General features: G+C 60.0%; 57 protein-coding genes, 4 tRNA genes, 1 pseudogene and 1 riboswitch (1 of these 63 only partly in view). Of the genes and pseudogenes, 19 read left to right on the plus strand and 43 right to left on the minus strand.

Annotation, left to right across the window (positions count from 1 at the left end):
* Positions 1–95: 95 nt before the first annotated feature.
* Positions 96–494 (plus strand): annotated as a pseudogene (locus tag ACQKP4_RS09645) (carboxy terminal-processing peptidase); the annotation flags it as partial.
* Between the two features lie 147 nt (positions 495–641).
* On the plus strand, positions 642–2,432 hold the full coding sequence (locus ACQKP4_RS09650; protein ID WP_427632549.1) for a bifunctional diguanylate cyclase/phosphodiesterase: 1,791 nt from the start codon (positions 642–644) through the stop codon (positions 2,430–2,432).
* Positions 2,433–2,641: 209 nt separating this feature from the next.
* Here the strand turns inward: ACQKP4_RS09650 and ACQKP4_RS09655 are convergent, their stop codons facing one another.
* Positions 2,642–2,881, minus strand: coding sequence for a short-chain dehydrogenase (locus tag ACQKP4_RS09655; protein ID WP_427632664.1), 240 nt, complete (start codon positions 2,879–2,881; stop codon positions 2,642–2,644).
* Between ACQKP4_RS09655 and ACQKP4_RS09660 the strand changes: the two genes are divergently transcribed.
* Positions 2,828–3,322, plus strand: coding sequence for an adenylate kinase (locus ACQKP4_RS09660; protein ID WP_427632666.1), 495 nt, complete (start codon positions 2,828–2,830; stop codon positions 3,320–3,322). The two genes, ACQKP4_RS09655 and ACQKP4_RS09660, sit on opposite strands and share 54 nt — an antisense overlap.
* A 141-nt stretch (positions 3,323–3,463) precedes the next feature.
* Here ACQKP4_RS09660 and ACQKP4_RS09665 read toward each other — a convergent pair whose 3' ends face one another.
* On the minus strand, positions 3,464–4,228 hold the full coding sequence (locus tag ACQKP4_RS09665; protein ID WP_427632550.1) for an SDR family oxidoreductase: 765 nt from the start codon (positions 4,226–4,228) through the stop codon (positions 3,464–3,466).
* Between the two features lie 97 nt (positions 4,229–4,325).
* Between ACQKP4_RS09665 and ACQKP4_RS09670 the strand changes: the two genes are divergently transcribed.
* Positions 4,326–5,267: a LysR family transcriptional regulator gene (locus ACQKP4_RS09670; RefSeq protein WP_427632552.1), complete on the plus strand. Its 942-nt coding sequence runs from the start codon at positions 4,326–4,328 to the stop codon at positions 5,265–5,267.
* 87 nt (positions 5,268–5,354) lie between these two features.
* Here ACQKP4_RS09670 and ACQKP4_RS09675 read toward each other — a convergent pair whose 3' ends face one another.
* The 12 genes from ACQKP4_RS09675 to ACQKP4_RS09730 form a co-directional block, all read right to left on the minus strand.
* Positions 5,355–5,756, minus strand: a complete 402-nt coding sequence (locus ACQKP4_RS09675; protein WP_427632554.1) for a GFA family protein — start codon at positions 5,754–5,756, stop codon at positions 5,355–5,357.
* On the minus strand, positions 5,757–6,005 hold the full coding sequence (locus ACQKP4_RS09680; RefSeq protein WP_427632555.1) for a hypothetical protein: 249 nt from the start codon (positions 6,003–6,005) through the stop codon (positions 5,757–5,759).
* Positions 6,002–6,802, minus strand: coding sequence for an enhanced serine sensitivity protein SseB (gene sseB / locus ACQKP4_RS09685; RefSeq protein ID WP_427632557.1), 801 nt, complete (start codon positions 6,800–6,802; stop codon positions 6,002–6,004). Before sseB ends, ACQKP4_RS09680 begins: the two co-directional genes overlap by 4 nt.
* 11 nt (positions 6,803–6,813) lie before the next feature.
* Positions 6,814–7,470 (minus strand): DUF3885 domain-containing protein, encoded by a 657-nt coding sequence (locus tag ACQKP4_RS09690; protein WP_427632559.1) that lies wholly within the window; start codon positions 7,468–7,470, stop codon positions 6,814–6,816.
* Between the two features lie 383 nt (positions 7,471–7,853).
* The gene (locus ACQKP4_RS09695; protein WP_427632561.1) at positions 7,854–8,291 is read right to left on the minus strand and encodes a GNAT family N-acetyltransferase; all 438 of its coding nucleotides are present in this window, start codon (positions 8,289–8,291) and stop codon (positions 7,854–7,856) included.
* Between the two features lie 366 nt (positions 8,292–8,657).
* Positions 8,658–9,263, minus strand: a complete 606-nt coding sequence (locus tag ACQKP4_RS09700) for a hypothetical protein (protein WP_427632563.1) — start codon at positions 9,261–9,263, stop codon at positions 8,658–8,660.
* A 336-nt stretch (positions 9,264–9,599) separates the two neighbouring features.
* Positions 9,600–10,643, minus strand: a complete 1,044-nt coding sequence (locus tag ACQKP4_RS09705; RefSeq protein ID WP_427632565.1) for an alpha/beta hydrolase family protein — start codon at positions 10,641–10,643, stop codon at positions 9,600–9,602.
* 175 nt (positions 10,644–10,818) lie between these two features.
* Positions 10,819–11,214 (minus strand): sel1 repeat family protein, encoded by a 396-nt coding sequence (locus ACQKP4_RS09710; RefSeq protein WP_427632567.1) that lies wholly within the window; start codon positions 11,212–11,214, stop codon positions 10,819–10,821.
* A complete protein-coding gene (locus ACQKP4_RS09715; protein WP_003223109.1) occupies positions 11,215–11,586 on the minus strand; it encodes a hypothetical protein in 372 nt (123 codons plus the stop codon).
* Positions 11,583–11,924, minus strand: a complete 342-nt coding sequence (locus tag ACQKP4_RS09720; protein WP_427632569.1) for a helix-turn-helix domain-containing protein — start codon at positions 11,922–11,924, stop codon at positions 11,583–11,585. The genes ACQKP4_RS09715 and ACQKP4_RS09720 overlap by 4 nt, the downstream gene beginning before the upstream one ends.
* Before the next feature lie 114 nt (positions 11,925–12,038).
* Positions 12,039–12,494 (minus strand): YkvA family protein, encoded by a 456-nt coding sequence (locus tag ACQKP4_RS09725; RefSeq protein WP_427632571.1) that lies wholly within the window; start codon positions 12,492–12,494, stop codon positions 12,039–12,041.
* A 293-nt stretch (positions 12,495–12,787) separates the two neighbouring features.
* Complete coding sequence (locus ACQKP4_RS09730; protein WP_427632573.1) at positions 12,788–13,501, minus strand: FKBP-type peptidyl-prolyl cis-trans isomerase; 714 nt, start codon at positions 13,499–13,501, stop codon at positions 12,788–12,790.
* 268 nt (positions 13,502–13,769) lie between these two features.
* On the opposite strand from ACQKP4_RS09730, the gene ACQKP4_RS09735 reads away from it, so the two are divergent.
* Entirely contained in the window at positions 13,770–15,578 is a 1,809-nt protein-coding gene (locus ACQKP4_RS09735) for a di-heme-cytochrome C peroxidase (protein ID WP_427632575.1), read from the plus strand.
* Positions 15,575–16,708: a catalase family protein gene (locus ACQKP4_RS09740; protein WP_427632576.1), complete on the plus strand. Its 1,134-nt coding sequence runs from the start codon at positions 15,575–15,577 to the stop codon at positions 16,706–16,708. The genes ACQKP4_RS09735 and ACQKP4_RS09740 overlap by 4 nt, the downstream gene beginning before the upstream one ends.
* Before the next feature lie 117 nt (positions 16,709–16,825).
* Here the strand turns inward: ACQKP4_RS09740 and ACQKP4_RS09745 are convergent.
* From ACQKP4_RS09745 to ACQKP4_RS09760, 4 genes are all read right to left on the minus strand, one after another.
* Positions 16,826–16,902: transfer RNA gene (locus ACQKP4_RS09745), tRNA-Asp, on the minus strand.
* A gap of 18 nt (positions 16,903–16,920) precedes the next feature.
* Positions 16,921–16,996, minus strand: a tRNA-Val gene (locus ACQKP4_RS09750).
* A 200-nt stretch (positions 16,997–17,196) separates the two neighbouring features.
* Positions 17,197–17,273 (minus strand) — tRNA-Asp (locus tag ACQKP4_RS09755).
* Between the two features lie 18 nt (positions 17,274–17,291).
* Positions 17,292–17,367, minus strand: a tRNA-Val gene (locus tag ACQKP4_RS09760).
* A 160-nt stretch (positions 17,368–17,527) separates the two neighbouring features.
* Here ACQKP4_RS09760 and rdgC point away from each other — a divergent pair.
* From rdgC to sugE, 3 genes are all read left to right on the plus strand, one after another.
* A complete protein-coding gene (rdgC, locus tag ACQKP4_RS09765) occupies positions 17,528–18,448 on the plus strand; it encodes a recombination-associated protein RdgC (RefSeq protein WP_427632578.1) in 921 nt (306 codons plus the stop codon).
* 166 nt (positions 18,449–18,614) lie between these two features.
* Complete coding sequence (locus ACQKP4_RS09770) at positions 18,615–19,580, plus strand: bile acid:sodium symporter family protein (RefSeq protein WP_427632580.1); 966 nt, start codon at positions 18,615–18,617, stop codon at positions 19,578–19,580.
* A 119-nt stretch (positions 19,581–19,699) separates the two neighbouring features.
* The gene (gene sugE / locus ACQKP4_RS09775; protein WP_427632582.1) at positions 19,700–20,014 is read left to right on the plus strand and encodes a quaternary ammonium compound efflux SMR transporter SugE; all 315 of its coding nucleotides are present in this window, start codon (positions 19,700–19,702) and stop codon (positions 20,012–20,014) included.
* A 129-nt stretch (positions 20,015–20,143) separates the two neighbouring features.
* Here the strand turns inward: sugE and ACQKP4_RS09780 are convergent, their stop codons facing one another.
* The 3 genes from ACQKP4_RS09780 to ACQKP4_RS09790 all read right to left on the minus strand — a co-directional run bounded on the left by ACQKP4_RS09780 (position 20,144) and on the right by ACQKP4_RS09790 (position 24,573).
* Positions 20,144–22,018 carry an MFS transporter gene (locus ACQKP4_RS09780; RefSeq protein ID WP_427632584.1) on the minus strand — a complete coding sequence of 625 codons (1,875 nt, stop codon included), beginning with the start codon at positions 22,016–22,018 and terminating at the stop codon, positions 20,144–20,146.
* 96 nt (positions 22,019–22,114) lie between these two features.
* On the minus strand, positions 22,115–23,266 hold the full coding sequence (locus tag ACQKP4_RS09785) for a TDT family transporter (protein WP_427632586.1): 1,152 nt from the start codon (positions 23,264–23,266) through the stop codon (positions 22,115–22,117).
* A gap of 122 nt (positions 23,267–23,388) precedes the next feature.
* Positions 23,389–24,573 (minus strand): MFS transporter, encoded by a 1,185-nt coding sequence (locus ACQKP4_RS09790; RefSeq protein ID WP_427632588.1) that lies wholly within the window; start codon positions 24,571–24,573, stop codon positions 23,389–23,391.
* Between the two features lie 91 nt (positions 24,574–24,664).
* Here ACQKP4_RS09790 and ACQKP4_RS09795 point away from each other — a divergent pair, with 91 nt between their 5' ends.
* Both ACQKP4_RS09795 and ACQKP4_RS09800 read left to right on the plus strand, forming a co-directional pair.
* A complete protein-coding gene (locus ACQKP4_RS09795) occupies positions 24,665–25,204 on the plus strand; it encodes a TetR/AcrR family transcriptional regulator (RefSeq protein WP_427632590.1) in 540 nt (179 codons plus the stop codon).
* Between the two features lie 261 nt (positions 25,205–25,465).
* On the plus strand, positions 25,466–28,936 hold the full coding sequence (locus ACQKP4_RS09800; protein ID WP_427632592.1) for a hybrid sensor histidine kinase/response regulator: 3,471 nt from the start codon (positions 25,466–25,468) through the stop codon (positions 28,934–28,936).
* Between the two features lie 122 nt (positions 28,937–29,058).
* Here the strand turns inward: ACQKP4_RS09800 and rmuC are convergent, their stop codons facing one another.
* Positions 29,059–30,423, minus strand: a complete 1,365-nt coding sequence (gene rmuC / locus ACQKP4_RS09805; protein ID WP_427632668.1) for a DNA recombination protein RmuC — start codon at positions 30,421–30,423, stop codon at positions 29,059–29,061.
* A gap of 175 nt (positions 30,424–30,598) precedes the next feature.
* Positions 30,599–30,922, minus strand: coding sequence for a sel1 repeat family protein (locus ACQKP4_RS09810; protein ID WP_427632594.1), 324 nt, complete (start codon positions 30,920–30,922; stop codon positions 30,599–30,601).
* A 941-nt stretch (positions 30,923–31,863) separates the two neighbouring features.
* Here ACQKP4_RS09810 and ACQKP4_RS09815 point away from each other — a divergent pair.
* The 3 genes from ACQKP4_RS09815 to ACQKP4_RS09825 all read left to right on the plus strand — a co-directional run bounded on the left by ACQKP4_RS09815 (position 31,864) and on the right by ACQKP4_RS09825 (position 34,265).
* Positions 31,864–32,088 (plus strand): hypothetical protein, encoded by a 225-nt coding sequence (locus ACQKP4_RS09815; protein ID WP_007945191.1) that lies wholly within the window; start codon positions 31,864–31,866, stop codon positions 32,086–32,088.
* Positions 32,089–32,364: 276 nt separating this feature from the next.
* Positions 32,365–32,847, plus strand: coding sequence for a hypothetical protein (locus ACQKP4_RS09820; RefSeq protein ID WP_427632596.1), 483 nt, complete (start codon positions 32,365–32,367; stop codon positions 32,845–32,847).
* 146 nt (positions 32,848–32,993) lie between these two features.
* A complete protein-coding gene (locus ACQKP4_RS09825) occupies positions 32,994–34,265 on the plus strand; it encodes an OmpP1/FadL family transporter (protein WP_427632598.1) in 1,272 nt (423 codons plus the stop codon).
* A 90-nt stretch (positions 34,266–34,355) separates the two neighbouring features.
* Here ACQKP4_RS09825 and ACQKP4_RS09830 read toward each other — a convergent pair whose 3' ends face one another.
* The 14 genes from ACQKP4_RS09830 to cobO form a co-directional block, all read right to left on the minus strand.
* A complete protein-coding gene (locus ACQKP4_RS09830; RefSeq protein WP_427632600.1) occupies positions 34,356–34,907 on the minus strand; it encodes a glutathione peroxidase in 552 nt (183 codons plus the stop codon).
* 55 nt (positions 34,908–34,962) lie between these two features.
* The gene (locus ACQKP4_RS09835; RefSeq protein WP_427632601.1) at positions 34,963–35,085 is read right to left on the minus strand and encodes a hypothetical protein; all 123 of its coding nucleotides are present in this window, start codon (positions 35,083–35,085) and stop codon (positions 34,963–34,965) included.
* The gene (locus ACQKP4_RS09840) at positions 35,082–36,290 is read right to left on the minus strand and encodes an MFS transporter (RefSeq protein ID WP_427632603.1); all 1,209 of its coding nucleotides are present in this window, start codon (positions 36,288–36,290) and stop codon (positions 35,082–35,084) included. The genes ACQKP4_RS09835 and ACQKP4_RS09840 overlap by 4 nt, the downstream gene beginning before the upstream one ends.
* A 52-nt stretch (positions 36,291–36,342) precedes the next feature.
* Positions 36,343–36,747 carry a MarR family winged helix-turn-helix transcriptional regulator gene (locus ACQKP4_RS09845; protein WP_427632605.1) on the minus strand — a complete coding sequence of 135 codons (405 nt, stop codon included), beginning with the start codon at positions 36,745–36,747 and terminating at the stop codon, positions 36,343–36,345.
* 183 nt (positions 36,748–36,930) lie between these two features.
* A complete protein-coding gene (locus ACQKP4_RS09850) occupies positions 36,931–37,665 on the minus strand; it encodes an adenosylcobinamide-GDP ribazoletransferase (RefSeq protein ID WP_427632607.1) in 735 nt (244 codons plus the stop codon).
* Between the two features lie 2 nt (positions 37,666–37,667).
* Positions 37,668–38,243, minus strand: coding sequence for an alpha-ribazole phosphatase family protein (cobC, locus tag ACQKP4_RS09855; protein WP_427632609.1), 576 nt, complete (start codon positions 38,241–38,243; stop codon positions 37,668–37,670).
* Positions 38,240–39,295, minus strand: coding sequence for a nicotinate-nucleotide--dimethylbenzimidazole phosphoribosyltransferase (cobT, locus tag ACQKP4_RS09860; protein WP_427632611.1), 1,056 nt, complete (start codon positions 39,293–39,295; stop codon positions 38,240–38,242). Before cobT ends, cobC begins: the two co-directional genes overlap by 4 nt.
* Positions 39,292–39,813, minus strand: a complete 522-nt coding sequence (cobU, locus tag ACQKP4_RS09865) for a bifunctional adenosylcobinamide kinase/adenosylcobinamide-phosphate guanylyltransferase (RefSeq protein WP_427632613.1) — start codon at positions 39,811–39,813, stop codon at positions 39,292–39,294. Before cobU ends, cobT begins: the two co-directional genes overlap by 4 nt.
* A 132-nt stretch (positions 39,814–39,945) precedes the next feature.
* A complete protein-coding gene (locus ACQKP4_RS09870; protein ID WP_427632615.1) occupies positions 39,946–41,397 on the minus strand; it encodes a cobyric acid synthase in 1,452 nt (483 codons plus the stop codon).
* Positions 41,394–42,386, minus strand: a complete 993-nt coding sequence (gene cobD, locus ACQKP4_RS09875) for a threonine-phosphate decarboxylase CobD (RefSeq protein WP_427632617.1) — start codon at positions 42,384–42,386, stop codon at positions 41,394–41,396. The genes ACQKP4_RS09870 and cobD overlap by 4 nt, the downstream gene beginning before the upstream one ends.
* The gene (cbiB, locus tag ACQKP4_RS09880) at positions 42,379–43,287 is read right to left on the minus strand and encodes an adenosylcobinamide-phosphate synthase CbiB (RefSeq protein WP_427632619.1); all 909 of its coding nucleotides are present in this window, start codon (positions 43,285–43,287) and stop codon (positions 42,379–42,381) included. The genes cobD and cbiB overlap by 8 nt, the downstream gene beginning before the upstream one ends.
* Positions 43,284–43,934 (minus strand): 5,6-dimethylbenzimidazole synthase, encoded by a 651-nt coding sequence (gene bluB / locus ACQKP4_RS09885; protein ID WP_427632621.1) that lies wholly within the window; start codon positions 43,932–43,934, stop codon positions 43,284–43,286. The genes cbiB and bluB overlap by 4 nt, the downstream gene beginning before the upstream one ends.
* Positions 43,931–45,364 (minus strand): cobyrinate a,c-diamide synthase, encoded by a 1,434-nt coding sequence (locus tag ACQKP4_RS09890; protein ID WP_427632623.1) that lies wholly within the window; start codon positions 45,362–45,364, stop codon positions 43,931–43,933. The genes bluB and ACQKP4_RS09890 overlap by 4 nt, the downstream gene beginning before the upstream one ends.
* Positions 45,361–45,972: a cob(I)yrinic acid a,c-diamide adenosyltransferase gene (gene cobO, locus ACQKP4_RS09895; RefSeq protein WP_427632625.1), complete on the minus strand. Its 612-nt coding sequence runs from the start codon at positions 45,970–45,972 to the stop codon at positions 45,361–45,363. Before cobO ends, ACQKP4_RS09890 begins: the two co-directional genes overlap by 4 nt.
* Before the next feature lie 81 nt (positions 45,973–46,053).
* Positions 46,054–46,283: riboswitch (cobalamin riboswitch) on the minus strand.
* A gap of 154 nt (positions 46,284–46,437) precedes the next feature.
* On the opposite strand from cobO, the gene ACQKP4_RS09900 reads away from it, so the two are divergent.
* Both ACQKP4_RS09900 and ACQKP4_RS09905 read left to right on the plus strand, forming a co-directional pair.
* A complete protein-coding gene (locus tag ACQKP4_RS09900; protein WP_427632628.1) occupies positions 46,438–47,022 on the plus strand; it encodes a hypothetical protein in 585 nt (194 codons plus the stop codon).
* Positions 47,023–47,089: 67 nt separating this feature from the next.
* Entirely contained in the window at positions 47,090–48,403 is a 1,314-nt protein-coding gene (locus tag ACQKP4_RS09905) for a PQQ-dependent sugar dehydrogenase (protein ID WP_427632630.1), read from the plus strand.
* Positions 48,404–48,535: 132 nt separating this feature from the next.
* Here the strand turns inward: ACQKP4_RS09905 and ACQKP4_RS09910 are convergent, their stop codons facing one another.
* The 6 genes from ACQKP4_RS09910 to ACQKP4_RS09935 form a co-directional block, all read right to left on the minus strand.
* Complete coding sequence (locus ACQKP4_RS09910) at positions 48,536–49,189, minus strand: O-methyltransferase (RefSeq protein WP_427632632.1); 654 nt, start codon at positions 49,187–49,189, stop codon at positions 48,536–48,538.
* Positions 49,190–49,197: 8 nt separating this feature from the next.
* The gene (locus ACQKP4_RS09915) at positions 49,198–49,734 is read right to left on the minus strand and encodes a C40 family peptidase (RefSeq protein ID WP_427632634.1); all 537 of its coding nucleotides are present in this window, start codon (positions 49,732–49,734) and stop codon (positions 49,198–49,200) included.
* A 165-nt stretch (positions 49,735–49,899) separates the two neighbouring features.
* Positions 49,900–50,526 (minus strand): C40 family peptidase, encoded by a 627-nt coding sequence (locus ACQKP4_RS09920; protein WP_427632636.1) that lies wholly within the window; start codon positions 50,524–50,526, stop codon positions 49,900–49,902.
* A gap of 224 nt (positions 50,527–50,750) precedes the next feature.
* A complete protein-coding gene (gene hda / locus ACQKP4_RS09925) occupies positions 50,751–51,455 on the minus strand; it encodes a DnaA regulatory inactivator Hda (RefSeq protein WP_150581685.1) in 705 nt (234 codons plus the stop codon).
* 230 nt (positions 51,456–51,685) lie between these two features.
* Positions 51,686–52,756 (minus strand): AI-2E family transporter, encoded by a 1,071-nt coding sequence (locus ACQKP4_RS09930; protein ID WP_427632637.1) that lies wholly within the window; start codon positions 52,754–52,756, stop codon positions 51,686–51,688.
* Positions 52,757–52,794: 38 nt separating this feature from the next.
* Complete coding sequence (locus ACQKP4_RS09935) at positions 52,795–53,865, minus strand: DUF2066 domain-containing protein (protein WP_427632639.1); 1,071 nt, start codon at positions 53,863–53,865, stop codon at positions 52,795–52,797.
* Between the two features lie 382 nt (positions 53,866–54,247).
* On the opposite strand from ACQKP4_RS09935, the gene purM reads away from it, so the two are divergent.
* The 3 genes in view from purM to ACQKP4_RS09950 are tightly spaced (at most 8 nt apart) and all read left to right on the plus strand, a layout consistent with a single transcriptional unit that may run on beyond the window.
* Positions 54,248–55,306 carry a phosphoribosylformylglycinamidine cyclo-ligase gene (gene purM, locus ACQKP4_RS09940; RefSeq protein WP_133836547.1) on the plus strand — a complete coding sequence of 353 codons (1,059 nt, stop codon included), beginning with the start codon at positions 54,248–54,250 and terminating at the stop codon, positions 55,304–55,306.
* Entirely contained in the window at positions 55,306–55,956 is a 651-nt protein-coding gene (gene purN, locus ACQKP4_RS09945) for a phosphoribosylglycinamide formyltransferase (RefSeq protein ID WP_427632641.1), read from the plus strand. The genes purM and purN overlap by 1 nt, the downstream gene beginning before the upstream one ends.
* Before the next feature lie 8 nt (positions 55,957–55,964).
* Positions 55,965–56,154, plus strand: partial view of a DUF3108 domain-containing protein gene (locus ACQKP4_RS09950; protein WP_427632643.1) — the start only. Its footprint extends 524 nt past the window's final position; 190 of the gene's 714 nt are visible here — the first part of the coding sequence; the start codon lies at positions 55,965–55,967; the stop codon falls past the right edge of the window.

Raw genomic sequence — 56,154 nt, forward strand, 5'->3', positions numbered from 1 at the left:
CATCGGCCAGGCCTTTGAGACAGTCCAGCGCCTGCTGGCGCAAGGTGCCGCGATTGATCAGGCCAAAACTGGCCGGCAGGTGCCCGAGAAAGAGGATCAAGCCGGCCATCAAGCCTGCGGTTGATCCGTTCAAGCCATACATCGCGCAGCTCAAGTCCGAGCACGATATGCGTACGGCCAAGGACGCAGAGTTCGTGTTCATCCGCGACAAACTGGCCCTGGCGCAGAAACTGATGGAAGAAAAAACCGTCAGCCTCAATGAAGCCGACCGTCGAGCGCAGCACACCGACATCGAAGCCAAACAGCTGGTGATGGAAAACATCCGTCGCAAAGCCAAAGGTGAAGAGCCGCTCAAAGAGCTGAAGAAAGAAGACGAAGACGCTATTGCGGCCGAGCCGGACAAGACCAAACCGGAAGACGACGCCTACCTGAGCGAGACCGGGCGGATTCTGCTGGATTACTTGAAGCTCAACAGCGCGGTGGCCAAGCACTAAAGGGTTACCGGCAAGATGATGGCTATTTAATGCTGGCGCTCCCCGGAGCGTCATCAAACAGTCATCAATCTGTCGTGAAATAAGGGGCTGGAAGCACTCTGTAACAAGAGTCTGCTCCCAGTCCTTTTTTTATCGCCAGAGATCGCCATGACCACGACCGAACAGCTGAGTGCCTTGAGTTCAATACTGGCTCAAAGCGGTTTGCACAGTCTGTTCCAGCCAATCATTTCCCTCTCTGAACGAAGAATCATCGGCTACGAAGCCCTCAGCCGTGGCCCTTCCAACAGTCCGCTGCACTCCCCCATCGCGCTGTTCGCCGTCGCTCGTCAGGCCGGTCGTTTGAGTGAACTGGAAATCGCTTGCCGTGAAAGCGCTTGCCGGCGTTTCAACGAACAACAACTGCCCGGCAAACTGTTCCTCAACGTCTCGCCCGAATCCCTGCTCGAAGCCGCCCACCAACCGGGCCGCACCTTGCAATTGCTGCAAGACTTCGGCATCCCGCCGAATCAAGTGGTGATTGAACTCACAGAGCAAACCCCGACCGACGACTTCCAGTTGCTGCAAACCGCATTGCATCACTATCGGGCGATGGGCTTTTCGATTGCGCTGGACGACTTGGGCGCGGGTTATTCGAGCCTGCGCTTGTGGTCCGAGTTGCGTCCGGATTACGTGAAGATCGACCGGCACTTCATCGACGGCATTCATCAGGACGCACTCAAACGCGAGTTCGTCGGCTCGATCCTGCAAATCGCCAAGGCCTCACGGGCGCAAGTGATCGCCGAAGGCATCGAGTTGCCGGAAGAACTCGCGGTGCTGACCGAAATGGGCGTCGACCTGGTGCAGGGTTACTTGCTGTGCCGACCGCAAGAACATCCACCTCGCGATGCACGCGCGCTGATGCCCAAACATGACAGCACTGCCGTGACGCTGAACGACGAAGGCAGCGACCTCAGCGCCCTGCTCAACGACCAACCGGCCGTACCCCGCGACACGCCGACCGCCACGGTGCTGGAAGCCTTCCGCCGTCAGGCCAACCTGAACTCGCTGGCGGTGCTCGACGCGCAAGGCCAACCGTGCGGCATCGTCCACCGGCATTCGCTGTCAGACGCGTTGCTCAAGCCTTTCGCCACCGACCTGTTCGCCCGCAAACCTATCAGCCGCCTGATGAATGACGACTTTCTCGCCGTGGAAATGAGCCAATCGCTGCAACAGGTCAGCCGCCTGATCACCAGCCGCGCGCGGCAACGCATCGAGGAGGATTTCATCATCACCCTCAATGGCGGCTACCTGGGATTGGGCCGTGTCATCGATGTGCTCAAACTGATTACCGAACTGAAAATCCAGCAAGCCCGCTACGCCAACCCGCTCACCCTGCTACCGGGCAACGTACCGATCCAGCAATGCCTGACCCGGCTGCTGCAACAGGAACGGGAATCGGTGATCTGCTACGTCGACATCGACAGTTTCAAACCCTTCAACGACATCTACGGCTACGGCCGTGGGGACGAAGTCCTACTGTGTTTGGCGCAATGCCTGAATGATCGCGTCGACCCTTCCCGCGACTTCGTCGGCCACATCGGCGGCGACGACTTCCTGCTGGTGCTCGGCCCCGACGACTGGCGCAAACGGTTGAACCAGTTGCTCGACGACTTCCAAAGCCAGTGCCGGCGCTTCTACCGCAGCGAACACCTCGAAGCCGGCTGCTTCATCGCCCCCAATCGCCAGGGCATGCGTCAGGAATTTCCGTTGTTGTCACTCTCCATCGGTGTGGTGCATTTGCATCCGCAGGCCTGTGGACAACTCGATGCCAGCCAATTGGCAGAGATGGCATCCCAAGCCAAACACCACGCGAAGAACGTGCCGGGGTACAGCGTGCATGTGATTGATAGCCTCGCGGTGCCCGAAGCGGAAGACGCGCTAGTCGCCGGGCATCGCTGATCGCGCGCGCCCCAGTCCCCCCAGCCCTCTGTGGCTAGAGGGCTTGCCCCCGTCAGACTGCAAAGCAGTCGCCAACCGACTCGGCGACGCACCTGAAAATTCGGGTTGCGGGTTTTGGGGCCGCTTCGCAGCCCAACGGGGGCAAGCCCCCTCGCCACAAGGCACAAGTCGCCAGTCACCAGTCACCAGTCACCAGTCACCACTAAACGCTATTGCGAAGGCATCGCCCGCAACCGCCGCCCCAACACATCCAACACGTCACACCCATCCCGCAACGGAATGGCGCACAGCAACGCAAAGTCGCTGAGGATGAAGGATTCACAGTCAATCGAACCGCGCATAGACATGTTTTCCAGCACTTGGGTTACGGCGCGGATTCGGTAGTTGGCGGCGTCATACAAAACGTCGCAACTCTGCTCGGTGTACGACAGGTCGATGTCGATGACTATTTCTGGATGCCCACTAACCCTCCTTTTACGACCAAGCGACCTCCCAGTGACCGCGTGTCATTGATCCAGCAAAAGCTCGGTGACGACGATTGGGTGCTGACCGGTTCGTGTATGGGCTGGGGAGAAGCGCTGATTACCCATGTCGATCTGACTGTGTTCGTTGTAACACCAACCCCCGTTCGCCTTGAACGGCTGGCCGCACGTGAAAAGGAACGCTTTGGAGATCGGATAGCACCGGGTGGTGACATGCATGAGATACATGTGGCCTTTCGGGAATGGGCTTCGCAGTATGACGATCCGAAATTTTCAGGACGCAACCGAGCGTGGCACGAGGCGTGGCTATCAGAGCAGAGCGCTCCGGTCTTACGGATTGACGGGGTGAACAGTGCTGAAAAGTTGGCTGCGGATGTCATTCATGCTTTTTCGCAAGTAACGCAATAGCTCGAAACCGGAACGGCTGAGGCACGAATCTCAACGCGCTTTAGTAATGGCCGCAATGGGTCTGAAGCAATCCTAAACCGCAGCGAGTCCAGCGCAGTCATGGCGTTGTACCTGAAATGGACTCAGTGCGAGGCAGGTCACTCAGACCAGCCGAGCGCCGCCGTCGATGTTTAGTGTGGCGCCGTTCATAAAGGTGTTGGTCATCAGAAAAACGGTAGCGGCGCCTGCTTCAGCGGCGGTACCGATGCGATGCAACGGTAACACTTGCTCCCATGCGTTCACGTACGCATCGCGCCCCTCGCCCAGGGCTTTGCTAAAAATGGGGGTGTCGATCGGGCCTGGGGACAGGGTGTTCACACGGATGGGCGCCAGCTCCAGGGCCAGGCCACGTGCCAGCGCTTCCATTGCCGCCGATGCAGCAGCGATCACGGCGGTGCCATGGGCGTTGGGCCGGTCGGCCAGACAGCCAGAGATAAAGACGATGGAGCCGTTCTTGGACAACCGATTCCCCAACGCGCGGATGGCGTGCAACGAAGCCCATATACGCTCTTCGAACGCCCGACGCAGGTAGTCGATTTCAGCGTCCAGCACCTTGCCCGCCACAAATGTGCCGGCGAGTAGAACCAGATGATCCACGTGAGGGATGTCGGCCAAGGCGGCGTGGACGGCATCGCCGTTGGTGACATCAGCGGCGCGCCAGCCGGCGAACCCGTATTCTGTCGCCGCTTGCTCGGCGCGCTCGGCATTGGAACCGATCACGATCACCGATGCCCCGGCGGCGTTGGCTTGAATCGCGGCGGCTAAACCGATGCCGGATGTGCCGCCGAAAATCACCACCGTACGTCCTTCCAGATGAGCGGGTAGCGATTGGGTAAATGCGGTTTGGAGGGTGGCGGAATGGCTCATGGTCGATCTCCTTGACTGCCTGAATGGCGGCGTTGGGTAAAGACTAAAGATTCGCGCCAACGTTGATAATCAGGCCACAAGTCGCTTTACTAGTGCCATGAAGGAACAAATAGGGTTAGACCGCCTTACCGGTCTTATTGCCTTTGCCCGCGCTGCCTCTTTAGGCAGCTACACCGCTGCCGCCCGCGATTTATCTGTGTCGCCGTCCGCTATCAGCAAAAGCGTGCAACGCCTGGAGCAACATTTCGAGCTGCGTTTATTCAACCGCACCACCCGTTCGTTGACCCTGACACCTGAAGGCCGGGATCTTTACGAACGGGCGCTACGAATTCTGCGAGAGGTAGAGGACATCGAGCAGGCCGCAGTGGCCTCGCGCGCGGAGCCCTCCGGCACTTTGAAAGTGACCGCGCCGCCGCCTATCGGGCTGAACATATTGGCGCCGGCGATTCCCAGGTTTCGCGAGCGCTACCCCAAGCTCGCCATCGACCTGCGCTTGGGCGATCAGTTTGTGGACATCGTTACGCAAGGCATCGATGTGGCTGTGCGCGTGGGCAACCTGGCCGATTCGCGGCTTATCTCCCGCACGCTGGGGCCGCATCGAATCTGCGCTTTCGCCTCTCCAGCCTATTTAGCCAAACGCGGCACGCCCCTGGAACTCAGCGACCTGGTCGACCATGACTGCGTGAATTTTCGCTACCAAAGTTCGGGCCAAGCGCTGCGTTGGCCATTCAACGTGGGTAACCAAATGGTGGAGATAGCGCCCGACGCATCCATCGTCATCGACGCCAGCGATGCAGTTGCCGCAGTGCTTGCAGCTGGCGGTGGCATTGGCATTTCACCCACCTACGTCGCCGCGCCCTATGTTGCACGGGGAGAACTGAAGCCGCTATTTCCACAGTTCGCAGTCGACCGTTCCTCCATCACAGCCTTGTGGCCAGAGAGCCGCCGAGGCAGCCCGAATGTGAAGGCGTTTGTAGGTTTCCTGAACGAGCTATTTTCCAGCCCTACCGCGTGGGACGAGATCGTAGCGAAGGCGTAGCGCTGGGTTTCTTTCTAAACCAAAGCTGGACGTCCGCTTTTGGCAGGTTGCTGCGTGTCGCACAGGACAGCTACTCACACAAAGCGGTCATCGAGATTGTGGCCACTGATCCTGGATTTCATACCAAGGGGCCTTGGACGTAACTTCGACATGCTGCTGCTTGTCGGATGTAAAAGGAGTGTCTAGCGTACCCAGCGCGATAGATATCCAGTCCGCATGATCCCCTTGGCTTCTCGACCAGAACAACGTCGAGCCACAATGCCCGCAGAACTGACGAAGCACTGATTCGGAAGAGCGGTAGGAAGTGATGCGCTCTGAGCCTTGGATGAGGTGCAAATCAGCGCGGGGCACGCTGCCATAACTGGCAAATGCTGCGCCATGGCTTTTTCGACATTGGCTGCAATGGCAATGTGAAGGCGCTTTGGGGCGTGATTCGATTTCGTATCTGATAGCACCGCAGAGGCAGCTACCTCGGAAAGTATCGGTCATTTATTTAGCGGCTTGATAAGTGAGTCGGGCGAATTTAAGCGTTAACAGATGCAGTGCCGGGTGACCGCTCTTGGCCGATTGTTGCCTGTCGCAAAGGGCTGCAACCGGCCAGTAATGGCCGTTGGCGGAAAGCTCACATGACTGAATGACAAAACGTTCAGGTTTGCCATCTCTCATGACGCCGTCAAACAGGCCAAGCACGATTTCGCAGGCCTGCTCGGCGGTTAGCACGACGTTGATCTTTGTCACGCTTTGCCAAAGGCGAACAATGAACGCAGCCAGCCTGCCGACTTCCGTTCATAGAAGGGTGCGGTTTGCTTGAGGAAGTAATCGCTAAGACCTGATTCCCCTTCGTGAACGCGATAGAGGTCAACGGGTTCGCCATCCGGAGCGGTATCCCCGGCAACGTTACCGGCTTCGCGCATGACCAGTTCAATATCTCCGTCCGCTTCAATACCAATGATCAGATGAGGCTTTTGATCAGACGATGCGTCATGCATCAACGCCAGAAATGCACGCTTTACGTTGCGATGTTTGGCGAGTAATTGTGTGAGCGAGGTGACCATCTTCGACGGATATTGCGACGGCTGTCCGAGCAGCACTTTGGTGTCTTTTTCGACCGTGCGCTGCACCGGCTTTTGGCCGATCTCGTCGGAGAGCAGATGGCGCACTTCCTCCGGGAAAAACTCTTTCCCGTAAGGAGACTTTGGATTGAGGAAAAGAGGGGTGCCCAGTGTGATTTCAAACAGCGATCTGGCCGGGATCTCTACGTAGGACTCTTCGCTATCTATGGATCTTTGTAGTGTTTGCAACGAAGAAAAAAACGGGATGACAGCGGAGCCGTCAGGCTTTTGCCAATGCGCGATGCTGATGTTGCTACCAGCCTCGAGGTTGACTTGACCTTCCCCAGTGCCGGCAGTGCCAAGGACGTAGATAGTGGAATTCAACAGAGTCTTGAAAAAGTCAGGTCGATGGGCCGGTTCATCCGCCGCCAGCCTGAGTGATTTTTCGAGGGTGTTTTCTTGCTTGGTATCCATGATGTCCATCGGCAGTTCCATCAAAACAGACAAAAAGTGAGCGGCAAAGAGCGCGCAGGCCCCGCAAATGTGGTGTCCATCGTGTTTCGGTCGTAATCCAGCAGGTATGCATGATGCTGACGATACAGCTGTGAAAGCAGATCTTTGTTGGGGCCGACCACATCCATACCTCTGTCGTCGTAGGGAAAAACCATGACGTGCTTCTTCAAATTGAAGAGGTATACAGCGCAGTTGGGGTTAGGCCGAATTGCGGCAAAGTCCCTGGCCAAAGCACACCAAAGAAATTCTTGAAGCAGAGCCGCAGGCGCTTCAAATGCGATGTTGATCCAATACTCCGGCTCCCTTTCGCAAAACCATTCCTCCGGATCTATCTCCTCACTCCAGACTGAGCATTGCGTGGGTATGTTAATGCCGAGAGATCGAAGAGCGTGAATCAGGGGCCGATGAGCAAATCGGTTGCTGCCAGAATGAATACGCAGACAAGCAACAAGCGTCGCGTCATCAAGGAAGATATCTCTGCAGATCTTTGTTGATTTTCGTAGTGCTGTTAGAAATTGCTCAATCACTCCACCAGTTTCGGAGAGCTCAAAACGCAGACCTCCTGGACAGGAATAGAACAGTGGCCGGGCAAATGCTTTACCCCCAAAGATCCTCTCAATTTCAAGTTGTAGATTCACTTGGTCCCTTCATGGTCAATAGCCCGACTCCGTAGCTTGGGCGGTGCAGACGGATATTACTGTGTACGTAAGATTCGTGCTAAGCCGCGAGCATCGCTTCTGGCCGATTACTGTCTGTCGCGAAGGGCAGCAGTCGACCGAGGCTGTGTGAAAACGTTTTAGAGCAAGTTTGACAGTCAGAATCGGAACGAAAGTCGCGTTCCTACGCAAATTTCAGGTCTGCTGACTAACCAAACGCTGGCAGATCTTACGTAGCAATGCAGACTTCAAAACGGTGCATGCGTTTTCACACAGACTGGACCCATAGCGGACTCTGACCAGCATTTGGTTAAGGGGGGCTTTAGCCCGTCCCATTGAGCGAAGTGAACGATTTGAACCAGTTGTTATGCATGTTTTACTAGCCGTTTCTTTAAATGATACAGGTTAGTCCCGATTGGGCGATCCTCAAGAACACCGTAAATCTCATATCCATGCCGCTCATAGAACTTTTTAGCATCAACGGTTTTTAAGAATGCGACTACTGCCCCATTGTTGGCACCAATCGCTTCTGCTTTTTCCAAAAGCATAGATCCTACTTTTTTACCGCGATGAGATTCCTTAACCCAAAAGGTGTCAATTTCTAAGCCATCCCAGTAACAATTACAGCTTATTGCACCGATGTAGTCGCCTACTTCATCGTGTGCAACCACCATAAATATTTTATCTTCCGATTCTGGTGGTAGATTTGGATATTGAATTCGAAGATATTCTAAAAACCTATTATTCAGAACTCCTTTATCCTTTTCTGTTGGAGAACCCAACACATCAATCTTGATTTCCACTTTATTGCTCCTTAAATTCAACTTCTAGATGCCGAACGACTTTTGGCATAACATCCCATGTTCATGCGTAATCCCTTGAGCAATCAAAAAAACGACGTTGTAAACGCGACATCAAGAAGGGGGAAAGCGACATATTACTTTGCACTTTACTGACGTGTTAGCTGCGTGTCCATGGTCTGCTTTTGGCCGAAAGCGGCCGGTCGTGAGTGGCAACTTCCGGCCAAAAGCAGACCATGGACACGCTGCTAATGCGTACATCGTCAGCGAGCTATCGGCATTGGCCTCATACCTTGCTGTTCTTGGTGCCAAAAGAATAACTTCCGCTTAATCTATTGTTTACGAAAAAAAGATTTGACTCTGACGAGTTTAATTATAGATAAAAGTATAGCTCATAATGTAGCTACCTATTTTATTCGTATGGGCACTCACCCATACTAACTTCATCCCCTGTTTTATATTCTTATCCAAATCCATTTTGTTCGTGCAAAGCTCAATCCAGCGGTTTGTGCTTGGATCTTCGATCCATAGACCTGCCTCGCAACGACCAAATCTCCCTCTGGAAGGCCCGGGGTATCTTAGTTCATATGAAGACTTATAACTAATAATCTCGCCAGGCAAAAGATAGGCGGCAGCGGCATAACTATTGACAGATAAAATAAATCCCAAACAAAACCAACCAGCAAAAGAGTTTAGAATTTGTATTGCTGTCTTGCCCCCAGACCGCTTGTAGAGTGTTCGAATTGCAGCGATAAGCCCAGTAATGGAGCTGAACAGCAGGTATGTACTCCATTCGGGAATTTCAGGCATTAAAACTGTTCGCGCTGAAACGCTAGAAGCCCAGCCAATATAATAAAGCCATGCGCCAAAAAACAAACACACTACCACTGTTAAAACTATTCTTTTTGATTTTTTCTCAGATGGACTGAGTTTCATTTGTTTTATGCTCTGCTTTTTATAGCTCGAATTAATCATTAAAACGTCTCGGGGGACTGGTCCTGATGTAGGCCGACGAACGTCATGTTTCAATTGCCACTGCTATCCTATTTAACCCGGGCAGAACGGAACAATTGCCAAGGAATGGAAGATGGCGACCTTCCACTGATGTCGCAACTAGCCTCGCCGCACTCGCCCAGACGACTGCTGGTGAGAAGAATACGCATATTCTACTGCGGGTGTTGTTTGAAAGTCTGTTTTTGGCCGATTGCTGCCTATCGTCAATAGCGCATCGGCCCAAAGCGTTCATCCCCAGACAACCAAGCTAACGCTTAACGCTAGTGAAATATCATCCCAGCGTTAATAACATCCCCGTTAGCCGCGAGGTAACTGCGCCAGAAACTCTGCGATCAACAACGCAACCTGCTCCTGAATCACCTCCCGCGGCCTCCCTCCCTCTCCATCCCCACAAATAATCCCATCACCCGGCACCGCTTCTTCAAGCATCGCCACCGCCCCAGGTTTACACACCGCCATAAAGCTGAAGTGGCTGGCGTCTTGAATCTCGACATAGCGCTTCGACGCTGTGGGCAAGCGTTTGGCCAAGTCGGCGGACTCCAGCTCAGCAGGAAGTTCTTCAGATGGCACGCCCGCTGCAATCACTAGCGTCGGCACCGGCAACTGTGCAAGGCTTTCATCGGTCATCCCGCGTGACAGGCCCAGGTCCAATGAAACAATGGCGGTGATGCGTTTATCGCGCAGATCGGCGGCCAGCCGTGCCTTCGATTCCGGGGTGCTTGCGGGGTTCATCGTTTGGTAGGCGGTGCAACTGGCCAACTTTGGATGGACGATGCAGTCCTTGGCGAAGCGGTCGGGGTCGAAACGCGCACCGGCGATTTCCAGGACGGTCCAGCCGCCGAGTGAATGGCCCACGGCTGCAATTCGCTGCTTGGCGACGACGCCGAATTTTTCCGGCTGAGCCGTGACTGCGTCGATGGCTCGGCTCAGGTCGGCGGGTCGTTGCCATAGTTGTGCCGCGGCTTGGGGGCTGCGGTCACGGCTGGTGGTGCCGGGGTGGTTGACCGCCGCGACGATGTAACCCTTGTGGGCCAGCGCGCTGGCCAGCCATGTCTGGTTGATCCAACTACCGCCGTTACCGTGGGAAAGCACCACCAATGGATGTTCGCCGGCAGCCGGTGGCGCGTTGGGTACGGCAAGGGCGCCGACAAACACTGGGTTGTCGCCGAACAATTGCGGGGTGATGGCGCTGGTGGCGCTGGGGTACCAGACGACCATTTCCAGTGGGCGTTCGTTTTGCGGGTCTGGCAGTGTGGAGGCGTGAAAGCCGATGGAGTTATCGTTGGCGAGTGCGCTGGTGGTCAGGCAGATTAGAAACAGGGCGCAGAGCGTTTTTTTCAATTTTTTATCTTCCTTGATTAGATCGATTTATTACTTGAGATCCGTTGTCAGGCGTCCCCGCTTGAGCGTACCCATGCTCAGGGCGGAAATGCCTCCATAGACGATATGCGTTCCAATTGCAGCGGTGGCGTTTAGCCGGACACGAGCTGTATTCCCACGCGGAGCTTGGGGACGATCAGTTCCCCACCAACTCTTTCAGTTTGATTTCAGCCAACGGATGCCCGGCCTGCGCCGCTATCCGCCAAAATCGTGCCGCTTCCACCGGGTCCGGCGCTTTGCTCGGCGTCCCCGCCAGGCTGATCACGCCGACTTGATACGCCGCTTTGCCATCGCCCGCCAACGCCGCCAGGCGCAAAAGTCGCACGCCTTCTTCACGAGCCCCCAGGCCGACGCCGCGAAAGGTCAGGATGTGGCCATAGAAGCTTTGCGCGCCGACATCGCCGAGATTCGCCATGCGGGCGAACTGGCCTTCGAGCCAGTGCCAGCCGCGCGGCTGGCGCACGAACCACGACCAGTGAAACAAGCGGCGCGCCAGCCAGTAACCGGCCCGCGCCTTGAGTTTTAAAAACACTCAGGCCTCCGCCGATTCCGGGTACTCGTATTCGAACACGCGCACCACCTCCGAAGCGTGCCACGAGGCAGCGGCGACACCGTCGGACGGCCCGGAGAATCGTCCCAGGCGTTCGACGCATTCGAAGAAACCGGTGCGTGGCAGGCGGCTCGCGCCTTGGCTGATCACCAGCGAGCTGCGCAGCGGCTGCTCGGCCTTGGCGTCCAGCGCGGCCAGATGTTCCAGCGCAGCGGTGAGGGTTTGCATGGCCGGCGTGGGCAACTGCAAACGCTCCAGCAACGCTCGATATGTCAGCAAGTGGCGCTGGCGGCGGGCCTGATCCAGTTCACCGAGCAACCCGTCCCAATGTTGACGACTGATGCGTACGCTCACGATTCATCCCTCCACCCTGGCACCGTCAATTCCCAGGCCAGGCTGCGGCGAATCGCAGCGTCGGGTTGACGCTCGCCACTTTCGATCAAGGCCAGATAAGACGGGCTGATGCCTACCGTGCGGGCCAGCGCCTCGATGGCGATGCCCTTCCCTTCGCGCAAACTGCGTAGTTGATCCAGACCTGGAAGAATCGGGTCTGGTGATGCCGCGTGACGTACCGGCGTGTCGGGTGCCGGTTGCTCGTTAATGCCTGCTGCTTTCAGTAGAGCCTGATACTGAGCCCACGGCAAAACCGCATATTCGGGCTCGCCTTCGCGTGTGATTATCTGAATATCCATGACTTCCCCGTAGGACAACGACACTTAGCGAGTCGGCACTTTTCCCTAGAAGTGTAATCCTAACAGCGGCCAAGGTCGCGCGGGGGCATGAAATAGGCACGATGCCCAATCGGATCAGCTTTTTTTCGGGCCTTGGAGCTGAAGTTGCTCAGGGGTGTCGGGCAGGCGTTCGACCACCGCGAGCTTCTCCGGCAACTGTCGATTGCGCCAGGCGCGAAAGGCATTGAGTTCGTCATCGAGGGTTTTCATCACCCAGGCCAGCACCGCGATGTCGTCGAGCATGCCGAAGACCGGGATGAAATCCGGGATGGCATCGAGAGGACTGAGGAAATACATCAACCCAGCGACGACGGTCAGGATCGATTTGCGGCTGATGGCACGGTACTCACCTCGCCAGTAGGCCAGGCACAACGCCTGCAACAGGCGCAGGTCGTCCTTGAGTTTGCCCAGCCGGCCACCTTCGCTGGCACCTTTGCTGGCGACGGCGAATAACAGGCTCGGCAGGCGCCCACGCGCGAGCAAGCGACCGGCGAGGGGCAAGAATCGAGCGAAATTCCAGGGTGCTTTCATCATTCCTCCCACTGAAATGTTATCCACACAAATTGTGGATAACCTTGTGAACAGAGCTGCATTTCACCGCTGAAAGCCCCGTTTCATAAGGGCTGAGCTCAGATCGGGCGTTTTTTACTCACATAAAAAAACCCAAGATTTCATTGACTTGGCGCCAAGGTGAGACTACTCACAGCCTCTTCACTGCCTATGACTGCAACCCAGGGCATCCGTTCGCTTTGTTTACCTTCGCGCAACGCCAGATGCAACAACGCCCCGCATAAGCGAGGCGTTGTTTTTAGAGCAGACGCAAATTACTTGGCAGCGTCTTCTTTTGCCGGGTCTTTGATGCCCAGCAGTTCCAGGTCGAACACCAGCACCGAGTTGGCCGGGATCGCAGGGCTTGGGCTCTGGGCGCCGTAAGCCAGTTCGCTAGGGATGTACAGTTTGTACTTCTCGCCAACGTGCATCAGTTGCAGGCCTTCGACCCAACCCGGAATCACACCGCTGACCGGCAGATCAATCGGGCTACCGCGATCAACCGAGCTGTCAAAGGTGGTGCCGTTGGTCAGCTTGCCGGTGTAGTGAACAGTCACCACGTCGGTAGGCTTGGGCTGTGGACCGTCAGCTTTTTTCACTACTTCGTACTGCAGGCCCGAAGCGGTGGTGGTTACACCGGCCTTCTTGGCATTTTCTTCGAGGAATTTCTTGCCGGCGGCTGCCGACTCTTCGCTCATCTTCGCCATGCGCTCTTCAGCGCGTTTCTGCAGTGCTGCGAAGGCTTCGACCAGTTCTTCGTCCTTCAGCTTCTGTTCTTTCTTGCCGACGGCATCTTCGATGCCTTGAGCTACGGCCTTGGAGTCCAGGTCATCCATGCCTTCCTGAGCCAGGCTTTTGCCCATGTTCAGGCCAATCCCGTAGGAAGCTTTTTGCGCCGGGGTTTTCAGCTCTACGCTGGTCTGCGAATCACAACCCGCAAGTACCAGGCTAACCAGGGCCACCGCCGCCGCCAACCGATGCTGTTTCATGCTATTTCCTTGTTCATGCGCCTAAAGGGCAATCGAGTAAAGCCGCGAGCTTATCAGGCGGCCACGACCAATGGCTACCGGCATGAGAGCTGGAATCTTCTGATAAGTTCAGGTGTTTTAACGCATTTCGGGATTGGCATGATGAAGGTTCTGTCATCTTGCCCCACAAGCACTGATCCCGAATCCCACCACAACTGGCGTAATGGCCACTTGCCGCCCTTCAGACGCTGAGGCATAAGAGAGCAACAAATCGACAAGGATGTTCAACTTGCGCCTCTTATTCCGTTTGCTGATTTTATTCGCTGTGGTGCTGGGCCTCGGCCTCGGCGTGGTTCTGTACTATGTCGCCAACCCGAAACTGCCAACCTGGACGCCAGCGCAACAGGTGCACTACCTCGAGCAGTGGAGCGCCGAAGACCGCCAGACTTACTACTTCACCCCCCAAGGCACCCAGGTCAAAGGCTTGCGCTATGACTGGTTCAACGCCCTCGAATTGCCCTTTTCGCAGCAACGATTCGCCGCGCCGGAATACCTCGCGCGTTTCGGCTTTTTGATCGACCCGAGCCAGAAAGCCACGCCGAACAACCCCGGCAACTTGCCCGTGGGTTTCGCCCGTCATCAAAACCCGGGCAGCCAGGAACAGATGCTCGACATCACCTGCGCCGCCTGCCACACCGGTGAATTGCGATTCAACGGTCAGGCTGTGCGCATCGACGGCGGCACGGCGCAGCATGTCTTGCCTTCGAGTGTTCCTACATTGCGCGGGGGCAGTTTCGGACAGGCATTGGTCGCAAGCCTGGCGTCGACGTACTACAACCCCTGGAAATTCGAACGGTTCGCCCGCAACGTGCTCGGTGAGGACTACGATTCCCGCCAGCAGCAACTGCGCAAAGACTTCAAAGTCTCGCTCGATACGTTCTTGAAGGTGGCGTGGAACGACACCCATCGCGGGCTATATCCAACCGAGGAAGGCCCCGGCCGCACCGATGCCTTCGGGCGTATCGCCAACGCCAGTTTCGGTGATGCCATTTCCGCCGATAACTACCGCGTCGCCAATGCGCCGGTGGATTACCCGCAGTTGTGGGACATGTGGACCTTCGACTGGGTGCAGTGGAACGGTTCGGCGCAACAACCCATGGCGCGTAACATCGGCGAAGCCTTGGGCGTGGGCGCCACCCTGAATTTTTTCGACGATAACGGCCAGCCGCTGAAAGGAGAGGACCGCTATCCGTCCAGTGTCCGCCTGCGCGACCTGCACCTGATCGAGCAAACCCTGCAACGGCTCAAACCGCCTGCCTGGCCGGAAGATGTACTGGGTGCTGTCGACAAGCCACTGGCCGCCAAAGGTCGCGAGCTGTTCAGCGAGAATTGCGCGGGTTGCCACGTGCCCAGCTCGGTCCAAAACGGTGAGCGCTGGGTGCAGCAACTGAAAATGCTGCCCGTGGCCTTTATCGGCACAGACCCGAACGCTGCCAACAATATCGCCGACCACCGCTTCGACCTCAGCGCCTTGCAATGGGACCCGAAGGAGCTGGCGAAACTGGATGTGCAATTGCAGCCGCCGCCCACTGAACCGCTGGACCTGAGCAAGCTCTCGTCAGCCAAAGGCCTGGCTTATGTCACGGCGTTCGTCAGTAATCGGGCGTACCGCGAGGCGAAAATTCCCGAGGCCGAGCGGCCGAACATGGATGGCTTCGGCCTGCCGATTGGCGTGCGCGAATTGCGCGCCTATAAGGCCAGGCCACTGGCGGGCGTGTGGGCGACTGCGCCGTTTCTGCACAACGGTTCGGTGCCGAGCATCTATCAGTTGCTTTCGCCGCAGGATGAACGCGCCACCACCTTCTATAAAGGCACCTTCGAGTACGACCCGAAGCACCTCGGCTATCGCACCGAGGCCTTTACCAATGGGTTTGTGTTCGATACGCGCATCACCGGCAATCACAACAGCGGCCACGAGTTTCGCGCCGGCAAACGCGGCAACGGCGTCATCGGTCGCGGGCTGCAACCGGAAGAACGCTGGGCGTTGCTGGAATACCTCAAAGTGTTGGGCGGCCCGTTGGAGGCACAATTGCCATGAGCAGACTCTGGATGTGGTTGGGGGCCTTTCTGGGTAAAACCCTGTTGTGCTTGGTGGGCCTTGGACTGCTGGGCTGGGCTGTGGCCACGGCGTGGTTTGCCTGGCAGCACAGCGGAGCGGTTTCGGCACAGGAGTTGATACCGGACGGCGAAGCGGCCATGACGCAGGACATCATCCAGACCGCCGTGCGCATCGTCGATCAACACCGCGGAAGCACCCGCTATTTGCGCGATGCGCACGCCAAAGCGCATGGCTGCGTGAAGGCCGAAGTTCAAGTGCTGCCGCAGTTGCCCGTGGAGCTGCGCCAAGGTGTGTTCAGCGAGCCGGGGAAAACATGGCAAGCGACGATGCGCCTGTCCAATGGCAATGCGTACCCGCAATTCGACAGCATTCGCGACGCCCGGGGCATGGCGATCAAGTTGCTTGAGGTGCCTGGTCAACAACTGCTCGCCGATCAACAACACCGCGCGGAGCAGGATTTCGTGATGTTCAGTCATCCGAACTTCTTTGTCAGCGATGTCGCCGAGTACCGGCAGAATGTGGCCGCGCAGGCTGATGGCAAGAAACTGACGGCGTTCTTCCCCGGCTGGGATCCACGCAGCTGGCAGGTTCGGCATCTGTTTATCGCGCTGGCGACGCTCTCCCCCGCCCCTGAGAGCCCGACACAGACCACATACTTTTCGGTTTCGCCCTACAAATTCGGTGAAGCCAATGCCAAGTTCCGGGTCATGCCAGACCCGGATAGCTGCCCTGCGTATACGCTGCCAGCGCAAAACCAGAAACTGCCGAACTTTTTGCGTAATGCACTGAATCAGCAGTTGTCGACGGATCGGGTGCCCGCGTGTTTCGTCCTGCAGATCCAGCGCCAGGATCCGGGCAAGTACATGCCGATTGAGGACACGAGCATTGAATGGAAAGAAAGTGATGTGCCGTTCGAAACCGTGGCCCGGATCACCCTGCCCGCGCAGGACTTTGATACGCCCGCGTTGAATCTGCAATGCGACAACCAGTCGTTCAATCCGTGGTTCGGGCTGCAAGCGCACCGGCCGATAGGTGGGATCAATCGGCTACGCAAAGCGGTGTATGAAGCGGTGAGCGACTACCGACATAGCCGTAACGCCGAGCAATAACAGGCAAACAAACCCACAGGAAGAAGCGCACACGCCAAATTCCAGACGAAAAAAAGCCCGCAGCAAGCGGGCTTTTTCCGTGGTGACCTGGCGTTCAGCGTTCCAGGTTACCGAATATGGCGCAGCGGACGGGACTCGAACCCGCGACCCCCGGCGTGACAGGCCGGTATTCTAACCGACTGAACTACCGCTGCGCGTAGCGTTGAAAGTAATGGTGGGTGATGACGGGATCGAACCGCCGACATTCTGCTTGTAAGGCAGACGCTCTCCCAGCTGAGCTAATCACCCTTTACCTTCGTTGCGGGGCGCATTATGCCACAGGTTTTCATAACGTGTTGATTTAATTGAATATTTTCTCAAATAAATCTGAAAACCAGTAAAACGACGCGACCCGCAGGAACAACATGTAAACGTGGGGCAGAAAAAAACCCGCGTTAAGCGGGTTTTTCCGTGGTGACCTGGCGTTCAGCGTTCCAGATTACCGAATATGGCGCAGCGGACGGGACTCGAACCCGCGACCCCCGGCGTGACAGGCCGGTATTCTAACCGACTGAACTACCGCTGCGCGTAACACTAAAGCGAATGGTGGGTGATGACGGGATCGAACCGCCGACATTCTGCTTGTAAGGCAGACGCTCTCCCAGCTGAGCTAATCACCCTTCACTTTCGGTGTGGCGCGCATTCTACGGAGCGCCCCAACCTCTGGCAAGCACTTTTTTAAATAATTTTTGCAGGCCTTCCAAAGGCTTAGAGAAGGGTTGGCCTATGGCGCCGCGAAGAGAATAATGCCCCCCTTTGTATAAAGGAGAGACTCGCCTCATGTGGTTCAAAAACCTGCTTATCTATCGCCTGACCCAAGATCTGCCTTTTGATGCCGAGGCGTTGGAAACTGCACTGGCCACCAAACTGGCGCGTCCTTGTGCAAGCCAGGAGTTGACCACCTACGGTTTCGTCGCGCCATTCGGCAAGGGCGAAGATGCGCCACTGGTGCACGTCAGCGGCGACTTCCTGCTGATTTCCGCCCGTAAGGAAGAACGCATTCTGCCGGGCAGCGTCGTGCGTGACGCGGTCAAGGAAAAGGTCGAAGAGATCGAAGCCACGCAAATGCGCAAGGTCTATAAGAAGGAGCGTGACCAGATCAAGGATGAAATCATCCTGGCGTTCCTGCCGCGCGCGTTTATCCGTCGTTCGTCGACCTTCGCCGCCATCGCACCGAAACAAGGCCTGATCCTGGTCAACTCGGCCAGCCCGAAACGCGCCGAAGACCTGTTGTCGACGTTGCGTGAAGTGATCGGCACCCTGCCGGTACGTCCGCTGACCGTAAAAATGTCGCCGACCGCCACCATGACTGAATGGGTCACCACCCAGAAAGCCGCGGACGACTTCTTTGTGCTGGACGAGTGCGAACTGCGCGACACCCACGAAGACGGCGGTATTGTGCGTTGCAAGCGCCAGGACCTGACCAGCGACGAAATCCAGCTGCACTTGAGCACCGGTAAAGTTGTCACGCAGCTGTCGCTGGCCTGGCAGGACAAGTTGTCGTTCATGCTCGACGACAAAATGACCGTCAAGCGCCTGAAGTTCGAAGACCTGCTGCAGGATCAAGCGGAACAGGACGGCGGCGAAGAAGCCCTCGGCCAGTTGGACGCCAGCTTCACCCTGATGATGCTGACCTTCGGTGACTTCCTGCCGGCGCTGGTTGAAGCGCTGGGCGGCGAAGAGACCCCACAAGGCATCTAAAGCCTTGTGATGACTAATGTGGGAGCGGGCTTGCTCGCGAAGAGGGAGTGTCAGTCGACATCTATATTGGCTGACACGCCGTCTTCGCGAGCAAGTCGAATCGTCGCACCGTCGCTCCCACATGGGCCCGGTGTCATTTTCAAAATCGAGTAATAAGGATCAGACCATGCGCGCTCTCGCCGCCTTAAGCCGCTTCGTCGGCAACACCTTTGCTTACTGGGTGTTGATTTTCGCCGTCGTGGCGTTTCTGCAACCGGCGTGGTTCATCGGCCTCAAGGGAGCGATCGTGCCGCTGCTGGGTCTGGTGATGTTCGGCATGGGCCTGACCCTCAAACTCGAAGACTTCGCCGAAGTCGCCCGCCATCCATGGCGTGTGGCATTGGGCGTGGTCGCGCATTTCGTGATCATGCCCGGTGTGGCGTGGTTGCTCTGCCAGGCGTTTCACCTGCCGCCGGAAATCGCCGTCGGGGTGATTCTGGTCGGCTGCTGCCCAAGCGGCACCTCGTCGAACGTGATGACCTGGCTCGCTCGCGGCGATCTGGCGCTGTCGGTGGCCATCGCTGCCGTCACCACCCTCCTCGCCCCGCTGCTGACCCCGGCGCTGATCTGGCTGCTGGCGTCGGCGTGGTTGCCGGTGTCGTTCATGGAGTTGTTCTGGTCGATCCTGCAAGTGGTGCTGCTGCCGATCATCCTTGGCGTGGTTGCCCAGCGCGTGCTCGGCAGCCGGGTGCGTCATGCGGTTGAAGTGTTGCCGCTGATTTCGGTGGTCAGCGTCGTGATTATCGTTGCGGCGGTGGTCGCGGCCAGTCAGGCGAAGATTGCCGAATCCGGCCTGCTGATCATGGCCGTGGTCATGCTGCACAACAGCTTCGGTTATCTGCTGGGTTACTTCACCGGGCGCCTGTTCAAGCTGCCACTGGCGCAACGCAAATCCCTGGCGCTGGAAGTCGGCATGCAGAACTCAGGCTTGGGCGCCGCCCTGGCCAGCGCGCACTTCTCGCCACTGGCGGCGGTGCCGAGCGCGTTGTTCAGTGTGTGGCACAACATTTCCGGGGCGCTGCTCTCGACGTATTTCCGTCGGATGAGCGAGAAAGAAGACCGTGAAATAGCTGCTCGGCAGGCTGCCGAGTAAGCCGAAAACTTGATCCTTCGGTTAATGATGGGCACTCTATGGCGCAACGCGAGGACGACCTCGCGGCTCGATCGAGTCATTAATCTGGGGACGACCCCGTCAATCGATGGAGGTCTTTCATGTCCTGGATCATTCTGTTTTTCGCCGGGCTGTTCGAAGTTGGCTGGGCCGTTGGCCTGAAGTACACCGACGGCTTCAGCCGCCCTCTCCCCACCGCATTGACCATTGCCGCCATGGCTATCAGCCTTGGCCTGCTTGGCGTTGCGATGAAGGAATTGCCGCTGGGCACGGCCTATGCGATCTGGACCGGTGTGGGTGCGGTGGGCACGGTGATTGCCGGGATCATTCTGTTTGGCGAATCGATGGCGCTGTTTCGGCTGGCCAGTGTGGCGTTGATTATTGCCGGGTTGGTTGGGCTGAAGATCAGCGCTTGAGCTACTGCCGCTTTCGCGAGCAAGCCCGCTCCCACAGGGGGACCGCGCTCCTCCAGATGAACGCGGTCAACTGTGGGAGCGGGCTTGCTCCGGGCGGCGTTCCGACGAAGAGGCCCGCAATCACACTAACTATCTAACGGTCCCGCGTAACTCCCCGACCATCGCCTGCAATGCCGCAGGCTCCGCCGCTGCAACCGCCACCGCTGGCCCCGCCACCAACGTCACCCGCGACCACAACCGACGAAACAGACTCTTGCCCGGATCGCGGCTGAAAAAACTGCCCCACAAGCCTTGCAACGCCAGCGGAATCACCGGCACCGGCGTCTCTTCGAGAATCCGCGTCAGCCCGCCCTTGAACTCATTCATTTCGCCATCAGCGGTCAATTTGCCTTCCGGGAAGATGCACACCAGCTCACCGTCCTTCAGATACCGGGCAATCCGGGTGAAGGCTTTTTCGTAGATCTGAATGTCTTCATGACGCCCGGCGATAGGAATCGTCCCCGCCGTGCGAAAGATGAAGTTGAGCACCGGCAGGTTGTAGATTTTGTAGTACATGACAAAGCGAATCGGCCGACGCACCGCGCCGCCGATCAGCAAAGCATCGACGAATGACACATGGTTGCAGACCAGTAACGCCGCGCCTTCGTCCGGAATCAGCTCCAGGTTGCGGTGCTCCACGCGGTACATGGAATGGCTGAGCAGCCAGATCATGAAACGCATGGTGAACTCGGGAACGATGCTGAAGATGTAGGCGTTGACGCCGATGTTCAGCAGCGACACCACCAGGAACAGCTGCGGGATCGACAGCTTGACCACACTCAGCAAGACGATCGAAACAATCGCCGAGACCACCATAAACAGCGCGTTGAGGATGTTGTTGGCGGCAATCACCCGCGCCCGCTCTTTTTCGGCAGTGCGCGACTGGATCAGCGCGTACAGCGGCACGATGTAGAAACCGCCGAAAATCCCCAGCCCCAGGATGTCGATCAGTACCAGCCATGTGTGGCCGAAGCCCAAGACTTCGATCCAGCCATAGCCGTTTTCACTGTCCGGAATGCCGCCGGAGTGCCACCACAGCAGCAAGCCAAACACCGTCAGGCCAAACGAGCCGAACGGCACCAGGCCGATTTCGACTTTACGTCCGGAGAGCCTCTCGCAGAGCATCGAACCGAGGGCGATCCCGACCGAAAACACGGTCAGGATCAGCGTGACCACGGTTTCGTCACCGTGCATCCACTCCTTGGCGTACGCCGGGATCTGCGTCAGGTAAATCGCCCCGACAAACCAGAACCACGAGTTGCCGACAATTGAACGCGATACCGCAGGCGTTTGCCCGAGCCCCAGTTTCAGCGTCGCCCAGGATTGGCTGAAAATGTTCCAGTTCAGGCGCATCTCCGGCGATGCCGCGGCGGCCCGCGGAATGCTGCGGCTGGCGAGGTAACCCAGCACTGCAATGCCGACGATGGCGGTGGACACGATGGGCGCGTAATGACCGGACGACATGATGATTCCGGCGCCGATGGTGCCGGCCAGAATCGCGAGGAAGGTGCCCATTTCCACCAGCCCGTTGCCGCCGACCAGTTCGTCTTCGCGTAATGCCTGCGGCAGGATCGAATACTTCACCGGCCCGAACAGCGCCGAGTGCGTGCCCATGGCGAACAGCGCCACCAGCATCAGCGACAGGTGATCGAACATGAACCCGACCGCGCCGACCGCCATGATCGCGATTTCGCCGAGCTTGATCAGACGGATCAACGCGTCCTTGGCGAACTTCTCCCCGAACTGCCCGGCGAGCGCCGAGAACAGGAAGAACGGCAGGATAAACAGCAACGCACACAGGTTGACCCAGATCGAGCGATCACCCTCGATGGTCAGCTTGTACAGAATGGCGAGGATCAGCGACTGCTTGAAGATGTTGTCGTTGAACGCCCCGAGGGACTGTGTGACGAAGAACGGCAAAAAGCGCCGGGTGCGAAGCAAGGTGAACTGTGAGGGGTGACTCATCTTCCGTGTGTCCCTGACTGGCGTGAGAGTGGCGTGGTGACAGCTATTGGAATGTCGAACAGCGATCCAGGCCACACATTACCTAATCTTTGCCGATTATTTGTTTAATCCTGCAATGCACGGCGAGACAAACAACTCGCCACGCCACGCGCCTTGCACGGTGCGTTTCGAGACGATCAGCCACATCACCGCCAGCAAGGCCACTAGCACGCCGCCAAAGACACTGAAAAACGTCAGGTTCAAGGTGCTGGCGAGTTTCAGCGTCGCCAAAGAATAAACGCCCAACGGGAAGGTGAAACCCCACCAGCCAAGGTTGAACGGAATGCCGACGCGCAGGTAACGCACGGTGATCAGCACGGCGATCAGCATCCACCACAGGCCAAACCCCCACAGCGTGATCCCGGCCACCAGCCCGAGCCCGGCGGCGATTTCACCGATGCCCGGCATCCCGTTGGCGGCGAAGATTGCCGGTGCGTCGGCACCCAGCAGCAACATGCCCAGCGCCCCGGTACCGATCGGCCCGAGCGCCAGCCAGCTCGATGCCGCCATGTTTTCGTGGGGCAATTTATGCAGTGCCATGCGCAGCAACAGGATGGTCAGGATGCTGAACGCCACGGGCAGGGAAAAGGCCCAGAGCACGTAGCTGGTGGTCAACACCACCAGTTGCGCATGGGCGTCTGCCAGATGCGGTGCCAGCAAACCACCGCTGGCGGCGGCGACTTCGGCAGCGACCACCGGCAACAGCCAAACGGCGGTCATCTGGTCGATGCTGTGGTGCTGACGGGTGAACATCATGTAGGGAATCAGCACGCCGCAGGCCAGCGACATCGCCACGTCCAGCCACCACAGCACTTCGGCAATGTGAATCACGCCATCGCCCCAGCGCGGCAAGCCGAACAGCAGGAAGCCATTGATGATGGTCGCAAGCCCCATGGGGATGGTGCCGAAAAACATCGACACGGTGGAATGCCCGAAGATCCGCCGCGCCTCATCGAAAAACCACAGCCAACGCGCCGCATATAAAGCGGTAAACAGCAAAAACAGCAGGGTGTTGAACAGCCACAGCCCTTCGGCGATTGCATGCAGCCCCGGCAGCGCAAGGGGCAATTGCGCGAGCGCCAACGCCAGCACGCCGGTGCCCATGGTTGCAGCGAACCAGTTAGGCGTGAACTGGCGGATGACTTCACGCGGGTGCTGCAAATGGCTGAAAGGTTTGATACCGGGCTTGCTGCGGTTGGGGCATGGCATGGCGAACTCCTGTCCTCTAGTGAGGTGGAGCTCATGGTAGATCCGAATCGAATATCTATATAACGGGTAATATCTCTAACTGTTATCTATTTTGTAGATATTGGCTTGCTACTGTCGTTGCCCTACACGCCACACACGTTGCCCGAGCGCTGGCGCAACAGCGCCAGCAGTGCGCCAACCGACAGCGCAATCAGCACCGCGCCGTAACCATCGGTGGTGGCGATCAGCCCGAAGGTTCGGGTGAGGTAACCGGCCAGCAATGACGGCAAGCAGAACGCCAGGTAGCTGAGCACATAAAACGCTGACATCAATCCGGCCCGCTCATGGGGCAACGCCAGCGGCACGACGCTGCGCAGGGACCCAAGAAACCCGGCGCCGAAACCGCAACCGGCCACCAGCGTACCCATGAAGAACAGCGACAGGCTGGCGCTGTGCACCGCCAACAGAATCAAGGCAACACCGACCGACAACAGCGTGCCACCCAGCAGCAGAACCTTGTCGGCAGGCCGATTACGCAAGGTGAAAATCATCGCGGCACCGGTCACGGTCAACACGGCGACGGTCGCCCCGCCAATCAGGTTCGAGGTCGAACCGGTGGCGGCCCTGACCAGCGACGGCGCGAGCGATGCGTAAAAACCACCCAGCGCCCACACGGCGATATTGATCGGCAATACCCGCCACAACGTGCACCGTGCCTGAGTCGGCACATGCAAGGTCGGACGCAACGAGGCCCAGGCGCCGGCTTGCAGGTTGGCGCTTTCCGGCAGGCGCCAGACATAAATCGCCTGCATCCCGAACAGCGCGAGCAACACCCAAAAGGTCAACTGCAACGGCAGCGGCGCGAACTGGGCCAGCAAGCCGCAACCCATGGCGCCGGCCGCCATACCGAGCAGCGGCGCAACGCTGTTGACCAGCGGACCTTGCCGGCGATCGGTGTCCAGCAGCGCGGCACTCAGCACCGCGGTGGCCATGCCGGTGGCAAAGCCTTGCAGCACGCGGGCGCTGATCAGCCAAGCGACGCTGTCGGCGTTGATAAATAGCAGCATCGCCAACATGTTCAGCACCACTGCGGTGAAAATCACCGGTTTGCGCCCCAGATAATCCGAGAGCGAACCAACGGTCAGCAGCGCCGCGAGCAAACTGATGGCGTACACGCCGAAGATCAGGGTCAGCGTCGCTTCGGAGAACTGCAGGTGCTCCTGATACAAGTGATACAGCGGCGTCGGCGCGGTGGAAGCGGCAAGAAAACTCAGAAGAGTGATCGCCAGAAACCACAGGCTGGAACGGTTTGAAATCGAGCTGGACATGGGCAATCTCCGCAAAAGCTAATATTTTGCTTTTGCGGAGTGTGCTACTGGCTAGCGCTTAAAGCAAATTCTTTGTGTTAAGGTCCGCCGCATGGCTATTAAAGAAGGTTTACGCCCCGGCGGCCGCAGTGCCCGGGTGCAAGAGTCGATTCATTCGGCAGTCCGCGAACTCCTCGAAGAACAGGACCGCGCCAGCGTGACCGTCCCGCAAATTGCCGCGCGCGCCGGGGTGACGCCGTCGACGATTTATCGCCGCTGGGGCGACCTGTCGGTGCTGCTGGCGGACGTCGCCCTCGCCCGCATGCAACCCGACAGCGAACCGGCCAACACTGGCAGCCTGCGCAGCGATGTGCGGGCCTGGGCGGAGCAATATCACGACGAGATGAGCTCCGAGCCCGGGCGCAACATACTGCGCGATGTGCAAAGCAGCACCACGCCGGGCTTTTGCGCGACGATCATTGGCGCACAGTTGCAGACGATTCTGGATCGTTACCCGGATCAGCCGAAGCCGAGCGCTGATCGGTTGATCAACCTGGTGGTGGCACCGATCGTGTTCCGCATCCTGTTTTCGGCGGCGCCGCTGGAGGTCGCGGAACTGCATCGGTTGGTCGAGTTTGCGTTGAATCAGTGAGGCCGCCATTCGCGAGCAAGCCCGCTCCCACAGGTTTCGCGTTGGACGCCTGATTCAGGCACGACACGAAACCTGTGGGAGCGTGGCTTGCCCGCGAAAAGGCCCGCTCAGGCACCCAAGATCCATCTGGCCAAACACCCTGTGATACCCCGTGCGACACCCCGCCGCGCCGCGACTTTGGTCGACACTGACTAACCTCGGCCATCGTGCGAGACTGTCTCGCCGGGCGGGAGTCCCGGGTGTCTTTCGTCTGGAGTTCTCATGTCGCTGTCCAGCGGGCTGATCGCCGCCGTCGCCCTGGCCTATATGGCCATCATGTTCGCCATCGCCTTCTACGGCGACCGTCGCAGCGCGCCGCTGCCGCCACGGGTGCGCGCCTGGGTGTACAGCCTGTCGCTGGCGGTTTATTGCACCAGCTGGACCTTCTTTGGCGCCGTGGGCCAGGCCGCCGAACAACTCTGGTCATTCCTGCCGATCTACCTCGGGCCGATCCTGCTGCTGGTCTTTGCGCCGTGGGTCCTGCAAAAAATGGTGATGATCAGCAAGCAGGAGAACATCACCTCCATCGCTGACTTCATCGCCGCGCGCTACGGCAAGTCGCAATCGCTGGCCGTGGTGGTCGCGCTGATCTGCCTGGTCGGTGTGCTGCCCTACATCGCCCTGCAACTCAAAGGCATTGTGCTCGGCGTCAACCTGCTGATCGGCGCCGGTGCCGACGCGATGGGCGTGCGCGCCCAGGACACCGCGCTGATCGTCTCCCTGGTGCTCGCGCTGTTCACCATCGTGTTCGGCACGCGCAACCTCGACGCCACCGAGCACCACCGTGGCATGGTGCTGGCGATTGCGTTCGAGTCGCTGGTCAAGCTGTTCGCGTTTCTCGCCGTGGGGGCATTCGTCACCTACGGCTTGTACGACGGTTTCGACGACCTGTTCAGCCAGGCCATGCTCGCCCCGCGCCTTGAGGAATACTGGAAAGAAACCATCAACTGGCCGTCGATGGTGGTGCAAACCGGCGTGGCGATGATGGCGATCATTTGCCTGCCCCGGCAATTCCACGTGACCGTGGTGGAGAACATCGATCCGCAGGACCTGCGCCTGGCGAAATGGGTGTTCCCGGCCTACCTCGCATTGGCCGCACTGTTTGTAGTACCGATTGCGCTGGCCGGTCAGATGCTGCTGCCAAGTTCGGTCCTGCCGGACTCTTTCGTCATCAGCCTGCCACTGGCCCAGGCGCACCCGGCGCTGGCCATGCTGGCGTTTATCGGTGGTGCTTCCGCCGCGACCGGCATGGTGATCGTCGCCAGTGTGGCGCTGTCGACCATGGTCTCCAACGACATGCTGTTGCCGTGGTTGCTGCGCCGCAACAACGCCGAGCGGCCGTTCGAAGTGTTCCGCCAGTGGATGCTCTCGGTGCGCCGCGTCAGCATCGTGGTGATTCTGTTGCTGGCGTACGTCAGTTATCGCTTGCTGGGGTCAACCGCAAGCCTGGCGACCATCGGCCAGATCGCCTTCGCCGCCGTGACGCAACTGGCACCGGCCATGCTCGGCGCGTTGTACTGGAAACAGGCCAACCGGCGCGGCGTCTTCGCCGGTCTCGCCGCCGGGACGTTCCTGTGGTTTTACACGCTGATCTTGCCGATTGCCGCCCACAGCCTCGGCTGGTCGCTGCACAGTTTTCCGGGCTTGGCCTGGTTGCACAGCAATCCGCTCAACCTGCCACTCACCCCGCTGACCCAAGGCGTGGTGTTGTCGCTGGCGGCCAACTTCACCCTGTTTGCCTGGGTCTCGGTGTTGTCACGCACGCGCGTGTCGGAGCATTGGCAGGCCGGCCGTTTCATCGGTCAGGAAATCAGTGCACGCCCCAGCGCACGCTCGATGCTCGCCGTGCAGATCGATGATTTGCTGCAACTGGCCGCGCGTTTCGTCGGTGAAGAACGCGCACGCCAAAGCTTCATCCGCTTCGCGTATCGCCAGGGCAGAGGCTTCAACCCGAACCAGAACGCCGACGGCGAATGGATCGCCCACACCGAACGCCTGCTGGCCGGTGTCCTCGGCGCCTCGTCGACGCGGGCGGTGGTAAAAGCCGCCATCGAGGGTCGGGAAATGCAGCTGGAGGACGTGGTGCGCATCGCCGACGAAGCCTCCGAAGTGCTGCAATTCAACCGTGCCCTGCTGCAAGGCGCCATCGAGAACATCACCCAGGGCATCAGCGTGGTCGACCAGTCGCTGAAACTGGTGGCGTGGAACCGGCGTTATCTGGAGTTATTCGACTACCCGGACGGCTTGATCAGTGTCGGCCGGCCGATTGCCGACATTATTCGCCACAACGCCGAACGCGGCTTGTGCGGGCCCGGCGAGGCCGAAGTGCACGTCGCCCGGCGCTTGCACTGGATGCGTCAGGGCCGTGCGCACACCTCTGAGCGGTTATTTCCCAATGGCCGGGTGATTGAGCTGATCGGCAACCCGATGCCGGGCGGCGGTTTCGTCATGAGCTTCACCGACATCACCGCGTTCCGCGAAGCCGAGCAGGCGCTGACCGAGGCCAATGAAGGACTGGAACAACGGGTCACCGAACGCACCCACGAACTGTCGCAGCTCAACGTCGCACTGACCGAAGCCAAAGGCACCGCCGAATCGGCGAACCAGTCGAAAACCCGCTTCCTCGCGGCCGTCAGCCACGACTTGATGCAACCGCTGAACGCCGCGCGCCTTTTCTCTGCCGCCCTGTCCCACCAGGACGACAGCCTGTCCGGCGACACCCGCAAACTGGTGGCGCACCTCGACAGTTCGTTGCGTTCGGCCGAAGACTTGATCAGCGATTTGCTGGACATTTCCCGCCTGGAAAACGGCAAGATCAACCCGGATCGCAAGCCGTTCGCGCTCAATGAACTGTTCGATACCCTCGGCGCCGAGTTCAAGGCACTGGCACAGGAACAGGGTCTGAAGTTCCGCGTGCGGGGCAGCACGTTGCGGGTCGACAGCGACATCAAACTGTTGCGGCGGATCTTGCAGAATTTCCTGACCAACGCCTTCCGTTACGCCCAGGGCCCGGTGCTGCTCGGCGTGCGACGCCGCGGCAGCGAGCTGTGCCTGGAAGTCTGGGACCGTGGGCCGGGTATTCCGGAAGACAAACAACAGGTGATTTTCGAGGAATTCAAACGCCTCGACAGCCATCAGACCCGCGCCGAGAAAGGCCTCGGGTTGGGCTTGGCGATAGCCGACGGCTTGTGCCGCGTGTTGGGCCACACGTTACGCGTAAGGTCGTGGCCGGGGCGCGGCAGCGTGTTCAGCGTCAGCGTGCCGCTGGCTCGGGCGCAAGCCGTCGCGCCGGTGCAGGTGGCCGAACTCAACGGCAGGCAAATGGGTGGCGCTCAGGTGCTGTGTATCGATAACGAGGACAGCATCCTGATTGGCATGAACAGTTTGCTCACGCGCTGGGGCTGCCAGGTGTGGACCGCGCGTAATCGCGAGGAATGCGCCGCACTGCTTGGCGACGGGTTACGGCCGCAGTTGGCGTTGATCGACTACCACCTGGACCACGGCGAGACCGGAACCGAGTTGATGGCGTGGTTGCGCACCCAACTGGGCGAACCGGTGCCGGGGGTGGTGATCAGTGCCGACGGGCGACCGGAGATGGTCGCGCAAGTGCATGCGGCGGGGCTGGATTACTTGGCCAAACCGGTGAAACCGGCGGCGTTAAGGGCGTTGTTGAGTCGGCACTTGCCGTTGTGATGCGGCAGGTTTGAGTCATTGAGTGACGGGGCTGACGCTTTCGCGGGCAAGCCCGCTCCCACAGGGATCTTCAGTGCAACATAGATCCAATGTGGGAGCGGCTTGCTCGCGAAGCTTTTGACTTACTCCGGCAACTCGGCCAAGCCATCCACATCGGTCATCGCCCGCTCCAGCAAATCCGCCGGCAAGCTCTTGCTGGCTCGAGCGCCGAGCAATTTTAGCTGCTCGCTGCGGCTGACCAGGTTGCCGCGTCCTTCTGTCAGTTTGTTGCGCGCCGAACTGTAGGCCTTGTCCAGTTGCTGCAGGCGATTGCCGACTTCGTCCAGATCCTGAATGAACAGCACGAACTTGTCATACAGCCACCCGGCGCGCTCGGCGATTTCCCGGGCGTTCTGGCTCTGGCGCTCTTGCTTCCACAGGCTGTCGATGACCCGCAACGTCGCCAGCAGCGTGGTTGGGCTGACGATCACAATGTTGCGGTCGAACGCTTCCTGGAACAGCGTCGGTTCGGCCTGCAATGCTGCTGAAAACGCGGCTTCAATCGGCACGAAGAGCAAGACGAAATCCAGACTGTGCAAGCCATCGAGGCGTTTGTAATCCTTGCCGGACAGGCCTTTGACGTGATTGCGCAAGGACAGCACGTGCTGCTTGAGCGCGATCTGGCCGATGGCATCGTCTTCGGCCGCCACGTATTGCTGATAGGCCGTGAGGCTGACCTTCGAGTCGACCACCACTTGCTTGTCGCCCGGCAGGTAGATGATCACGTCCGGTTGAAAACGCTCGCCGTCCGGGCCTTTGAGCGTGACCTGGGTCTGGTACTCGCGGCCCTTCTCCAGCCCGGCGTGTTCGAGCACCCGCTCAAGAATCAGCTCGCCCCAGTTGCCTTGGGTTTTCTGCCCTTTCAGGGCGCGAGTCAGGTTGGTGGCCTCGTCGCTCAGGCGCAGGTTCAGCTGTTGCAGTCGTTCCAGTTCCTTGGCCAGCGAAAAGCGCTCACGTGCTTCGGCCTGATAACTTTCCTCGACGCGTTTTTCGAAGGACTGGATGCGCTCCTTCAACGGATCGAGCAACTGGCCGAGACGTTGCTGGCTGGTTTCGGCGAAGCGCTGTTCACGCTCGTCGAAGATCTTGCCGGCCAGCTCGGCGAACTGCGCACGCAACTCGTCCCGCGAGCCTTGCAGGTCGTTCAGACGCTGCTGATGGCTTTCCTGCTGTTCGCGCAGCTCGGCGTTGAGCGAGGCGGCCTGAGCGTCGAGGCGCCGCAGTTCGGTCTCTTTGCCGGCGCGTTCGATGTTCCAGGCGTGCGCCGCGTCGCGGGCGTCATCGCGTTCGATCTGCAGCAATTCGACTTCCCGGCGCAGGGCGGCCATATCGGCTTGTTTGGCGGCATTGGCCTGGCTCAGGTCACCGATTTCATCGCGGCAGGCGTCAAGTTGGGCGTTCAAGCCGTCCTGGGCGAGTTGCGACATGGCGAGGCGTTCTTCGAGCAACGCGACATCGGCTTGCGCGGCACTCGCCCGCCGCTGAATCTGCCAGGCCAGTACCAGCAACGGCAGGCCAGCGCCTGCCAGACCGAGTAACAGGCTGGTCAAATCCATAGCCATAGTGATTCCTGCCGATGAGATAAAGCCTGAAGGTTAACCAAGGCGTCAGGACTTGGACAGCTCAGTCTTCGGCCAGACCGAGTTCCCGTAGCGCGCGGCGATCCCCGGCGCGAGCGGCCTGACGCAACAAATCCTGACCGATGCGCCGGTCCCGGGCGTTGCCGCACTCGCGGCACATCAGTTGGCCAAGACGACTTTGCGCTGCCACCACACCTTCACGGGCCGGCTGCTTGAGCAAGCGTCCGGCGAGGTGTTTGACGTTGGGGTTATCGCCCAGGCGCGGGCTGTCGAGTAACCACTCGGCCACACGCATCGAAAAGCGTTTGGGCGGGGTAACACTGGGAGGTGTTTCGGTAACGGAATCTGATACTGAGGGAAACTTCATAACGCACTGTGGGACAGATCGGAAGGCGCGCAACTCTACTCTTTTTTTCTTACAGGTAAAGCCTGTAAAAACCCGGCACGCCCGTGCTAGAGCAAGCGCTCGGGACAATCCACAGAAGCTGTGGATAACTCAGTGGACAACCGCCCTTGAACTCTCGCGAAGCCCTGTGGAATGGGGCTCGCAGTCAAACTGACGATTTTTTCACCAGTAAAAAAAAGCGATGTTTTTCATTGACTTAAATTTTCAATACAGGCACCCACTGTGGTCGGGGCGTGGATGACAGGCGGGTTACAGTTTGCGCAACTTATGTGCACAAGTACCTGCGCGGCGGTTATATCGCTGAGCTTTTTCGGAGCGTTTTGTCCGCTTTTTCTGGGGATAACCCTTGAGAGCCTTGAACCAGGCTGTTGCAGAGTCGACGACCAGCGGTCGGAAACCGTCCCATTACAGGGCGAGACGTCCGCGCCCAGGAATTATTTTGTTTTCACGCTTCCATTTCACAAATCAATCCGTTACTATCCGCGGCGTTAGTACCAAGCTGAAAGTCAATTCTGGTCGAACAAATCCCCCCGGACAGCCTTCCCAACGGAAGCCTTCACCGAACAAGCGGGATCGACCACCTCGATGGTTTCCAGGTAAACCTTGTGTCAACACAGCCTTTGAATCGAATGCAAAGGGTGTTGCGAAGCTCACTTACTCTGACCGAACCAACCTGCAAATTGATCAGGATCTTCACCCCGGGCCCAGAACCTTTGCCCTTGATGTGTTGCCTGCCCTCCTAAGTACCTACCTGCCAGCCCAAGCGCGCCAATTTAATCAGCGCTTCAAACTGGCTGCTTTGTTCCAGTCGGGTTCTTCGTTCGGCCAATGGTGGTCGTCGTCACTGGAACGTTTTAACTTTGCACGGTTCTTATCCGTGTCGCTTGTAGGAACACCCAATAATGACTACTCAAATCCACACCCAGGATGCCATCCGCACCCTAACCAACGCTTTTGCACCAATGAACTGCCTGATCATGGCCGCTCGCAAAGGCTGCTTCAGCTTCACCCTGGTCAACGAACACGGCATCGCTCGTCACAGCGAACGCCTGTACCCCGATCAATACTCCAGCGCAGAACCGCTGCAGGCCGTGATCGAGCGTACCCGTCAGGCATTGATTGCCTGATTCGCCAGAAAGACTGAAAACCTCAAAAGCCCTGCTCAAAAAGCGGGGCTTTTTATTGCCCGATGTTTCTCTTTCGATGTGCCGCGCCTAAGCACTAACCGATATAACGGTTATAACTGGCTGCCGGAAATATTTTAAAAACAGTCCTTTACAGCGCGAATATGACACTACACTTCAACTCAAGCGGCTTGATCCGCTTCCGGCGAGCCTGATTCGATCCACCGCTGCCAAGGCCCCCTTCAGGCATCGCCGCCCACTTCATGTTTCGAGGGCTTTATGGGTATCGCTGCCAGCGAACTGTGCCGCTATGTTATCCGTCCGACACTGATTTACCTGGGACGCCATAGCGCAACTGCCGAATCCCTGCTGCTGGGCATTGCCGCCAGTCAGTCAGCCCTTGGTTCCGCCCTGCATGACCGCCGCGGTCATGGTTTGTACCGCATCGCCGAGCCCCGCCATCGGGCACTCTGGGATCATTACCTGGCACTGGACCCGGAACGCGCGAGCCTTGTCCGCGGCCTCGCCAGCCAGCATGCCTTTCTCAGCGGGCCGCAACTCGAATTGACCGTCAACCTGCGTTACGCCACAGCCATCGCCTGGCTGCTGGTAGAAGAACAGAACACCCCCCTCCCCGCCGCTGACGACTTGTTGGGAATGGCCCGAATCTGGCGCCAGACTTTTCAGCCTCAAGGGCGCCTGCGTGACTTCACTTGTGCCTGGCAGACCTGTGTTTCACCCATGAATCAGGTCGCCTGCTGACCCACCGGTTTCACAAGATCTTGCAACGGGTCGCGAATCTGGTCGGATTGTCCTACAAGACCGCTCTAACTCAAGCCATACAGCCTATAGCGCTGGAACGAAAATGTTGGTAATTTTCGCCCCGGTGATCACCAGGAGTTCTAATAATGAAAAAAGTAATGCTCAAAACCACCCTTAGCCTTGCCGTTACCCTGGCATCCACCCAGCTCTTTGCAAGTGGCTTTGCCCTTAACGAACAAAGCATCAGCGGAATGGGGACAGGTTTTGCCGGGCGATCTTCTGCTGCCGACGACGCATCCACCATTGCTGGCAACCCTGCCGGCATGTCTCGCCTCAAGCGCGAACAAGTGACCGGCGGTGTTGCTTTCATCGACGCACACACTGACATCAGCGACGCCAGCTCCCGTCCGAACGGCGGTAGCAACAAAGGTGACATGGTCCCTTTCATGGGCGTGCCGATGGGTTACTACGTCAAGCCAATCGATGATCAATGGGCAGTCGGTGTTGGCGTCTACGCACCGTTCGGCCTGGTCACCGACTACGAGCACGGCTTTGCCGGCCGCTACTTCGGCACCACCAGCGACGTACAAGTCGTGACCCTGCAACCAACCGTGAGCTACGCCTTCAACGACAAGGTGTCGATCGGTTTCGGTCCGACCATCAACCGTATCGACGGCAAGCTGGAATCGAACCTCTCGATCACCCAGGCCGCGGCAGATGGCGAAGTCAAGATCAAGGGTGACGACACCGCACTGGGTTACAACATCGGCGTGCTGGTTCAAGCCACCGACAGCACCCGCGTCGGCCTGACTTACCACTCGAAAGTGAAGTACAAGCTGGACGGTAACACCAAGGTCAACTACGGCGTTCTCGCGGCAGTGGGTCAAAACCCAAGCCAGAAATACGACGCCTCGCTGGACCTGACCACGCCTGAATCGCTGGACTTCTCGGTCACTCACCAGCTCGACGACAAGTGGACTCTTTACGCAGGCAGCACCTGGACTCGCTGGAGCCGCCTGAAAGAAATCACCGTCGAAAACAAAGGTGTTCCGGCCATCCTCAACGGCCAATTCGGTTCCATCACCGAAGAGCAGAACTGGCACGACACCTGGGCTCACGCCATCGGCGCGTCCTATCAGTTGAACAAGGAATGGGTACTGCGTACCGGCCTGTCCTTCGACCAGGCGCCGACCAACAACGTCGACCGCTCCCCACGCATCCCGACTGGCGATCGCAAGATTTTCAGCCTCGGCGCCGGCTGGAGCCCAACCGACGACCTGACCATCGACGTGGCCTATTCGTACCTGCGTGAAGAATCGGTCAAGGTCAACAACAGCAACGACCGTGGCCAGAGCTACGACGCCAAGTATGAAAACTGGGCGAACGGTTTCGGTGTAGGTGCTACCTACCGTTTCTGATGATTCACGGCGAGCTTCAACCCCTCGCCACCTGAATCGAAAAAAGCCCCGCTCTCTGCAACAGAGGCGGGGCTTTTTAATGGGTGCCGATCAGGGTTGTGAGGCCAGGGCTTGCTCGACCGCCGCGATGAACGCCGGATCGTCGGGCTTGGTCAGGCTGGAGAAATTGGCGATGACTTTGCCTTGGCGGTCGACCACGTATTTGTAGAAATTCCATTTGGGCGCGCTGGTCTGTTTGGCGAGGACCTTGAACAAGTGCGTCGCATCATCACCGCGCACGGCTTGCGGTTCGGTCATGGTGAACGTCACGCCATAGTTCACGTAGCAAACCTTGGCGGTCTCTGCGCCGTCCTTGGACTCCTGTTTGAAGTCATTGGACGGAACGCCGATCACCTCCAGCCCCTGCCCCTTGTAGCGCTGATACAGCGCCTCAAGGCTTTTGAACTGCGGGGCGAAACCGCAGAAGCTCGCGGTATTGACCACCACCAGCGGTTTACCCTCAAAGCGTTGGCACAGGTCGATGTTTTCCTTGGCGCGCAACTTGGGCAGCGAACCCTGCAACAGCTCCGGGCATTCTGCCGCTTGAGCCAACCCGGCAAACGCCATCAGCAACGCGGGGACTGCAATCCAGCGCATCAGCATGTCGGTGCATCCTTGATCAGTTGTTACCACGGAAGTTACTCGCCCTCGCCGCCGGCTAGCAAGCACCCATGCCCAACTGCATCAGCGCCAGCCCGCCTTGATGCCAGCCCCACCAGGACAAGGCCAGCAGCAAGGCACAGACCGCAGCGGCGGCGAGTCGCGGCCAAAGGCTGTTCATGTCGCGCTCATCTGCGTTTGCAGCCGCGCAACCGGTCGCTCGCGCACCGGCCAGTTCAGCGCCGCCGCCAGCAGGCTCAGCAGAATTGCCACTTGCCAGATCAAGTCATAGCTCCCGGTCCGGTCATACACCACCCCGCCCAGCCAGCCGCCGAGAAATGAGCCGAGCTGGTGGAACAGGAACACAATCCCGCCGAGCATGGACAGGTTTCGCACGCCGAACAAGGTCGCCACGGTGCCGTTGGTCAATGGCACGGTCGACAGCCACAGGAACCCCATCGCCATGCCGAACAGGTAAGCGGTGGTCGTGGTCACCGGTGCCCACAGAAACAGCCCGATCACCACCGCCCGCAGCAGGTACAGACCGGTGAGCAAGCGCGGCTTGGACATGCGCCCGCCCAGCCAGCCGGCGGTGTAAGTGCCGAAGATATTGAACAAGCCAATCAACGCCAGCACCGTGGTGCCGACCGTCGCCGGAAGGTGTTGATCCACCAGGTACGCCGGCAAATGCACACCGATGAACACCACCTGAAAACCACAGACAAAAAAGCCGAACGCCAACAGCCAGAACCCGGAATGAGAACAAGCTTCGCGCAGCGCTTCAGGCAAGGTTTGTTCGTGGCCAAGCGCCGGCAGCGGTTTGTCCTTGAGCATGCTCACCAGCGGCACGATCAGCGCCACCAGCAAACCCAGCACCAGCAACGCGGCAGACCAGCCGAGCCAGCCGATCAAGCCCAATGTGCCGGGCAACATCGCAAACTGGCCGAAGGAGCCGGCAGCACTGGCAATGCCCATGCCCATGCTGCGTTTCTCCGGTGGCACGGCGCGGCCCACCACGCCGAGGATCACCGAGAACGAAGTGCCCGACAGGCCGAGACCAATCAACAGGCCGGCGCTCAAGGACAAGGTCACCGCCGAATCCGACAAGCCCATGCACACCAGGCCCACGGCGTACAGCACGCCGCCGACCAGCACCACTTTCGCCGCGCCAAAGCGGTCGGCCAGTGCGCCGGTGAACGGTTGCGCCAGGCCCCAGATCAGGTTCTGCAAAGCGATAGCGAATGCAAAGGTCTCACGGCCCCAGCCGAACTCGGCGCTCATCGGTGCCAGGAACAGGCCGAAGCCGTGCCGCACGCCCAACGACAACGCCAGAATCAGCGCGCTTCCCACCAACACCCAACCGCACGTACGCCACATCGAGGTCATTCTTGTTCTCCGGTAACGGGTATATACCCGCTTAAGATCGGCAAAACCGGCATCACGCCAGTTCGTCCAGCAGTCGCAGTAAGGTTTCGCGTTTCTCGGCGCCCAGACGATCAATCAACCGCTGTTGCGCCGCTTCCCAGGCTGGCAAGGCTGCCGACAACCGCTCGGCGCCGGCCTCGGTCAGCCGGACGATGCGGTTACGCATGTCCGCGCCTTCGACCAGTGTCACCAGACCTTCGCCCTCCAGCACGCGCACATTGCGCCCCAAAGTGCTGCGATCCAGCCCCATGGCTTCGGCCAGGGTGGAAATACTCGGATCGTTCAGACGCTGCAAGTTGCACAGCAAAGAATACTGGGCAACGTTGATCCCGAAGCCGTCGAGAGCGCCGTCGTAATGCCTGCTGACGCCACGGGCGGCGCGACGCAGGTTGGTGCATAAACATTGAGAGTCGAGCATGGTGCGTGTATATACCCGCGGTTGAATGAAAGCAAGGTTCAAGAATAGCTTTGTCAGGCAGGTCGCCTTCGCGAGCAAGCCCGCTCCCACAGGGTGACCACATTCCAATGCCTGAAAATAAGCTTGCCCCACCCTGTGGGAGCGGGCTTGCTCGCGAAGAGGCCGGAACAGCCCTCCCATATATCAGCAGACCAACGCCAGCCCCACCAACACCGCCATCTCCAGCAATTCCAGCAATGCACCGGCGGTGTCGCCCGTGGTTCCGCCCAGCCGCCGCAGCATTACCTGCCGCAGCCACACAAACATCAGCGTCGCCAACACCACCGCCAGCACACCGCCGGGACCGGCGATCAATACACAGGCCACGGCACTGGCCGCCAACACCTGCCAACCCGCCTTGCGCGGCAAATGGTCCGCCAACGCCTGACCCAATCCGCCAGCGCGCACATACGGCGTCGTCAGGAACAACCCCAACAACGCCGCCCGGCCCATCAGCGGAACAATGATCAACACAACGCCATGTCCCTGCTCGATCAACGCCAGCAGCGCGGCGAATTTCAGCAGCAACACCAGCACCAGCGTGACCACGGCAATCGGCCCGCTACGCGGATCTTTCATGATGGTCAGCGTGCGCTCGCGGTCGCCAAACCCGCCGAGCCAGGCGTCGGCGCTGTCGGCCAGACCGTCCAGGTGCAACGCGCCACTGAGCACCACCCAGACGGTCAAGAGCAGCGCGGCGTGAAGTAACAAAGGCGCGCCCGACAACAGCCAATTGCAGGCCCATAGAATCGAACCAAACAGCAGCCCGACCAGCGGATAAAACAACAGTGACCGGCCCAACGCTTGAGGCGCCGGCATACCGGGCAGGCGAATCGGCAAGCTGCTCAAGAATTGCAGGGCGATCCAGAACGGCAACATGATCAGAGCGCTTCCCGTAACGAGGCGCCGGGCTCGACCGCCAGCGAATACAACGCCGCATGAGCAACTTCGACGTTGAGCAACTGCTCGCGGGGCAAGCCCCGGGCCTGGGCCAGCAGCAACTTCATGACCCCACCGTGTGTGATCAGCAACACGCGCTCGCCGGCATACGACGCGTGCAGCCGTTCGACCGCCGCCAGCACCCGCACCGAGAAGTCCGCCACCGGCTCACCCTCGGGCGGTGTAAACGAATAAGGGTCAGTCCAGAACAGTCCCAACGCCTCGGCGCTGGTCTGCATGAGTGCCGCCGTGCTTTGCCCTTCCCATGCGCCGAAGTGTAGCTCTTGCAGGTCTTTTTCCAGGTGAACCGGCAAACCCAGTTGCCCGCCCAACTCTTCGGCGAACCGCGCGCAGCGCTGCAATGGCGAGCTGACCAAACGGTCCCACGGCCCTTGCTCGATCACCGCCGCGCGCAGTTGCGCCCAGCCTTTGTCGGTCAATGCATCGTCGAGGCTGCCACGCAAACCACCGCCGAGTTCGGTTTCGCCGTGGCGCAACAGGTCCAGGCGCAAGGTCATGCCGGGCGATCCGCCACGGCGGCTTCGGCGAACGTTGCCATCTGCCCGTGCAGGTCGCAGGCCAGACGCAACAACGGCACCGCCAACGCCGCACCGCTGCCCTCGCCCAGCCGCAGGCCGAGGTCCAGCAGCGGCTCGGCGTCGAGGGTTTCCAGCACGTGACGATGGCCGGGTTCGGCGCCGCGATGGCCGAACAACAGCCACTCGCGGCATTCCGGGTTCAAGCGCACCGCGACCAACGCGGCGACGCTGCAAATGAAGCCGTCCACCAGCACCGCGACGCCCTCCTGGGCACAGGCCAGGTACGCACCGACCAGTGCTGCAATTTCAAAACCACCCAGGTTGAACAGGGTCTGCAACGCCTCGCCACGTTGAGCGCCGTGCAACGCCAACGCCCGCTCGATGACCTGCACTTTGTGGCTGACCCCCGCCGCGTTCAACCCGGTGCCCGGCCCGACCAGATGCACCACCGGGCAATCGAGCAAGGCACAGGCCAACGCGCTGGCCGCCGTGGTGTTGCCGATGCCCATCTCGCCGCCGATGAACAGTTGCGCACCCGCCGCAACGGCGCGCTGCACACTGTCGCGACCGGCCTGCAACGCGCGCTCGCCCTGGGCGTGCGTCATCGCCGGCCCTTCAACGAAATTCGCCGTGCCCGCGCCGATGTTCAGGTGACGCACGCCCGACAAATTCAGCGCCGAGTTGACCGTGCCCAGGTCGACCACTTCAAGGGACGCGCCCAGTTGCCGCGCCAGCACACTGATTGCCGCGCCGCCACTGACGAAGTTGTGCAACATCTGCCCGGTCACTTCCTGGGGAAACGCCGACACGCCTTCAGCGACCACGCCATGGTCACCGGCGAAAATCGCGATCCACAGCTGCTCGAGACTCGGTTTGACCTGCCCCTGCAACCCGGCCAATTGCACCGCCACCGATTCGAGCCGGCCGAGGGAACCGGCCGGTTTGGTCAATTGCTGCTGGCGCGCTTGCGCCTGTTCAACCGCTTGCGCATCGATTCGCTTGCACGGGTTCAGCCACCAGGTTTGAGTCATAACGCAGTTCCTTTCAGAGTCAGGGGCAGGCCGGCGACGGTCAGGACGACCCGTTGACAGCGCTCGGCCAGGGCTTGATGCAGCCAACCGGCTTCATCGACATAGCGGCGAGTCAATTCGCCCAGCGGCACGACACCCATCCCGGTCTCGTTGCTGACAAAAATGATTTCACCCGGCAACGAGGCGAGGCATTCCAGCAAGGCTTCGCGTTCGGCGTTCAGGCGTTCGCTGTCGTCGAGCATCAGCAGATTGGTCATCCACAGCGTCAGGCAATCCACCAGCAGGCACTGTTCGGCGCGGGCGTTTTCACGCAGCACGCGGGCGAGTTCGACGGGTTCTTCGATCAGTGCCCACTCGGCCGGACGACGGGCGCGATGATGGGCGACGCGCTCGTTCATTTCACCGTCCAGCGCCTGGCTGGTGGCGATGTAGGTCACTTGGAGCCGGCTGTCGCTGGCGAGTTTTTCCGCGAGGCGACTTTTGCCGGAGCGGGCGCCGCCGAGGATTAGTTGGAGCATGGTGACATCCTATAAATGTGCGGTGAGGCGACTGCCGCCTTCGCGAGCAAGCCCGCTCCCACATGGGTTCTTCGGCGGTCACAAAATCCTTGTGGGAGCGGGCTTGCTCGCGAAGGGGCCAACACAGTCACCTCAAATCCCACAGAGTCGGCGCAACAATCCGGTATCCAGATGCTTCTCCACCAAATCCGCCAACCGCTCGATATCGCGCTCGCGCAACCCGTGGTAATCGACCTCCTGCACATCCTGCAAACCCGCCCAGCGCAACAATGCACTGCACGCCGCCGGCGACTCAAACAGGCCATGCAGGTACGTCCCAAAAATCTGCCCGTCGGCACTCTGCGCACCGTCGCAGCGACCATCGTCCAACTGCACTGCCGGGTTTTCCAGCGCCGGGCCGGTGGTCACGCCGGCATGAATTTCATAGCCGCTGACCTCGGCGTCTTCCAACGCCAAACGACCGCGCACGTTGCGCAATTGCTTCTCTTGTTCGAGCCGCGTGTCGAATGCCAACAAGCCCAGCCCGGCGCTGGAACCCGGTGCGCCTTCAAGGCCGAACGGGTCATGCACCTGCTCGCCGAGCATTTGCAGGCCGCCGCAAATCCCCAGCACTTTGCCGCCGTAACGCAGATGGCGACTGAGCGCCGCCTCCCAGCCATTGGCCCGCAGGTACGCAAGGTCGCTGCGCACACTTTTCGAGCCGGGAAGAATGATCAGGTCGGCCGGCGGAATCGTCTGGCCGGGGCCGATGAATTGCAGGTCGACTTGCGGGTGCAGTCGCAGCGGATCGAAATCGGTGTGGTTGCTGATGCGCGGCAGCACCGGCACCACCACTTTCAAGACCTGGTCGGCCTTGGCGGTCTGGCGCTGATCGATGCCGTCTTCGGCTTCCAGATGCAGGTCCATCACATACGGCAGCACACCGATGACCGGTTTGCCGGTGCGCTGTTCCAGCCAGTCGAGGCCGGGTTGCAACAAGGCGATGTCGCCGCGAAAACGATTGATGATGAAACCTTTGACCCGCGCCTGCTCGCTCGGCGACAGCAGCTCCAGGGTGCCGACCAGATGCGCGAACACGCCGCCGCGATTGATGTCGGCGATCAGCACCACCGGGCAATCCACCGCTTCGGCAAACCCCATGTTGGCAATGTCGCCGGCCCGCAGATTGATTTCGGCCGGCGAACCCGCGCCTTCGACCATGACCACCGGATACGCGGCACTCAGGCGTTGATGCGAGGCCAGCACCGCTTGCATCGCGATGGTTTTGTAGTCGTGGTAGGCGACGGCGTTCATCGTGGTGACGGCGCGACCGTGAATGATCACTTGGGCGCCGGTGTCGCTGTTGGGTTTGAGCAACACCGGGTTCATGTCGGTGTGCGGCGCGAGGTTCGCGGCTTGGGCCTGCACAGCCTGGGCGCGACCGATTTCGCCACCGTCGGCGGTCACCGCGCTGTTCAGCGCCATGTTTTGCGGCTTGAACGGCACGACGCGCACGCCCTGGCGAACCACCCAGCGGCACAACGCCGTCACCAGGGTGCTTTTGCCGGCATCGGACGTCGTGCCTTGCACCATCAAGGTCGTCATGCTGCTTCCTTGGTAAAGGCCTGAAGCGCTTGCTCAAGCCGCAACCAGTCCGCCTCATCGGCGGGCAGGCCAAAACGCAGGCTGCTGTTGTGGACGAACAATCGCAGCAAAATACCGCGCCGGGCCATGAATTCGTGGAGTTCTGCCGCGCGCTCGGTCACTAGCCACTGGAACAAGGCACAACCGCCATGCACCTGGAAACCATACTTTTCGAGCAACACCGCCAAACGCTCACTGGCCACTGCGGTGCGCGCACGTTGCTGCACGTGTCCTTCGGTATCGAGCAGGCACGCTTGCCCCACTTCCCGGGTCGGGCCGCTGACGGCCCACGGCCCTACTTGCTCGGCGAGCAGTTTGAGCAACTTGCGCTCGGCCAACACAAACCCCAGTCGCACACCGGCCAGGCCGAAGAACTTGCCGAACGAGCGCAGCACAATCAGCCCGACCCGATTGGCAAACGACGCCAGGCTCAGGTGCGGCGTGTTGTCCATGAACGCTTCGTCCACCACCAGCCAGCCGCCGCGCTGGGCCAGGCGTGCGTGCCAGTCGAGCAAGCGACTCGGCGTCAGGCTCAACCCGGTCGGGTTGTTAGGGTTGACCACCACCAGCACGTCGAGGCTGTCGAGGTAGAAATCGACTTCCTGTTCCAGCACTTCACGCACGATGTAACCGCTGCGGCGCCAGGCTTCGGCATGTTCGGCGTAGCACGGCGAGAGCACACCGACCTTGCCGGCGCGGCGCAAACGCGGCAGCAGCTGAATGGCCATTTGCGAGCCGGCGACCGGCAGCACCTGCGCGGCGCCGTAATAGTCGCAAGCGGCTTGTTCCAGCCCATCGTCGGCTTCCGGCAAACGCGCCCATGCCCGCAACGGGATGTCCGGGATCGGAAATGGCCAGGGCGCGAGGCCGGTGGACAGGTCGAGCCAATCCGCTTCGGCAATACCGTATTCGAGCGCTGCCTTGCGCAAGCGGCCACCGTGTTCAAGCATAAAATTCAGCCCCCACGCAGAGGATCAGCAGCCATAACCATACGCCGCGCAGAACCAATTGCCAGCCACGGTCAATCGAGTCGGCATCGGCCGCCACCCCCTCACCCAGCGGCGGACGCTGATGCAGTTCGCCGTGATAAATTGCCGCCCCGCCCAACTCGACACCCAGCGCACCGGCGCCGGCGGCCATCACCGGCCCGGCATTCGGGCTGTCCCAGGTCGGGCCCTGGGTGCGCCAGCATTTCAACGCCAGCCGGGTTTTGCCCAGCAACGCGTAGGTCAACGCCACCAAACGTGCAGGAATGTAGTTGAGCACGTCGTCGATTTTCGCCGCCGCCCAGCCGAAACGTTCGAAGCGCTCGTTGCGATAACCCCACATCGCGTCCAGCGTGTTGCTCAACCGGTAGAGCACCACGCCCGGTGCGCCGGCCACGGCAAACCAGAACAGCGCGGCGAATACCGCGTCGCTGCCGTTTTCCAGGACGGACTCGGTGGCCGCACGGGCAACTTCGGTTTTATCCAGCTCACTGGTCTGACGGCTGACCAGATAACCCACACGCGTGCGCGCCTCGTCCAGATCATCAGCACGCAACGCCTTGGCCACCGGCTCGACATGTTCGCCGAGGCTGCGCATGCCGAGGGCGCAATACAGCGCGAGTATTTCAACCAGCCAACCGACATAAGGCGCCCAGGAAAATGCGGTCGCCAGCAAGGTCAGCGGCAACACCGCGATCACCCACGCAGTGACGCCATGACTGCGCCAGCCACGGCCACCGCCGTTGAATCGTTGCTCGATGCGATCGGCAAAACGGCCGAACGCCACCAGCGGATGCCAGCGTTTGGGCTCACCCAGCAGCGCGTCCAGCGCCACTGCGGCGACACTCAATAACGCCACACTCATCGACTCACTCCCCAATAATTTTCGTACAGCAACTCATTGAGCGGACGCGCCTGCGCCCACCCTTCGAGTACCAGCATCGGCGCCGCATAGAATTCCTTGACCGGGCCGAGACAAAGAACCGCCAACGGCTTGGCACCGGGCGGCAACCCCAACAGGTCCGCCAGCGCTTGCGGTTCGAACAGCGACACCCAGCCCATGCCCAGCCCTTCGGCACGGGAGGCCAGCCACAGGTTCTGGATCGCGCAAGACAGCGAAGCCATGTCCATTTCCGGCAAGGTCCGACGGCCAAAGATGTGGCGCTCGCGATCATCCATCAGCGCGGCGACCAGTACTTCGGCGCAGTCGTTGATGCCTTCGACTTTGAGCTTCATGAATTCGTCGGTGCGCTCGCCGAGGGCTTCGGCGGTACGGATGCGCTCTTCTTCGACCAGCGACTGGATCTGGCCGCGCAAGGTTTTATCGCTGATGCGGATGAAGCGCCACGGTTGCATCAGGCCGACGCTGGGGGCCTGGTGGGCGGCTTCAAGCAGGCGCCGTAGCAGTTCGGGCTCGACGGTGCCGCCGCAGAAGTGGCGCATGTCGCGGCGTTCGGCGATGGCGCGGTAGACCGCTGCGCGCTCGGTTTCGGAGAAGGCGTTGGCGCTCATGGCCTCTTCGCGAGCAAGCCCGCTCCCACAGTGGATAGCGCCGTTGCTGAAGGGCTGCATTCCACAGTTGAAGCGGTGTTGCCTGAAACGCGCTCCACTGTGGGAGCGGGCTTGCTCGCGAAGGCGCCCTCAAGGTCAGGCGCAAACAGCGAGGCGATAGCAGTGGGATTGGACGGAAAATAAAAGTGCACATACGAAGCGGTCATCCGCCCCTGACGATAAACCGCCTCCGCGCCACGGCCACCGTTCGGGCTCAGGCCACGGGCAATCGGCACAAGCTCGGTGCTGGTCAGCGAATGATGATAGGTGTGCCCGCGCAACAAACCTTCCGGCAGTTCCACCGCTTGCAACGCCAGCGCCGCCAGGCGCTTTTGCATCACCGCCTCACCGGCGAGCAAACCGACCAGTTCCGCGCGCGTGCCGTCGACGTCGGTCAAGGAATCGAGCAGGTACAACATGCCGCCACACTCGGCCAGCAGCGGCTTATCGGCCGCATGGTGCGCACGAATCGCCTCAAGCATCGAGGTGTTCTGCGACAGCGCCACATGGTGCAACTCCGGATAGCCGCCCGGCAGATACAAGCTGTCGGCTTGCGGTAATTCGGCGTCACGGATCGGCGAGAAGAACGACAGTTCCGCACCCATGGCCCGCAGCAGATCGAGGCTGGCACCGTAGGTGAAAGCGAACGCTTCATCGCGGGCCACGGCAATGCGCACACCCGCGAGCAATGGCTCAGCGGCTATCACGTCCGGCGCGGCGAATTCCACCGCTGGCGGCAGCGCAACCTCGCAACTGCTGGCCAGCGCGTTGGCCGCCGCATCGAGGCGCAGGTCGAGATCGTTCAACTCGCGGGCCTGAACCAGACCGAGATGGCGGCTCGGCAACTCGATCCCGGTTTCCCGCGACAAGGCGCCGTACCAGCGCAAACCTTCGGTCAGGCTGCCCTCGAGCAACTGCGCGTGACGCAAAGTGCCCACGCGGTTGGCCAGGACACCGGCAAACGGCAAGTCCGGCTGATACTTCGCTAGGCCCAACGCCAGCGCGCCGAAAGTCTGCGCCATCGCCGTGCCGTCGATCACCGCGAGCACCGGCACGCCGAAGTGCCGCGCCAGATCGGCACTGGACGGCGTGCCGTCAAACAGGCCCATGACGCCTTCGATCAGGATCAGGTCGGCGTCAGCGGCGGCTTCCCACAACAGTCGACGACTTTCCTGCTCGCCAACCATCCACATGTCCAGTTGATACACCGGCGCACCGCTGGCGCGCTCGAGAATCATCGGGTCGAGAAAGTCCGGGCCGCATTTGAACACGCGCACTTTGCGCCCCTGATTGCGGTGCAGACGGGCCAGCGCGGCGGTGACGGTGGTCTTGCCCTGACCGGAGGCCGGCGCGGCAATCAATACCGCCGGGCAATGCCGTGGCTGACTCACAATTCGACGCCCTTCTGCGCTTTGATCCCGGCCTGGAACGCATGCTTGATCACGCCCATTTCGGTGACGGTGTCGGCGAGTTCGATCATTTCCGGCTTGGCGCCACGACCGGTCACCACCACGTGCTGCATCGGCGGTCGCGCCTGCAAATCGCTGAGCACCTGATCGAGGTCGAGGTAGCCGTGCTTGAGCGCGATGTTCAGCTCATCGAGCACCACCAGGCCAATCGACGGATCGCGCAGTAATTCACGGGAAACGACCCAGGCGGCTTCGGCGGCGGCGATGTCACGCTGGCGGTCCTGGGTTTCCCAGGTGAACCCCTCGCCCATCACGTGAAAACGCACCTGCTCCGGGAAGCGCCGGAAAAACAATTCCTCGCCGGTGCTGTTACGCCCCTTGATGAACTGCACCACGCCGCACCGCATGCCGTGGCCCATGGACCGCGCGAGCATGCCGAACGCCGAACTGCTTTTGCCTTTGCCGTTGCCGGTCAGCACCAGCAGCAAGCCGCACTCATTGGGCGAGTTGGCGATGCGTTCATCGATCACGGCTTTTTTGCGCAACATGCGCGCCAGATGGCGTTCGTCACGATCAGGGGAATCAGTCATGGGGGAGCTCTCCGTTGAGGCTGGATAACGGCGGGCAGGCACAAGAATAGACGGCAAAAAGCCTGGCATCGCCCACCGTGATGCCGCTGGATGAATCAGGCCGGTCTCCGGGCTCATGAGCGGCGTTTTGCCTGACTGCGCGCCTTCCCATGTCGGTCGACACAGTGGCTTAAGGCGCAGCCTTCACTCATTTACCGTTGCGGGGGCAGCGCCGGGATCGTGATCTTCTTCGCGTGAAGAGAGGACTCACCGGCTTCCCTGTTTCACTCTGTCGACGTTGGCCACAGAGCACCTGAAACAAGCCGCGAAGGTTAGAGGGTTGGGGGTGGAGCGTCAATTAAAGACAAAGCCGGAGCGGGCGATATACTGCCGCCGATCAAATATCTGACGCCATTCTTGCACCAGACTGTCAGCGGTGATATCAAAGCGCCACAACCCAACAACACAATTACAAGGGTGAGCAACATGCAAGGCATGATTATCAGCAATCCGAAGCTGGAATTCCTGCGACCGGTGCTGGAGCGCTGGTTTGACTGTATCGACCGTTTCAACACGGTGCGCGGCGATAACGACACGCCTTACTGGTATGACGAAAAGGCCAACCTTGGCCTGCTCTCCGCCGCCGCGTGGATGGCGGAAATGGTCACGCTGCAACAAACGTCAACGCGCAAACAGAACGAAGAAGGCGAGCGCAACGCCCGCGCCGATCTGTTTATCGCCACGGCCGAAGAACGCGCCTACTTTCAGGCCACCCAACGTTGGCCGCGGGTCAACAGCCTGAACCTGACGCAAGCGTTGCAAGACATCACCAGCGATGCCAAACGCATCAGCTACAGCAGCGACCTGAAACTCGGCTGCCTGTTCGTTACCCCGCAAAAGGCTCAGCAAAGCGCGACACCCGAAGAACTCCAGGACATGGTCGACGACCTGCAAAAGGAACACACCTGCGCCGTGGCCTGGTATTTCCCGTACGCCTACCGCAAGTTGCGCAACGAAGCCGGCAACTATCATCCGGGCATCGCGGTGCTGCTCAAGGAAGCTCGCGGCTGATCGGTTGAACCATCGGTCGATTAATCTTCTCTATGCTTAAGACACTGCATTCATAGGGAAGAACAGTATGCGCAAGTCCCAGCTCGCTCTTGTTATCGCGCTCGCCGGAGGGCTCGCCGCCTGTGGTGAATCCTCCAGCCTGCAAGTCTCCGACGGCACCGGTCCGTCACCCAAGCTGCCCGAACCCAACAAAACCCTGATGCCGACGGTGAATATCGCCCCGGCCATCGGCTGGCCGGACGGCGTGAAGCCAACCCCGGCGGCCGGCACTCAAGTGGCGGCGTTTGCCGAAGGGCTCGATCACCCGCGCTGGCTGTACGTACTGCCCAACGGCGACGTGCTGGTGGCTGAAACCAATGCCCCGCCCAAGCCTGACGACTCCTCCGGCATTCGCGGCTGGGTGATGAAAAAAGTCATGGGCCGTGCGGGCGCCGGTGTTCCCAGCGCCAATCGGATTACCTTGTTGCGCGACAAAGACCACGACGGCATCGCCGAAACCCGCACGGTGTTTCTGGAAAACCTCAACTCGCCGTTCGGCATGACGTTGGTCGGCAACGATCTGTATGTGGCCGATTCCGACAAGCTGATCCGCTTCCCGTACAAGGAAGGCGAGACTTCGATCACCGCACCGGCGACCAAAGTCGTCGATTTGCCGGGCGGCACGATCAACCATCACTGGACCAAAAACGTCATCGCCAGCAAGGACGGCAGCAAGCTGTACGTCACGGTGGGTTCGAACAGCAACGTCGGCGAAAACGGCCTGGAGGCGGAAGAGGGTCGCGCGGCGATCTGGGAAGTGGATCGCGCCACCGGCAATCACCGGATTTTCGCCTCGGGCATCCGCAACCCCAACGGCCTGGCGTGGGAACCGCAGAGCGGTGCGTTGTGGACGGCGGTCAACGAGCGAGACGAAATCGGCAGCGACCTGGTGCCCGACTACATCACCTCGGTGAAAGACGGCGCGTTTTATGGCTGGCCGTTCAGCTATTACGGCCAGCACGTCGATGTTCGCGTGTCGCCGCAGAACCCGGACCTGGTGGCAAAAGCCATCGCGCCGGATTACGCGGTCGGCCCGCACACTGCTTCGTTGGGCCTGTCGTTTGCCGAGGGCAACACCCTGCCGGCGCAATTCAAGGAAGGCGCGTTCATCGGCCAGCACGGCTCATGGAATCGCAAACCGCACAGCGGCTACAAAGTGATTTTCGTGCCGTTCGCGGGCGGCAAGCCGACCGGGCAGCCGGTGGATGTGCTGACCGGTTTCCTTAACAAGGATGAGGAAGCGATGGGCCGGCCGGTAGGCGTGGTGATCGATCAGCAGGGTGATTTGCTGGTGGCGGATGATGTCGGGAACAAGGTATGGCGTGTGTCGGCGACCAAGTAACCCTTTAGCTGCCAACACATAACCCATTGTGGGAGCGGGCTTGCTCGCGAATGCGGTGTGTCAGTCGGCATCAATGCTGAATGATTAACCGCTTTCGCGAGCAAGCCCCACATGTTTTATCGGCGTCAGTGCTTAGCGTTTACGGCAGAGCGTGAGGCCATCGCCGATCGGCAACAACGACAGATCCACACGCGAGTCATCCTTCAAGGCGCGATTGAGCGCCTGGATGGCTCGGGTGTCGGCACTCTCGGGATTCTGCTCAAGCACCCGCCCGCTCCACAGCGTGTTATCAAACACCGCCAGACCGCCGACCCGCAGCAAGCGCAACGCGTGCTCCAGATAGTTCGGGTAATTAGCCTTGTCGGCATCGATGAACATCAGGTCGAACTGTCCGGGCCGATCCAGCGCCACCAGTGTTTCCAGCGCCGGCGCCAGGCGCAGCTCAATGCGCTCGGCAAGCCCCGCTTCCTGCCAGTAACGGCGCGCCATGGCGTTGTAGTCACCGGCAATGTCGCAGCAGATCAACGAACCGTCCTGCGGCAATGCCGCCGCCATGCACAAGGCGCTATAACCGGTGAACGTGCCGACTTCCAGCAAGCGCTTGGCGCCAGTCAGCTTGACCAGTAACGCGAGGAACTGCCCCTGCTCCGGCGCCACCTGCCAGCGCGCCATTGGCAGCGCCTGGGTTTCGTCGCGCAGACGCTTGAGCAGCGGCGTTTCCCTCAGGGAAACGTCGAGCAAGTACTGGTAAAGGGGATCATCGAGATTGAGTGTGCGAGCGGTCATCACAGCCTCTAGGGGTTATGCGCCAGGTGCTCAGGCTGCAGAACGCGTTTGGCGCTCAGATAGGCTTTCTGCCAGTAAGCCTTGGTCAGGCTGTCCAGCTTCACCGTGCCGCCAGTGGCGGGCGCATGCACGAAGCGCCCTTCTCCGACGTAGATGCCAGCATGACTGACCTGGGAGCCGCCATTGGTGGCGAAGAAAATCAGGTCACCGGTTTGCAGGCCTTCTTTACCGACGTTGGCAGCCTGCATGGTGATCATCTCGCGCGTGGTGCGCGGCAGGGAGATGCCGGCGACGTCTCGGTAGACGTAACCGATCAGGCCACTGCAATCGAAACCCGAATCCGGCGTATTGCCGCCCCAGCGGTACGGCGTGCCAACGAGGCCGAGCGCGCGAAACAGCACGTCTTCCGCCTCGGGCGAGAAGGATTGCGGGTTACCGAAAATGATGGGCGCGCGAACCACCGGCGCGGGCGGCGGTGTGCGACTGGCGCAGGCGCTGAGCAGCGCTGCGAAGAACATGAGTGCGAGGCGGGCCGACATCGTCATAAGCAGAACATCCTGATCTGGCTGCGGCTTTTTTCTGCCGGAAAGACAGAAAAGAAAACCGCCTGCGCTGGACGCAGGCGGTTTGCCATCAAAGTAAGATCAGATTCTAGCGGCTACGCGGCAAACTTCAAGTAAGACTTTAACTTCACCTTACAAGTTGTACGTTTACTTGCGAGCGGTGACCACGGTCGGGGCCATGGCGAGGGCACGCTTGGCTTCGATGAAGGTCTTGCTCCAGTAGCTGTCGCCCAGGCTATCGACCCGAACACCACCGCTTTTGCGGCTGCTGGAGTGGATGAACTGGTTGTCACCGAGGTAGATCCCGGCGTGACTGACACGACCGCGACGACCATTGGTGGCGAAGAACAACAGATCACCCGGCTTGAGCGCGCTACGAGCCACCAGTGGCGCGTTGACGTTGATCATTTCGCGAGTGGAGCGCGGCAGGTTCATGCCCGCCTCTTCACGGAACAGGTAACCGATGAAGCCGCTGCAATCGAAGCCCGCCTCGGAGGTGCCGCCGAAACGGTAACGGGTACCGATCAGGGACATGCCACGCTCGAGGATACTGTCGGCCAGAACCGGAAGCTGGTACGACTTGCCATCGGCGAAGTCAGCCAGTTCTTTGTCGGTGGCCAGCTCTTCCTGGAACAGAACGGAAGAAGATTGGGCGGTAGCTGAATTTTTAAACTGCTGTTGTTGCTCTTGCTGGGTCACTGGCGAGTGAGCAGCGCAACCGAACAGCAGGGTGACGAGTGCGAGAGGCACGAGGGGTGCGAAGCGCTTTAGCATGGGCACGACCGTGGCTGATAGTTGTAAAGAAGCCGAGACTATGCCCGCTATCAACCTCATTTGCAAATTCAATCGATCTTTATGTGACTTATCGGTTTCTCGTTTACATCTAAGCGCTTAAGCCCATTTTAAACATCTGCGCCGCCTGCGACCCTGCAGGAAAGCGGATTTGTTGGCGCCTGGAATGTGCCGAACCCCCGCTAGGCCAAGGTTTCAAAGGCCGATTACCAGCCCAGGGTTTCTTTCAGAAAGGGAATTGTCAGCTTGCGCTGAGCTTGAAGGGACGCCTGATCGAGACGTTCAAGCAGCTCGAACAGCGCGCTCATGCTGCGGGTACCGCGGGTCAGGATAAAATGCCCGACCTCATCGGTCAGGTGCAAGCCGCGACGGGACGCGCGCAATTGCAGCGCACGCAATTTGTCTTCGTCGGACAGCGGGCGCATCTGGAAGATCAGCGCCAGGGTCAGTCGTGATTTCAAGTCCGCGAGCTTCACCGGCAACTCACGCGGCGAGGTCGATGCCGCAATCAGCAGGCGCCGACCGCTGTCACGCAAGCGGTTGAACAGATGGAACAGCGCCTCCTCCCAATCCGCACGCCCGGCGACGGCTTGCAAGTCGTCCAGGCAAACCAGTTCGTATTGTTCGAGGTTGTCGAGGATGCCGATACCGCGATCCAGCAGTTCAGCCAACGGCAGGTACACCGCAGGCTCGCCCAACTGCTCGAAGCGCAAGCAGGCCGCCTGCAACAGATGCGTGCGCCCTACCCCGTCCTTGCCCCAAAGATAGATCAGGCTTTCAGTCCAGCCGGCGTCGGCTTCGCAGAGCCGCTCGACATAGCCGAGTGCAGCGGCGTTGGCGCCTGGGTAGTAATTGATAAAGGTAGCGTCATCACGCAGACGCACACCTAGGGGCAGCTGAATCGGTTTCATGCTGACTGAACAGTTCCAAAGGAACCGTTAGTGGCCTCTGTGTAAAGTTTGCGAAGTTTATACCCGTGAGACGGGTCGCACAATGCGACAGACCACAAGCAAAATCAAAGGTTTGCGTTAGCGCGCTGGTTTTATGACAGTTTCTTTGGCGGTGCATGTGACAGCCACGCGGGGGACGCGGACCAACCCGACGGCACTTCGGGCTGGCCGCAACGACCGTTCAACGTCCCTCAGAGCTCAGGATCATCAGGGCTGTAGATTTCCGAACCCTTATACAAGTCATGCGCATGGCGCACCAGGACCATGATCACCGCCGCCACCGGCAGCGCCAGCAGCACACCGGTAAAGCCGAACAGTTCGCCACCCGCCAGGATGGCGAAAATCACCGCCACCGGGTGCAAGCCGATCCGGTCGCCGACCAGTAAAGGCGTAAGCACCATGCCTTCCAGCGCCTGGCCGACCATGAACACCGCGACGATGCCGAGCATCGGATAAAGCTCACCGTGAAACTGGAACAGGCCGGCAATCAACGCCGCGCCGATACCGATCACGAAGCCCATATAAGGCACGATCGCCGCCAGACCCGCGATCAGACCGATCAACAAGCCGAGCTCCAGACCGACCAGCATCAAACCCGAGGCATAGATCACGCCCAGCGCCAGCATCACCAGCAACTGCCCGCGCACAAATGCGCCAAGCACTTCGTGGCATTCCCCGGCCAGCGACACGATGCGCTCCTCACGATCACGCGGCAGCAGGCTGCGGATCTTGACCATCATTACGTCCCAGTCCCGCAGCAGGTAGAAACTCACCACCGGGATCAGCACCAGATTCGCCAGCCAGCCAATCAACGCCAGGCTGGAAGCCGTTGCCTGGCTCAGCACTACGCCGACGATGTCAGTGGTTTGCCCCATGTGCTCGCTGATCGCAGCCTTGACCTTGTCGAACTTCCAGAAACCATCCGCCAAGCCGAACTTCGATTGCGCCCACGGCAACGCGGTGTGCTGCAGCCAGTCGAGCATCTGCGGCGCCAATTCATACAGCCGAAAAAACTGCTTGGCGAGCAATGGCACCAGCACCAGCAGCAATGTCGTGAAGATCACGGTGAAGATCGCGAACACCGCCACCACGCCCCAGGTGCGTGACAAACCGGCCTTTTCCAGGCGATCCACCAGCGGATCGAACATATAGGCCAACAGTAACGCCACCAGAAACGGCGTGAGGATTGGGTGCAACAGCCAGAAAAACCCGCAGAGCAGAACCACCCCACCCAACCAGAACCAACGCCGCGTATCGGCCATGTACCACTCCATATGCATCTATATAAAGAAAGAAAACCTTACCAACGGAATCGCAGTTGCGGCACCGGCTCCGGGGCGACGGGTGTCGCAGGCGTCGCAGGTGTCGAACCCTCGGCGACCGGCTCGACCGGCGCCACGGGCGCGGGCGCTTCACCCGCCGCAACCTCCTGCAACTTCGCCAGCGACAACTGCGAACGCAACTGCTCGGCGCTGCCGTTGACCCGGTACACAATGCGATCGCCGTCGACGCTTTGCAGGCGCGCGCCAAACGGGTCGAGCAACCTTCCGAGCGTGGCGTAGTGCTCCAGGTTCATGCCCTGGACTTCAAGTAATTGCTCGCCGGACGCGCCCGGCTTGACCACAAACCGGGGCGCCAGGCGCTCGCTCACCGCCAGCATCACCGCATCGGCCACGGCGGCTTGATCGGCGCCCTGCACGCTGCCCGCTTCCTGCTTGTCACCGAGCCACAAATGCCATTTGGCCTGCCATTGGCCGCCCTCTTCACGGGCATGCACCGCGAGCAACGCGTCGGCGTTGTAGCGCTCGGAGGCCGTGCGCAACGGTGTCGCGTCGGTGCCTTCAAGGGTCGGCGCCGTCGCCACCAGTTGTTCGCTCAGATCTGCCAGCGGCAAGCGCAACGGCAAGCCACGGTGTTGCGCGGCCAGGCGCAGCGGCGCGGCGCTGGCTTGACCATCGCCCACCAAATTCGAACCGTCGGTGGAATCATTCAACCACCAGACGAGGATCGTCGGCCGATTGGCGCCCCACAGCGACAACCCGGCACGGCGCAACGCCGCCTCGGTGCTGGCCGGGTCAAAATCGACCTTCAGTACCTCAGGTGGCCCGGCATCAAAGCCGTATTGACTGATGATTTGCTGCGGGTCCTTGCGGATCGCCGCCAACCCCGGGTTTTGCACGGCCTTGGGATCGCCGGTCAGGCGCAACACCAGCGTATCGAGCGCTTCCTGGGTGGCTTGATCGCGCACCTCGGCACTCTGACCACTAACCGGTTGACGCACCTGGTACAGACCTTTCACGTTTTCGGCATGACCCGCCACGCTGACCAGCGACAGGCAGCCCGCAAACAAATATCTAGAGAAAAAACGCATGGAAGATTCCTGACGACAAGAGCGGCTGGAACTGGCCGCATGAAGGCATTAAGCAAGGCTGTGACCATCACCCCGCGCAAAACATTCACCCGGCCTCGATAAGTTTTTGGCACTGCCCTAACGATAGACGGTTAATGGCGATACCTTATACAGCCATGTGCGGCGACACCATGAGGCGTAACAAAGGTTTTTTTCGGCCGATATGCCCCTGCCGTCGGCCTGAGGATGGCCGCTGACCCTCAAGCCTGATAAAATCGCGCGCCTTCGCAGACCGGCAACAGCCGGGCACCCCGAAATTCGTGCAAGGCGCTGGCCTTGGTTTATTTCGGCGGTCCCACTGGACTCGGTCGTTACCCCTGAATCCCCCCTAAAGGCCTGGATCATGAGCAAGCAACCCTCCCTGAGCTACAAGGACGCCGGTGTAGACATCGACGCCGGTGAAGCATTGGTCGAACGCATCAAGAGCGTCGCCAAGCGCACTGCGCGCCCGGAAGTCATGGGCGGCCTGGGCGGTTTCGGCGCCCTCTGCGAAATCCCGGCCGGCTACAAGCAGCCGGTGCTGGTTTCCGGCACCGACGGCGTCGGCACCAAGCTGCGCCTGGCACTGAACCTGAACAAACACGACAGCATCGGCATCGACCTGGTGGCCATGTGCGTGAACGACCTCGTGGTCTGCGGCGCCGAGCCGCTGTTTTTCCTCGACTACTACGCCACCGGCAAACTGAACGTCGAAACCGCGACCCAGGTCGTGACCGGCATCGGCGCGGGCTGCGAACTGTCCGGCTGCTCCCTGGTCGGCGGCGAAACCGCTGAAATGCCTGGCATGTACGAAGGCGAAGACTACGACCTGGCCGGTTTCTGCGTCGGCGTGGTGGAAAAATCCGAAATCATCGACGGTTCGAAAGTCGCTGCCGGCGATGCCCTGCTCGCCCTGCCGTCTTCCGGCCCGCACTCCAACGGCTACTCGCTGATCCGCAAGATCATCGAAGTGTCCGGCGCCGACATCGAAAACATCCAGCTCGACGGCAAACCGCTGACCGACCTGCTGATGGCCCCGACCCGCATCTATGTGAAGCCGCTGCTCAAGCTGATCAAGGACACCGGCGCCGTCAAAGCCATGGCCCACATCACCGGTGGTGGCCTGTTGGACAACATCCCGCGTGTGCTGCCAAAAGGCGCGCAAGCAGTGGTCGATGTCGCGAGCTGGACCCGTCCTGCGGTGTTCGACTGGCTGCAAGAAAAAGGCAACGTCGACGAAAACGAAATGCACCGCGTGCTGAACTGCGGCGTCGGCATGGTCATCTGCGTGGCTCAGGAGCACGTTGAAACCGCGTTGAACGTCCTGCGCGAAGCCGGCGAGCAGCCTTGGGTCATCGGCCAGATCTCCACCGCTGCCGAAGGCGCGGCTCAGGTCGAACTGAAGAACCTCAAGGCTCATTAATGTCCGCAACCTGTGATGTCGTGGTGCTGCTCTCCGGCACCGGCAGTAATTTGCAGGCCTTGATCGACAGCACGCGGACCGGCGACAGCCCGGTCCGCATCGCTGCGGTGATTTCCAACCGCGCCGACGCCTACGGCCTGCAACGCGCCAGGGACGCGGGCATCGACACCCGATCCCTGGATCACCAGGCGTTCGACGGCCGCGAAGCGTTCGACGCCGCACTGATCGAACTGATCGACGCCTTCAACCCCAAACTCGTGATACTGGCCGGTTTCATGCGCATTCTCAGCGCCGACTTCGTACGCCACTACGCGGGTCGCCTGCTCAATATCCATCCCTCGCTGCTGCCCAAATACAAAGGGTTACACACGCATCAGCGCGCGCTGGAAGCCGGCGACACCGAACATGGCTGCTCCGTGCACTTCGTCACCGAGGAACTCGATGGCGGACCACTGGTCGTACAGGCAGTAATACCGGTAGAGTTGCACGATTCGCCGCACAGTCTGGCGCAGCGAGTCCATACCCAGGAACACCTGATCTACCCGATGGCCGTGCGCTGGTTTGCCGAAGGTCGCCTATCACTCGGCGAACAAGGTGCTTTACTGGATGGAACGTTACTCGCGGCCAGCGGCCACTTGATTCGAATCTAGGAGATTTTATGCGTCGCGCCCTGCTCTTCGCTTGCGCTCTGCTCGCCTTGCCTCTGGCACAGGCCGCAGACCTTCAACCGTTCTCCGCCAGCTACACCGCCGACTGGAAACAGCTTCCCATGAGCGGCACCGCCGAGCGCAGCCTGACCAAGGAAGCCAATGGCGTCTGGAAGCTCAGCTTCAAGGCATCGATGATGA

Origin of the sequence: Pseudomonas sp. NPDC086278, assembly GCF_050280905.1 — a bacterium.
Lineage (GTDB): Bacteria > Pseudomonadota > Gammaproteobacteria > Pseudomonadales > Pseudomonadaceae > Aquipseudomonas.

Coding starts and splice junctions, on each gene's coding strand:
- ACQKP4_RS09740 (WP_427632576.1), top strand. CDS start 15,575: ATGAGCAGACTCTGGATGTGGTTGGGGGCCTTTCTGGGTAAAACCCTG.
- cobT (WP_427632611.1), bottom strand. CDS start 39,295: ATGACTCAAACCTGGTGGCTGAACCCGTGCAAGCGAATCGATGCGCAA.
- ACQKP4_RS09920 (WP_427632636.1), bottom strand. CDS start 50,526: ATGCTAAAGCGCTTCGCACCCCTCGTGCCTCTCGCACTCGTCACCCTG.
- ACQKP4_RS09935 (WP_427632639.1), bottom strand. CDS start 53,865: ATGCGTTTTTTCTCTAGATATTTGTTTGCGGGCTGCCTGTCGCTGGTC.
- ACQKP4_RS09725 (WP_427632571.1), bottom strand. CDS start 12,494: ATGAAAGCACCCTGGAATTTCGCTCGATTCTTGCCCCTCGCCGGTCGC.
- ACQKP4_RS09795 (WP_427632590.1), top strand. CDS start 24,665: ATGGCTATTAAAGAAGGTTTACGCCCCGGCGGCCGCAGTGCCCGGGTG.
- ACQKP4_RS09700 (WP_427632563.1), bottom strand. CDS start 9,263: ATGATTAATTCGAGCTATAAAAAGCAGAGCATAAAACAAATGAAACTC.
- ACQKP4_RS09870 (WP_427632615.1), bottom strand. CDS start 41,397: ATGACGACCTTGATGGTGCAAGGCACGACGTCCGATGCCGGCAAAAGC.
- ACQKP4_RS09820 (WP_427632596.1), top strand. CDS start 32,365: ATGGGTATCGCTGCCAGCGAACTGTGCCGCTATGTTATCCGTCCGACA.
- ACQKP4_RS09815 (WP_007945191.1), top strand. CDS start 31,864: ATGACTACTCAAATCCACACCCAGGATGCCATCCGCACCCTAACCAAC.
- sugE (WP_427632582.1), top strand. CDS start 19,700: ATGTCCTGGATCATTCTGTTTTTCGCCGGGCTGTTCGAAGTTGGCTGG.
- ACQKP4_RS09900 (WP_427632628.1), top strand. CDS start 46,438: ATGCAAGGCATGATTATCAGCAATCCGAAGCTGGAATTCCTGCGACCG.
- ACQKP4_RS09810 (WP_427632594.1), bottom strand. CDS start 30,922: ATGAAGTTTCCCTCAGTATCAGATTCCGTTACCGAAACACCTCCCAGT.
- cobU (WP_427632613.1), bottom strand. CDS start 39,813: ATGCTCCAACTAATCCTCGGCGGCGCCCGCTCCGGCAAAAGTCGCCTC.
- cobD (WP_427632617.1), bottom strand. CDS start 42,386: ATGCTTGAACACGGTGGCCGCTTGCGCAAGGCAGCGCTCGAATACGGT.
- purM (WP_133836547.1), top strand. CDS start 54,248: ATGAGCAAGCAACCCTCCCTGAGCTACAAGGACGCCGGTGTAGACATC.
- ACQKP4_RS09825 (WP_427632598.1), top strand. CDS start 32,994: ATGAAAAAAGTAATGCTCAAAACCACCCTTAGCCTTGCCGTTACCCTG.
- ACQKP4_RS09675 (WP_427632554.1), bottom strand. CDS start 5,756: ATGACCGATACTTTCCGAGGTAGCTGCCTCTGCGGTGCTATCAGATAC.
- hda (WP_150581685.1), bottom strand. CDS start 51,455: ATGAAACCGATTCAGCTGCCCCTAGGTGTGCGTCTGCGTGATGACGCT.
- ACQKP4_RS09720 (WP_427632569.1), bottom strand. CDS start 11,924: ATGGATATTCAGATAATCACACGCGAAGGCGAGCCCGAATATGCGGTT.
- ACQKP4_RS09930 (WP_427632637.1), bottom strand. CDS start 52,756: ATGGCCGATACGCGGCGTTGGTTCTGGTTGGGTGGGGTGGTTCTGCTC.
- ACQKP4_RS09845 (WP_427632605.1), bottom strand. CDS start 36,747: ATGCTCGACTCTCAATGTTTATGCACCAACCTGCGTCGCGCCGCCCGT.
- sseB (WP_427632557.1), bottom strand. CDS start 6,802: ATGGACATCATGGATACCAAGCAAGAAAACACCCTCGAAAAATCACTC.
- cobC (WP_427632609.1), bottom strand. CDS start 38,243: ATGACCTTGCGCCTGGACCTGTTGCGCCACGGCGAAACCGAACTCGGC.
- ACQKP4_RS09670 (WP_427632552.1), top strand. CDS start 4,326: ATGAAGGAACAAATAGGGTTAGACCGCCTTACCGGTCTTATTGCCTTT.
- bluB (WP_427632621.1), bottom strand. CDS start 43,934: ATGAGCGCCAACGCCTTCTCCGAAACCGAGCGCGCAGCGGTCTACCGC.
- ACQKP4_RS09665 (WP_427632550.1), bottom strand. CDS start 4,228: ATGAGCCATTCCGCCACCCTCCAAACCGCATTTACCCAATCGCTACCC.
- ACQKP4_RS09835 (WP_427632601.1), bottom strand. CDS start 35,085: ATGAACAGCCTTTGGCCGCGACTCGCCGCCGCTGCGGTCTGTGCCTTG.
- ACQKP4_RS09915 (WP_427632634.1), bottom strand. CDS start 49,734: ATGACGATGTCGGCCCGCCTCGCACTCATGTTCTTCGCAGCGCTGCTC.
- ACQKP4_RS09650 (WP_427632549.1), top strand. CDS start 642: ATGACCACGACCGAACAGCTGAGTGCCTTGAGTTCAATACTGGCTCAA.
- ACQKP4_RS09780 (WP_427632584.1), bottom strand. CDS start 22,018: ATGAGTCACCCCTCACAGTTCACCTTGCTTCGCACCCGGCGCTTTTTG.
- cobO (WP_427632625.1), bottom strand. CDS start 45,972: ATGACTGATTCCCCTGATCGTGACGAACGCCATCTGGCGCGCATGTTG.
- ACQKP4_RS09800 (WP_427632592.1), top strand. CDS start 25,466: ATGTCGCTGTCCAGCGGGCTGATCGCCGCCGTCGCCCTGGCCTATATG.
- ACQKP4_RS09850 (WP_427632607.1), bottom strand. CDS start 37,665: ATGTTGCCGTTCTGGATCGCCCTGCAATTCTTGAGCAGCTTGCCGATT.
- ACQKP4_RS09910 (WP_427632632.1), bottom strand. CDS start 49,189: ATGACCGCTCGCACACTCAATCTCGATGATCCCCTTTACCAGTACTTG.
- ACQKP4_RS09840 (WP_427632603.1), bottom strand. CDS start 36,290: ATGACCTCGATGTGGCGTACGTGCGGTTGGGTGTTGGTGGGAAGCGCG.
- purN (WP_427632641.1), top strand. CDS start 55,306: ATGTCCGCAACCTGTGATGTCGTGGTGCTGCTCTCCGGCACCGGCAGT.
- rdgC (WP_427632578.1), top strand. CDS start 17,528: ATGTGGTTCAAAAACCTGCTTATCTATCGCCTGACCCAAGATCTGCCT.
- ACQKP4_RS09785 (WP_427632586.1), bottom strand. CDS start 23,266: ATGCCATGCCCCAACCGCAGCAAGCCCGGTATCAAACCTTTCAGCCAT.
- ACQKP4_RS09730 (WP_427632573.1), bottom strand. CDS start 13,501: ATGAAACAGCATCGGTTGGCGGCGGCGGTGGCCCTGGTTAGCCTGGTA.
- cbiB (WP_427632619.1), bottom strand. CDS start 43,287: ATGAGTGTGGCGTTATTGAGTGTCGCCGCAGTGGCGCTGGACGCGCTG.
- ACQKP4_RS09790 (WP_427632588.1), bottom strand. CDS start 24,573: ATGTCCAGCTCGATTTCAAACCGTTCCAGCCTGTGGTTTCTGGCGATC.
- ACQKP4_RS09770 (WP_427632580.1), top strand. CDS start 18,615: ATGCGCGCTCTCGCCGCCTTAAGCCGCTTCGTCGGCAACACCTTTGCT.
- ACQKP4_RS09905 (WP_427632630.1), top strand. CDS start 47,090: ATGCGCAAGTCCCAGCTCGCTCTTGTTATCGCGCTCGCCGGAGGGCTC.
- ACQKP4_RS09830 (WP_427632600.1), bottom strand. CDS start 34,907: ATGCTGATGCGCTGGATTGCAGTCCCCGCGTTGCTGATGGCGTTTGCC.